Raw genomic sequence first — 41,824 nt, 5'->3', positions numbered from 1 at the left:
GATCGGCACCGAAACGGTGTCGGCATCGGTGACGGTGTGCGCGGTGATCGACACCGCGGCCTCGGTCGGGCCGTACAGGTTGAACAGCTCGGCCGCGTTGTCACGGCGGAACCGCTGCGCGGTCGTCGCTGGCAGCGCCTCACCGATGGCCAGCACCCGGCGCAGCGACTGCGGCAGGCGACGACCGGATTCGGTGAGCAGCGCATCCAGCATCGACGGCACCACATGCAGCGTCGTCACGCCGGTGGAGCGCATCAGCTCGTTGAGGTAGGCGGGATCGCGGTGACCATCGGCATCGGCGATGACCAACCGGCCACCGCAGACGGCGGCCGACCAGAACTCCCAGACCGACAGGTCGAAGGTGGCCGCGGTCTTGAGCAGCACCGCATCATCGGCGGCGAGGCCGAATTCGGCTGTCTTCCAGAGCAACTGGTTGACGATCGCCGCATGCGGCACCGCAACGCCCTTCGGCTGGCCGGTGGAACCCGACGTGAAGATCACGTACGCGGTATTGGCCGCCGCCAGCGGCCGCAGCCGGTCACCGTCGGAGATCGGACCGTCCGCGACGCCGGAGAGATCCAGCTCGTCGATCGACACCACTTCGGTCACGGCGCTGTCGAAACCATCGCGGCCGGTGGTCAGCACGCAGACCGGTGCCGCGGTAGTCAGGATGTAGTCGGTGCGCTCGGCGGGCTGATCCGGATCGATCGGCACATACGCCGCACCCGACTTCGCCACCGCGTACATCGCGACCACGAGGTCCACCGAGCGCCGAATGGCCAGCGCCACCCGGTCCTCCGCGCCGACACCGAGCGTGACAAGGTGGCGCGCCAGGCGGTTGGCCGCGACGTCCAACTCGGCGTAGGTGAGCGTCGAGTCCTCGGCTACCAGCGCCACCGCATCCGGGTTCGCCGCAACCGTGGCGTCGAGCAGCGACACCAGCGTGGTCGAGGCGTCGATGTCGAGCGAGTGCGCGGTATCGTTCCAGGTCCGCAGAATTCGGGTGTTCTCGGCGGGCGAGAGCAGATCGATCTCGCCGACCCGCACGCCCGGATCGGTCAGCACGGCATCGAGCACCAAGACGAAGCGGTCGGCGAAGCCCTGCACCGTCGCCTCGTCGAATAGATCTGTGGCATAACCGAATTCGGCGACGATCTGGGCGGGCGTACCGTCCTCGGCGTAGCGGTCGTACAGCGTGACGTGCAGATCGGTCTTGGCCAGCTGCGAATCGAAGTTCACCGCGCTCACCGAAAGGCCGGGCAGCGTGAAGGTGGTCTCGGCCAGGTTCTGGAACGAGAGTCCGACCTGGAACAGCGGGTTGCGCGCCGTCGAACGCTCCGGGTTGAGCACCTCGACCAGCCGCTCGAACGGCACATCGGCGTTGGCGAATGCCTCCAGATCCCGCTCGCGCACATCGGCGAGCAGGTCGGCGAAGGTGTCGCCGGGCTCGATGATCGTCCGGAACACCAAGGTGTTGACGAACATGCCGATCAGATCGTCGAGTTCACGTTCACCACGGCCCGCGATCGGGGTGCCGACCGCGATGTCGTCGGTACCCGACAGTCGCGAGAGCAGTACGGCCAACGCCGCATGCGTGACCATGAACAGCGAGGCGTTATTGGCCCGCGCCAGCTCGTGCAGCTTGGCGTGCTTATCCGGTGCGATCTCGAAGCGAATCGCTTTGCCCTGGAACGACTGCGCGCGCGGACGCGGCCGGTCGGCGGGCAGCTCCAACTGATCGGGCATGCCCGCGAGCGCGGACTGCCAGTAGGCGACCTGCTGTGCCGCGAGCGATTCCGGATCGTCCTCGGAGCCGAGCACCGCGCGCTGCCACAGCGCGTAGTCGGCGTACTGCACCGGCAGCGGCTGCCACTGCGGGATCTCGCCCTGGGCCCGCGCCACATAGGCCGCCATGACATCGCGGGCCAGCGGACCCATCGACGAACCGTCGGCCGCGACATGGTGCACCGTGAAGGCCAGCACGTGCTCATGTTCGGCGAGCCGGAACAGCCCCACCTTCAGCGGCACCTGCACGGTGACATCGAAGGTGGTGAGCGCGAATTCGATCACCGCGCCGACCAGATCCGATTCCGAGATATCGGTGACGGTCAGCTCCGGCACGGCCTGGTCGGCGGGCAGGATCACCTGGTGCGGGCCACTGGCCGAACTCGGGTAGGTGGTGCGCAGCACCTCGTGCCTGGCGAATACATCGCCGAGCGCCTGCTCCAGCGCCGCCACATCCAGCGCACCGGACAACCGCACCGCGAGCGGGATGTTGTCCACGGCCGAGGTGGTGGTATCGAACTGGTTGAGGAACCAGTACCGCTGCTGGGCGGGCGAGAGCGGAATCCGGGCCGGGCGCTCCCCCGCGACCAGCCGCGGTCGGGTGCGGCCGGATCCGGCATTGTGTTCGGCCTTGGCCGCAAGCGCGGCGACCGTCGAGGCCTCGAACAGATCGCGGACCGCGAGCTGGGTATCCAGCGCCGCGCCGATCCGCGCGGTCACCTGGGTGGCCAGCAGCGAGTTGCCGCCGAGTTCGAAGAAGTCGTCGTCCAGGCCGACCCGTGCGACACCGAGCACATCGCTGAAGACGCCCGCCACGATCTCCTCGATCGGGGTGGACGGTGCGCGGAACACCTTGGCCTCGAATACCGGCGCGGGCAGCGCCTTGCGGTCCAGCTTGCCGGACGCGTTGAGCGGGAAGGCGTCCAGTACGACGAAGGCAGTCGGCACCATGTACGCGGGCAACTCGCCCGCGAGTTCGGCGCGCACCTGGTCGATATCGATCGAACGATCCGCCGCCGCGATCACATACGCGACCAGCTGATCGCCGAGCCGGTCGTCGGAGCGGACCAGCACGGCCGCCTGCGCGATCGTCTCCAGCGCGGTGAGCGCCGATTCGATCTCGCCGAGTTCGATGCGCAGACCGCGCAGCTTCACCTGGAAGTCGGTGCGGCCCAGGTACTCCAGCTCACCGTTGGCGGTCCAGGTGACCAGGTCACCGGTGCGGTACATGCGTTCGCCGGTGCCGAACGGGTTGGCCACGAAGCGATCCGCGGTCAGATCCGGACGCGCCACATAGCCGCGCGCCAACTGGGTGCCCGCGAGGTACAGCTCACCCGCGACCCCGACCGGAACCGGGTGCAGCCGCGAATCCAGCACGTACACCTGGGTGTTGAACACCGGCGCACCGATCGGGACCGAGACCGTATCGGCGTCGGTCACCTCGTGATAGGTGACGTCGACCGCGGCCTCGGTCGGGCCGTACAGGTTGTGCAGCCAGACACCGGTCAGCTCGCGCAACCGCTGTGCGGTCACCGCGGGCAGCGCCTCACCGGAGGCGAAGACATTACGCAGGTCGAAGCATTCGCCCGCGCGGTCGTCGGCCACGAAGACCGACAGCATGGACGGCACGAAGTGCACCGTGGTGACCTGCTCGTCGGCAATGGTCTGGACCAGGTAGGCCGGATCGCGATGGCCGTCCGGCTTCGCGATGACCAGGCGGGCACCGACCTGCAGCGGCCACCAGAATTCCCATACCGACACGTCGAAGGTGGCGGGCGTCTTCTGCAGCACCACATCGCCGCGATCCAGACCGTATTCGGCCTGCATCCAGACCAGACGGTTGACGATCGCGGCATGGCTGACCGCCACACCCTTCGGGCGGCCGGTCGAACCCGAGGTGAAGATCACGTACGCGGTATTCGAAGGCCGCAGTGGCGCAAGGCGTTCGGCATCGATCAGCGGTTCGCCGGAGTATGCCGACAGATCCAGCGCCGAGATATCCAGCGTCGGTGTCATGCCCGCGTCGAATTCGTCGGCGGCGGTGGTCAGGACACAGACCGGGTCGGCGGTGTCGAGCACATACCGGGTGCGCTCGGCCGGGTGATCCGGATCCAGCGGCACATAAGCGCCACCGGCCACGCTCACCGCGTACATGCCGATCACCAGCTCGAAGGAGCGACGCATGCCGAGCGCGACCATCGAGTCGGGTCCGACACCAAGCGAAACCAGGTGCCGGGCAAGGCGATTCACCCGCGCGGTGAATTCGGCATATGTCAGCGTCGCTTTGCGACTCGATGAGGGGTGGTGGTCGGGCGACGGGTGGGCCAGACTCGTCCCCTCGAACGTGAGCGCGGTCGACTTCGGGCTCCTGGCCGCCTGCTCCTCGAACATCGAGACCAGGGTGGCCTCGGCATCGACGACATAGGCGGTCTGGTTCCACTTCTCGAGCACCAGGGTGCGCTCGGCGGCATCGAGCAGATCGACATCGCCGACCGCGACGGCCGGATTCGCGACCACCGCATGCAGCAGGCGGACCAGGCGCTTGGCGACACCGGCGATCGTCTTCGCGTCGAACATATCCGTCGCGTAGGCGAATTCGGCGGTCATCCCGTCGGCGTTCCCGGCCGCGTCGAGCCGGTCGGCGAGGTTCAGGTGCAGATCGAACTTCGCGGTCACCACATCGAGCGGCACACCGGCCACCTCGAGTCCGGGCAGTTCGAACGACGCCTCACCGGTGTTCTGGAACGACAGCATGACCTGGAACAGCGGATGGCGCGCCTGCGAACGGGCCGGGTTGAGGATGTCGACCAGGCGCTCGAACGGCAGGTCGGCGTGGCCGAAGGCGGCAAGATCGGTTTCCCGGGCCCGCGCGACCAGATCAGCGAAGGACGCACCGGAATCGACCGGCGTGCGCAGCACGAGCGTGTTGACGAACATGCCGATCGCATCGTCGAGCACGGCCTCGCCACGACCGGCGACCGCGGTGCCGATGGCGATATCGTCGCTGCCGGACAGGCGCGCGAGCAGCGCCGCGAACGCCGCGTGGACGACCATGAACAGGCTCGCGCCGTTCGCGCGGGCCAGGGCGTTGAGCTCGGTCAGCAACTGCGCGTCGATGCCGAATTCGTAGACATCACCGCGGTTGGACGCGACGGCCGGGCGCGAACGATCCGAGGGCAGATCCAGCTGATCGGGCAGTCCGGCCAGATTCCGCGACCAGTACGCGACCTGCTGGGCGATCAGCGATTCCGGATCGTCCTCGGAGCCGAGGGTGTCGCGCTGCCAGAGCGCGAAGTCGGCGTACTGCACCGGCAGCGGCGCCCACGCGGGCGATTCGCCGCGGGTGCGGGCCGCGTAGGCGACCATCACATCGCGGGCCAGCGGACGCACCGACCAGCCGTCACCGGAGATGTGGTGCACCACGAAGACCAGCACGTGGGTATCGGGCAGCGAGCCGTCCATCGGCGCCTCGAGCCGGAACAGCTTGGCGCGCACCGGAACTTCGGCGGTGACGTCGAAGCCGGTCAGCACCAGTTCGCTGATGCGATCGCGAATATCGGCCTCCGACACCACGATCGGGGTCAGGTCGAGGTGGACCTGACCGGTGGGCAGCACGACCTGCACACCCTGACCGTCGGCGGTCTCCGGGTACACGGTGCGCAGCACCTCGTGCCGGTCCATCACATCGGCGACGGCCATGCGCAGCGCATCGGTGTCGAGTGCGCCGGTGAGCCGGACCGCCAGCGGGATGTTGTTGACGGCGGTCTGGTTGTCGAAGCGGTTGAGGAACCACATCCGCTGCTGGGCCAGCGAGAGCGGAATCTGTTCCGGCCGCGGTCCGGCCGTCAATTCCCGACGTCCGCCGGTGCCCTGCTGCCCCTCCACCCGAGCGGCGAGCGCGGCCACATTCGGCGCCTCGAACAGCAGTCGCACCGGAATGCGGGTGTCGAGTGCGGCGCCGAGGCGGGCCACCACCTGGGTGGCGATCAGCGAGTTGCCGCCGAGGTCGAAGAAGTCGTCGTCGAGACCGACCGGACGCGCGCCGTCCGCGCTGGACAGACCGAGCACCTCGGCGAAGGTGTCGGCCACGATCTGTTCGATCGGCGTCGACGGTGCGCGGAACTCCTTGGCCTCGAAGGCAGGTTCGGGCAGCGCGCGGCGGTCGAGCTTGCCGTTGGGGTTCAGCGGCATGGCATCGAGCACCACGATCGCCGCCGGGACCATGTACGACGGCAGTTGCGCGGTCAGGTGCCTGCGCAGCTCGTCGACATCGACGGTGGCGCCGTTCGCGGGCACCACATAGCCGACCAGCTGATCGCCGGTCCTAGCATCCGAACGCACCAGTGCCACGGCCTGTGCCACCGAATCATGTGCGGTGAGCGCGGTTTCGATCTCACCCAGCTCGATGCGCAGACCGCGCAGCTTGACCTGGAAGTCGGTGCGGCCGAGGTATTCGATCGCACCGTCGGCATTGCGGGTGACGAGGTCGCCGGTGCGGTACATGCGTGCGCCCGGTGTGCCGAACGGGTTGGCAACGAAGCGATCCGCGGTCAGATCCGTGCGGCCGAAGTAGCCGCGCGCCAACTGCGCACCGGCCAGATACAGCTCACCCGCCACACCCGGCGCGACCGGATGCAGACGGGCATCGAGCACATACGCCTGGGCATTCCAGACCGGCAGACCGATCGGCACCGCGCCCTCGACCTGCTCGGCCACCGGGCCGTGGGTCGCGTGGACGGTGAATTCGGTCGGACCGTAGAGGTTGTAGAGCTCGGCCGAGCTGACCCGGCGGATGGCGGTCGCGGCGTCGGCGGTGAAGGCCTCACCGGCGATGAGGAGTGCGCGCAGCGATACCAATGCCTCGCTGCCGACGGCCGCGTCCACACTGCCCGCGAAGACGCTCAGCATCGAGGGCACGAACGAGGTCATGGTGACCCGCTCGGCCGCGATCACGTCGGCCAGGTAGTGCGGGTCGCGATGGCCGTCGGGGCTGGCAACCACGATCCGACCACCAGTGCTCAGCGGTCCGAACAGTTCCCACACCGAAACGTCGAAGGTGGCGGGTGTCTTGAACAGCACAACGTCATCGGCACCGATGCCGTATTCACCAGTGATCCAACGGATCTGATTGACGACAGCCGCATGCGGCACCGCCACACCCTTAGGTCGACCCGTCGAACCGGAGGTGAAGATGACGTAGGCCGGATTGCTCGGCCGCAACGGCGCAGTCCGCTCCGCATCGGCGACCGGCTCGTCCGAGTACTCGGACAGATCCAGGTCGTCGATGACGAGGGTGGGCAGATTTGTGGCGTCGAAGTCGTCCCGCGAGGTGGTCAGCACGCAGACCGGCGCAGCCGACTCGAGCACATAGCCGATCCGCTCCGTGGGCTGATCGAGGTCGAGTGGCACATAACCGGCACCGGCCTCCTGCACGGCGTATGCGGCGACCACCAGGTCAACCGAACGCCGGAGACCGAGGGCCACAAGGCTTTCCGGACCGACCCCGGCCGCGATGAGGCGGCGCGCCAACCGGTGCACGCGCGCACCGAATTCGGCATAGGTCAACGAAGCGCCTGTCGCAGGGTCAACGATCGCGACCGCATCCGGCGTCGCCGCCGCCTGCCTGGCGAATTCGTCGACCAGCGTGCCGACCGCACCGAAATCACGCTCGGTGTCGTTCCAACCACGCAGTGCCAGTTCGGCTTCGGCCGCATCGAGCAGGTCGATATCGCCGATGGCCCGATCCGGTTCGGCCGCAACCGCTTGCAACAGGCGGTTGAACCGCTGTCCGAATGCGGCCATGGTGTCGGCGTCGAAAAGATCGGTGGCGTAGATCAATTCGGCCGTGATGCCCGATGGCGCGACTGCGGTACCGGCGCCGTTCGAGGTGCTGATCGGGGTCGCGGTCTGCTCCGAAAGCACCAGCTGCAGATCGAATTTGGCCACATCGATCGGCAGCTCGACACCGCTGACCGTGAGTCCGGGCAGTTCCAGACTGTTCTGGCCGGTGTTCTGGAACGACAGCATCACCTGGAACAGCGGATGACGCGCCTGCGAACGCACCGGGTTCAGGATCTCCACCAGCCGCTCGAACGGCAGGTCGGCATGTCCGAACGCGCCGATATCGATGGCGCGCACGGTGCGCAGCAGTTCGGTGAAGGTGGCCTCGCCGTCGATCGGGGTCCGCAGCACAAGAGTGTTGACGAACATACCGATCAGATCGTCGAGCGCGCGCTCACCACGTCCGGCGATCGGCGTACCGATCGCGATATCTTCCTCGCCGGACAGCCGCGACAGCAGCACGGCCAGCGCGGTGTGCGCGACCATGAACAGCGTCGTACCCCGGGTGCGCGCGAGTTCGGTGAGCTTGCCGTGGGTTTCGGCATCGATCTCGAACACGTGCGTGGCACCGCGGCCCGATGCCACCGCCGGACGCGGCCGGTCGGCGGGCAGGTCGAGCTGTTCGGGCAGCCCGCGCAGGGTGTCGGCCCAGAACTCGATCTGCGCCGAGATCACCGATTCCGGATCGGATTCGGCGCCGAGCACGGCGCGCTGCCACAGCGCGAAGTCGGCGTACTGCACCTCGAGCGGACGCCACGAGGGCTCACCGCCCTCGACGCGGGCGGCATAGGCCGTCATCACGTCGCGGGTGAGCGGGCCCATCGAGAAGCCGTCGGCCGAAATGTGATGCACCACAAGGGCGAGCACATGTTCAGTCGGGCTGATCTCGAACAGCTTGGCCCGGAACGGAACCTCGGCGGTGACGTCGAAGCCGGTCAGGATGACCTCCGCGACCCGCTGCGGCAGTTCGGCCTCGGTGACATCGATCGGCGTCAGATCCGGGATCACCCGGGCGGTGGAGACGGTCTGCTGGTAGGCGGTGCCGTCGTACTCCGGGTAGTAGGTGCGCAGCGATTCGTGGCGGGCCAGCACATCGGCGACCGCGATCTGCAGCGCCTGCCGGTCGAGCAGACCCGACAGCCGCACCGCGGCCGGGATATTGTCCACCGCCGATTCCGGATCGAAGCGGTTGAGGAACCACATGCGCTGCTGGGCCAGCGACAGCGGCACCCGCTCGGGGCGCGGTTGCGGCACCAGGGCCATGCGCCCACCGGCACCGGCACGGGACTCCGCGCGGGCCGCGAGCGCGGCGACCGTGGAGGCCTCGAACAGTTCGCGGACACCGAGGTCGGTATCCAGTGCGGCCGAGAGTCGGGCGGCGACCTGGGTGGCGCTCAGCGAGTTGCCGCCGAGTGCGAAGAAGTCGTCGTCGAGGCCGACGCGTTCCAGGCCGAGCACATCGGCGTAGGTCGCGGCGATGATCTCCTCGACCGGCGTGGTCGGCGCGCGGAAGACCGCGGCCTCGAACACCGGTGCGGGCAGTGCCTTCCGATCCAGCTTGCCGGAGGCGTTGAGTGGGAAGGCGTCGAGCACGATGACCACCGACGGGACCATGTAAGCGGGCAACTGCCGCGCCAGATCCTCGCGCACCGTCTCGATATCCAGCCGCATGTTCGGCGTCGCGATGACATACGCGACGAGCTGGTCGCCGGTGTGCTGATCACCGCGCACCACGACGACGGCCTGGGCGATTTCGTCCAGCGCGGTGAGCGCCTGCTCGATCTCGCCGAGCTCGATGCGCAGACCGCGCAGCTTCACCTGGAAGTCGGTGCGGCCCAGGTAATCCAGCTCACCGTCGGCTGTCCAGGCCACCAGGTCGCCGGTGCGGTACATGCGCGCGCCATCGGCGGCGAACGGGTTCGCGACGAACCGATCGCTGGTCAGATCCGGACGCGCGACATAGCCGCGCGCCAGCTGGGTGCCCGCGAGGTAGAGCTCACCCGCGACACCGACCGGAACCGGCCGCAGTCGCGAATCCAGCACGTACACCTGAGTATTGAAGACCGGCGCACCGATCGGCACGGTGTCGGTATCGGTCGCGACCACCTCGTGGAAGGTGACGTCGACCGCGGCCTCGGTCGGGCCGTACAGGTTGTGCAGCGCCGCACCGGTCAGCTCGCGCAGGCGATGCGCGGGCTTGGGCGGCAGCGCCTCACCGGAGGCGAAGACCAGCCGCAGCGAATCACACCGCGCGGCGGCGGTATCGGCAACGAAGACCGACAGCATGGACGGCACGAAGTGGGTGACGGTGACCCGCTCGGCGGTGATGATCTCGGCGAGGTAGGCCGGATCGCGATGCCCGTCCGGCTTCGCGATGACCAGCCGCGCGCCGATCTGCAACGGCCAGAAGAACTCCCACACCGAAACGTCGAACGTGGCGGGCGTCTTCTGCAGTACGGCGTCGGCGCTGGTCAGCCCGTATGCCGACTGCATCCACACCAGCCGGTTCACGATCGCGGCATGGCTGACCGCCACACCCTTCGGACGACCGGTCGAACCCGAGGTGAAGATCACGTACGCGGTATTCGACGGACGCAGCGGCGCACGCCGTTCCGCCTCGGTCACCGGCTCGTCCGAGAGCCCGAACAGGTCGAGCAGATCGATGCGCACCTGGGCGGTATCGATCTTCAGATCGTCGCCGGAGGTCAGCACGCAGACCGGATCAGCGGTGGCGAGAATGTATTCCGTGCGCTCGGCCGGATGATCCGGGTCCAGCGGCACATACGCGCCACCGGCCACGGTCACCGCGTACATGCCGACCACCAGATCGATGGAGCGCCGCATACCGAGGGCCACATAGGATTCCGGGCCGACACCGCGCTCGATGAGCCAGCGCGCCAGGCTGTAGACCCGGGCGCCGAACTCGGCGTAGGTCAGACTGGTCCCCTCGAAGGTCAGCGCGGTCGCGTCCGGGGTCGCGGCGAGCTGGGCCTCGAACATCGAGACCAGCGTGGCGGCGTCGTCGACCTCGTGTGCGGTGTCGTTCCAACCGGACACCACGAGCTCGCGCTCGGCGGTATCGAGCAGTTCGATATCACCGACCGGCGCGGCCGGTTCGGTGGTGATCGCGGTGAGCACCCGCACCAGGCGATCGGCGATGCGGCGCACGGTCGGCTCGTCGAACAGGTCGCGCAGGTAGCCCGCGCGGATTCGCAGCTGGGAGTCCAGTTGCGCGATCAAGGTCAGCGGATAGTGCGTGGCATCGGCGGCCTGCATATCGACCACGGCCATGCCATCGATATCGGCGGCCTGCGCCCGGATGCCCTCGGCATCGACCGGGTAGGACTCGAAGACCACCAGCGTGTCGAACAGACCGCCGATTCCGGCGGCGGACTGGATATCGGCCAGACCGACGTAATGGTGATCGAGCAGATCCGCCTGCTCGCCCTGGGTCCGGGTGAGCAACTGCTCGACCGATTCCGACGGATCGAAACGCACCCGCACCGGAACGGTGTTGATGAACAGACCGACCATCGATTCGACGCCGGACAGCTGTGCCGGACGGCCGGATACCGTGGTGCCGAACAGCACATCGTCGCGGCTGGTCATCCGGCCGATCAGGATGCCCCAGGCGACCTGCAGCACGGTATTCGGCGTGACGCCGAGCGAGGCGGCGAGTGTGGTGAGTCGCGCGGTCGCCTGCTCGTCCAGCTCGAAGAAGTATTCGCCGGACAGCGCGGTGATCTCGCGCCCGGCATCCGGACGCGAGAGCAGCGTCGGTTCGCTCACACCGCGCAGTGCGCTGCTCCACGCGGCCACCGAGGCCGCGTGATCCTGCTGCCGGGTCCATTCCAAGAAGTGCCGATAGGAGCGCGCCGCGGGCAGCACATTGGCATCGGCGTGCGCCGCGTACAGCACCAGCAGATCCCGCATGAGCAGCGGCATGGACCAGCCGTCGAGCAGGATGTGGTGGTTGGAGACCACGAACTGCCAACGGTCTGTGTCGATTTGGATCAGCGTGAAGCGGATCAGCGGCGGCTCGGTCAGATCGAAGCGCTGCATGCGATCGGCGGCGATGATATCGGCGGCCTCGCCGGATTCGGTCCGGTCGTGCTCGGCCCAGGCCACGCGGGCGCTGTCGAGAACGACCTGCACGGGGTTGCCGTCGTTATCGGTGACGAATGCGGTGCGCAGGTTCTCGTAGCGATCCACCAGAGCCTGTGCGGCCGAACGCAATCGGGTCGCATCCACCCGGCCGGTCAACGTCAGCACGGCCTGCGCGGTGTAGACGTCCACCGAGGTGGCGGCCAGGCGCGCGTGGAACAGCAGACCAGCCTGCAATGCGGACAGCGGCCAGATATCGGCCAGTGCCGGGAAGCGCTGCTCCCAGGTGTCGATATCGCGCTGGGTCGAGCGCACCAGGGTGAAGTCGGACGGGGTGTGCCCGCCCGCGCCGTTCGAATTGGCGTGCCGGGCAACCGCTTCCAGTGCGGTGGTCCACAGTTCGCCGAATTCGCGGACCTGCGCGGCATCGAGCAGGGTGCTCGGGTAGCCGATATTGGCGGTCAGCTTGTCGCCGACCACGATGGCATTGATATCCAGCGGCGCCATCGCGGGCATATCCGCGTCGTAGGCGCCGCCGAGCGCACCGAGTTCGGCGGCCGGAATCCAGCCGAAGCCGCGCAGCGCCTCGGGCACATCGCCCTCGGAGACCCGGCCCAGGTAGTTGAAGCTCACCTGACCCGGCTGTTCCACGGGCAGTTCCGATGCGGTCGCTTCGTTCATGTAGCGCAGCAGGCCGTAACCGATGCCCTTGTCCGGCACCGCGAGCAGCTGCTCCTTGACCGCCTTGACGGCCTTGCCGAGCGCGGGACCACCGGCCAGCGCGGCATCGATATCGATACCGGACAGGTCGAAGCGGACCGGGAAGATCGCGGTGAACCAGCCGACCGTGCGGGAGAGATCCGCGCCGGGCACGATGCCCTCTTCGCGGCCGTGGCCCTCCAGGCGGATCAGCAGCGCATCGTCGGGACGGGCGGTGGTGCGGCCCGCACGCCACTTCGCGGTCGCCAGCGCGAGCGCGGTGAGCAGACCGTCGTTGACGCCGCCGTGGAACAGCGCGGGCACGGTGGTCAGCAGCGCCTTGGTGACCTCCGCGGACACCTCGACCTGCAGCTTCTCGATGGCGCCCGAGGTATCCACGGTCGGATCCAGCGCACGCTCGGTCAGCAGCGGATCCGCGGTGCCGACCACCGAACGCCAGTAGTCCAGTTCGGCCACCCGCTCGGCACTTTCGGCCTCGCGGCGCAGCGCGTCCGCCCAGGCCCGCATCGAGGTCGCGGGCGCGACCAGCTGCGGTTCCTGACCCGCGGTGAGCTGGCCCCAGGCGGCGACGAAGTCCGGCACCAGGATGCGCCAGGAAACACCGTCCACCACGAGGTGATGCGCGACCACGATGAGTCGACCACCGCGGCTGCCGTCCGAGGGTTCCAGCCAGACGAACCGAACCACCACGCCCGCGGCCGGATCGAGTCGATCCAGCGCGGCATCCAATGCGGCGGAAGCGATTTCGAACAGCCCGGCGTCATCGATATTCGCATCGAATTCGGTGCGATCGATCAGCGCGTCGACATCGATGGTGCCCGGCTCGACGGTTTCGAGGGTCCAGTCCGCACCCTCGCGGTACAGCCGCGCCCGCAACATGTCGTGGCGGTCGACCACCGCGGCAACGGTTTTCGCGATACCCGCGCGATCGATGCCGACCGGCAGCTCGAGCGCCATGGTCTGGTTGAACCGGTTGAACGAGCCGTGCCGCTGCGCCATGAACCGCACCACCGGGGTCAGCGGCATGGTGCCGATGCCGCCACCGGGCAGCTCGGCCAGCGCCTCCACGGCGGTATCGGTGCTATCGGCGGTTTCGGCGACCGCGGCGAGTCCGGCGACGGTGCGCTGCTCGAAGACGTGCCGCGGGCTGAAGACCACACCGCGTGCCTTGGCCCGCGAAACCAGCTGGATGGACACGATGCTGTCGCCGCCGAGGGCGAAGAACGAGTCGTCGACACCGACGCGCTCGACGCCGAGCACCTCGGCGAAGACCTCGGCAATGGTGTGCTCGATCGGCGTGCGCGGTGCGCGGAAGACCACCTCGGTGGCGAAGACCGGCTCCGGCAGTGCCTTGCGGTCCAGCTTGCCGACCGGGGTCAGCGGGATGTGGTCGATCACCATCACCGAGGACGGCACCATGTACGCGGGCAGGCGTTCCTCGACGTGCGCGGTCAGCTCGGCGACATCGATCGAACGGCCCGGTGCCGCAACCACATACGACACCAGCGAGGTCGCGCCCGCGGTGCTCTTGTGGCCGATGGTGACCGCGAAGTCGACGCTCTCGTGCGATGCCAGCGCCGCGTCGATCTCACCGAGTTCGATGCGGAAGCCGCGCACCTTGACCTGGAAGTCGGAGCGGCCCACATATTCGACCTCACCCGTGCGGGTCCAGCGGACCACGTCACCGGTGCGGTACATGCGCGCACCCGCGACATACGGATTGGCCACGAAGCGCTCGGCGCTCAGACCGGCGCGGGCGTGATAGCCGCGCGCCAACTGGATGCCCGACAGATACAGCTCACCCGCGACACCCACCGGCACCGGCCGCAGCTGGGCGTCCAGGATCAGCGACTGCATGCCGCGGATCGGCGCACCGATCACCACCGTGTCACCGGCCACCAGCGGGTCGCTGATATTGGTCATGATGGTGGTCTCGGTCGGACCGTAACCATTGTGGAAGCTGCGGACGGACCCGTTCTCCAGCGGCACCGCCCATTTCGCGACCAGATCCGCCGGAACCGCCTCACCACCGGCGATCAGCACCCGCAGCGAGTCGAGGCCGGTCGGATCGAAGGTGGCCAGCGCGGCGGGTGTGATGAACGCGTGCGTGACCCGCTCGGTGCGGATCAGCTCGGACAGCTCCTCACCGCCGTACACGCCGGGCGGCGTCACCACGAGCGCACCGCCCGCGCCGACCGCGAGCAGCAGTTCCAGGATCGAGGCATCGAAGCTTGGCGAGGCGAAATGCAGTGCGCACGAACCGGAATCGAGGTCGTAGCGGACGATCTGCTCGACGCTGAAGTTCGCGAGACCGGCATGGGTGACCACCACGCCCTTGGGCACACCGGTGGAGCCCGAGGTGTAGATGACATATGCCGGATGCGCCGGACGCAGCGTGCGGACCCGGTCGGCGTCGGTGATCGGACCGCCGTCGAATCCATCCAGGTCGAGCTCGTCGAGCACCAGCCAGCGCACCGAATCCGGCAGGCCGTCGCGGACCGCCGCGACCGTGAGGCCGACCGGCGAACCGGAATCGGTGACCATATGCGCGATGCGCTCAGCCGGATAGTTCGGGTCGACGGGCACGAATGCCGCACCCGTCTTCGCGACGGCCCAGGCGGCGAAGACCGAATCCGCGGACCGCGGCACGCCGACGGCGACCAGATCCTCGGCGCCGATGCCCTCGGCAATGAGCAAGCGCGCCAACCGGTTCGACCGCTCGTCGAGGTCACCATAGGACACACGTGTCCCCTGGAACACCACGGCGGTCGCCTTCGGATCCATCGCGGCGGCCTCGGCCAGCAGCTCGGGCAGGGTGCGCGCGGGCACCGCCGGTGCGCCGGTGCGGGCGATCAGATCGGCCCGCTCCCGCGCGTCCAGCACATCGATGGCACCGACCGTGACGGTCGGGTCGGTGGCAATGGCCTCCAGCACCCGCCGCCAACGCTGCGTGATCAGCTCGGCGGTCGACTCGTCGAACAGCTCGGTGGCGTAGGTGAGCGCCAAAGTCATTCCGGCCGAACCGGTTTCCGACAGCGTGAACTGCAGGTCGAAGCGGGCCACATTCTCGTCGAGGTCCAGCGCGGACACCGACAGACCCGGCAATTCGAGCGCGGTGCGCTCCAGATTCTGGAATGCCAGCATCACCTGGAACAGCGGGTTGCGCGCCTGCGAGCGTTCCGGCGCGAGCAGTTCCACCAGCCGCTCGAACGGCACGTCGGCATTGCCGAAGGCATCCAGGTCGTTCGAGCGCACCCGGTCCAGCAGCGCCGTGAACGGTTCCGACTGATCGATGCCGGTGCGCAGCACGAGGGTATTGACGAACATGCCGACCAGATCGTCGAGCGCCTGCTCACCGCGGCCCGCGATCGGCGAGCCGACGGCGATATCGTCGGTGCCCGACAGCCGGGCCAGCAACACCGTGAGCGCGCTGTGCATGACCATGAACAGCGACGCACCGCGTTGGCGCGCAATACCTTCCAGCGCCGCGATCAGTTCGGCGGGCAGTTCGGTCTGCACCGTCGCGCCGCGGTGCGAGGCGATCGCGGGGCGCGGCCGGTCGGTGGGCAGCGGCAGTTCGTCCGGAACACCGTCGAGTGCGCGCTGCCAGTGCGCCACCTGACGCGCCATCAGCGAATCCGGATCGTCCTCGCTGCCGAGGACCTCGCGCTGCCAGATGGCGAAGTCGGCGTACTGCACCGGCAGCGGCGACCAGCCGGGTGCCGCGTCCTGGGCACGCGCGGTGTAGGCCAGCATCACATCGCGGGTCAGCGGGCCGATGGAGAAGCCGTCGGCCGCGATGTGGTGTACCACGACGACAAGCACATGCTCGTCGGCACCGGCGGCGAAGAGCCGCGTCCGCAGCGGAACCTCTTCGGACACATCGAATCCGGTCATCACGAATTCGGTCACCACCGCGGTCAGCTCGGCCGGATCGACCGAGACCGGCTGCAGATCGAGCGCGATCGCGTCGGCGGGCACGATCACCTGGACCGGGGTGCCGCCGTGCTCCGGGTAGCGGGTGCGCAGCGATTCGTGCCTGCGCACCACATCCGCCACCGCCAACCGCAGCGCCTCGATATCGAGGGCACCGGTCAAGCGGATGGCGACCGGCAGGTTGTAGGCCGCTGATGCGGTGTCGTACTTGTTGAGGAACCACATGCGCTGCTGCGCGAACGACAGCGGCACCAGTTCATCGGCCTTGCGCGGACGGGCCACCAGCCGGGCGCGCGCGGCGCCATCGGCATGCGATTCCACCCGGGCCGCGAGCGCTTCCACGGTGGAGGCCTCGAACAGCGCTCGCACCGGCACGGTGGTGCCGAGCGCGGCGCCGATGCGGGATACCACCCTGGTCGCGATGAGCGAGTTGCCGCCGAGGTCGAAGAAGTCGTCGTCGACACCGACCCTGGGCAGGTCGAGCACATCGGCGAAAACCGCGGCGACGGTCTCCTGGACCGGAGTGACCGGGGCGCGGAAGGCCTTGGCCTGCACCGCGGGCGCTGGCAGCGCGCGACGGTCCAGCTTGCCGTTGACGGTCAGCGGAATCCACTCGAGCCGCACCAGCGCCGCGGGCACCATGTAGGACGGAAGTCGTTGCGCCGCACCGCTGCGCACCACGTCGAGGTCCGGGACCACCTCCGGTTCGGCGACCACATAGGCCACGATCCGCTGATCGCCCGGCTGATCCTCGCGCACGATGACCGCGGCCTGGGCAATGCCCGGCTGGGCCAGTATGGCGGATTCGATCTCGCCGAGTTCGATGCGGAAGCCGCGCACCTTGACCTGATCGTCGGCGCGACCGAGGTATTCGAGTTCGCCGAAGCGGTTCCAGCGCGCGAGGTCGCCGGAGCGGTACAGGCGGGTGCCCGCGGCATCCGCGTCGGCGAGCGGATTCGCGACGAAGCGGGTGGTGGTCAGGTCCGGGCGGCCGAGGTAGCCGCGGGCCAATTGTGGTCCGGCGACATACATTTCGCCCGCGACGCCGACCGGGACCGGTCGCAGCCGATTATCGAGGACGTACACGCGCAGACCAGCGATGGCGCGGCCGACCACACTGCCGGAGGCGGCGGCGATGGTCGCGGCGTCCAGCGCGCGGTAGGACACGTGCACCGTGGTCTCGGTGATGCCGTACATATTGACCAGCAGCGGGGCGGCGGAGCGCCGATCGGTGCCGTCACCGTGCCGGGCAACCCAATCCGAGAGCCGACGCAGTTCCAGGGCTTCACCGCCGAACACCACGTAGCGCAAGGCCAGCGGGTTGGCGTCCGGTGCGGCATTGCGGTCCGCCTCGGCCAGTTGGTAGAACGCGGACGGCGTCTGGTTGAGCACCGTGACCTGTTCCACCCGCAGCAGTTCCAGGAACTGTTCGGGCGAGCGCGAGGTGTAGTAGTCGACAACCACCAGGGTGCCGCCGAACAGCAGCGGGCCCCACAGCTCCCACACCGAGAAGTCGAAGGCATAGGAGTGGAACAGCGTCCACACATCGCGCGGGCCGAAGCCGAAGTCGCGATCGGTATTGGCGAACAGCCGCACCACATTCCGGTGCGCGACCGCGACGCCCTTCGGACGGCCGGTCGAACCGGAGGTGTAGATCACGTACGCGACATTGTCCGGAGTGAGCGCCGCGAGACGGTCGGCGTCGGTGATCGGCGCGTCGTCGGCGTCCTCGACATTTCCGGTCTCCACCGCGAATCCGTCGAGCACCACGGTCGGCAGCTCGTCGGGCACCGTTACCTGGACAGTGGAATCGAGGATCACGCTGGTCGGGCGCGAATCCGCGAGCACGTAGGCGATGCGGTCGGCCGGGTAGGTCGGATCGACCGGCACATAGCCCGCACCGGTCTTCACCACCGCGAGCAGCGCGACCACCAGATCGAGCGAGCGCGGCAGGATCACCGCGACCAGCGATTCGGGACCGGCGCCGTCGGCGATCAGCCTGCGCGCCAACACATTCGCGCGCCGATCCAGCTCGGCGTAGGTCAGCGATTCGATGCCGAATTTGGCCGCCGTATTGTCCGGATGTGCCGCCACTGCCTGCTCGAACAGGTCGACCAGCGTGGTACCGGGTGCGTTGAATCGCGCTGTGCGGTGTCGGATCGCGGCGCTCCCGGCGCCCTCCGTGGTTACCCGGGCTGCCGCCTCCGGGCCCAGGCTGTCGAATCCGGACGACACCCAGCGCTGCGACACATTGAGCCGCTCCGCCTCACCGAGCAGATCGATATCGCCGATGACGATGTCGGGATCCTCGACCACACTCTGCAGAATCCGCACCAGACGATCGGCGAACGACGCCACCGTCTCCGGATCGAACAGCTCGGTGGCGTAGTTCCACGACAGGCCGAGCGCACCGTCGGCGGTCTCGCCGACGGTCAGCTGCACATCGAATTTGGCTGTGCCGGGATCGAATTCGACCACCGACAGCTCGACACCCGGCAGCGCCACGGTGCCCATCTCCGCGGCCGAGGCGGCCTCGAATGTCAACGCCACCTGGAACAGCGGATGGTGCGCCTGGGAACGAGCCGGGCTGATCACGTCCACCAGCCGCTCGAACGGCACATCGGCATTGGCGAAGGCCGCGAGATCGGTGCGGCGCACCTGCGCAAGCAGATCGCTGAACTTGGCGCTCGGCTCGACCTCGTTGCGCAGCACCAGCGTATTGACGAACATGCCGACCAGATCGTCGAGCGCGCGTTCACCGCGGCCCGCGATCGGGGTGCCGATGGCGATATCGGTGCTGTTGGACAGCCGGGCCGCCCAGGCCGCCAGTGCCGCGTGCATGACCATGAACAGCGTGACCCCGCGGGCGCGGGCGAGTTCGGCCAGTGCGGCGTGCAATTCGGCATCGATCGAGAAGCCATGGGTGCCACCGGCATTGGAGGCGATCTCGGGCCGCGAGCGGTCGGCGGGCAGTTCGATCTGATCGGGCAGATCGGCCAGCTGCTCGGTCCAGTACGCGAGCTGCTGTGCCGCGATGGATTCCGGATCGTCCTCGCTGCCGAGCACCGCGCGCTGCCACAGCGCGTAATCGGCGTACTGGACATCCAGCGGCGCCCAGGCGGGCACCTCACCGCGGCTGCGCTCGGTGTAGGCCAGCACCACGTCACGCAGCAGCGGACGCAGCGAGAAACCGTCACCACTGATGTGATGCATGACCAGCACCGCGACATGGTTCTGGTCATCGATGCTGAGCAGATTCGCCCGGAACGGCACCTCGCTGGTCACATCGAAGTGCACACTCGCCAGCTCGACGATGCGCGCGGGCACCGCGCCGGGGGCGATCGCCTCGGTCGCCAGCTCGAAGCGCACCTCGTCGGTGTGCAGCACATGCTGGTAGCCGGTGCCTTCGACCTCGGGGTAGATGGTGCGCAGCGCCTCGTGCCTGGCCAGCACATCGCCGATGGCGGCGTTCAGCGCGACGATATCGACCTCGCCGGTGAGCCGGACGGCGACCGGGATGTTGTTGACCGCGGTGCGGTTGTCGAAGCGGTTGAGGAACCACATCCGCTGCTGGGCCAGCGAGAGCGGGACCAGTTCGGGGCGCGGCTGCGGGGTCAGCGGAGCGCGACCGCCCTCGCCGGCGGCCGATTCCACCAGCGCGGCCAGTGCCGCGACATTGGAGGCCTCGAACAGCGCGCGCACCGGGATGTGGGTGTCCAGCGCCGCGCCGAGTCGCGCCGCAACCTGGGTGGCGATCAGCGAGTTGCCGCCGAGTTCGAAGAAGTCGTCGTCCAGACCGACGCCGTGGCCGACGCCCTGCAGACCGAGCACTTCCGCGAAGGTGCCCGCGACGATCTCCTCCACCGGGGTGGTCGGCGCGCGGAAAACCTTGGCCGCGAACGTGGGTGCGGGCAGTGCCTTGCGGTCCAGCTTGCCGGAGGCGTTGAGCGGGAACTCGTCGAGCACCAGGTACGCCGTGGGCACCATGTAGGCGGGCAACTGCGCACCGAGGGTGTTCTTGACGGTCTCGATTTCGATGGCCCGGTCCGGATTCGCGACCAGGTAGGCGACCAGCTGATCGCCGGTCCGCTCATCGGAGTGCACCAGCACGACCGCCTGCGCCACCGCGTCCTGTGCGGTGAGCGCCGACTCGATCTCGCCGAGTTCGATGCGCAGACCGCGCAGCTTGACCTGGAAGTCGGTGCGGCCCAGGTACTCCAGTTCACCGCGCGGCGTCCACATGACGAGGTCACCGGTGCGGTACATGCGCTGGGCGTCGCCGAACGGGTTCGCGACGAAACGCTCGGTGGTCAGGTCCGGGCGGCCGACATAGCCGTGCGCCAACTGCGCGCCCGCCAGATACAGCTCACCCGGGACGCCAGCAGGCACCGGACGCAACCGCGAATCCAGCACATACACCTGGGTGTTGAACACCGGCGCACCGATCGGCACCGAGCTGATATCGGCATCGGTCACCTCGTGGAAGGTGACGTCGACCGCGGCCTCGGTCGGGCCGTACAGATTGTGCAGCCGCGCGCCGGTCAGCTGGCGCAGGCGCTGCGCGGCCACGGCGGGCAGCGCCTCACCGGAGGCGAAAACATTACGCAGACTGGTGCATTCGGCCGCTCGGTCCTCGGCGACGAATACCGAGAGCATGGACGGCACGAAGTGCACCGTGGTGACCCGCTCGTCGACGATCAGCCGCGCCATATAGGCCGGATCGCGGTGACCGTCCGGCTTGGCGACGACCAGGCGGGCACCGACCTGCAACGGCCAGAAGAACTCCCAGACCGACACGTCGAAGGTCGCCGGAGTCTTCTGCAGCACAACGTCTTCGGCGGACAGACCGTATTCGGCGTGCATCCACACCAGGCGGTTGACGATCGCGGCGTGCGAGACCGCGACACCCTTGGGCCGACCGGTCGAACCCGAGGTGAAGATCACGTAGGCGGTGTTGCCAGGACGCAGCGGCCGATGCCGATCCGCGTCGGTCAGCGGTTCATCCGAGAACTCCGACAGGTCGAGTTCATCGATGCGGACCTGGCGCGACACCGTGGTCTCCAGATCGGTGCCCGCGGTGAGCACGCAGACCGGCCGCGCGGTCTCCAGGATGTAATCGATGCGTTCGGCCGGATGATCCGGATCCAGCGGGACGTACGCGCCACCGGCGGCATTGATCGCGTACATGCCGACGACCAGTTCGATCGAGCGCCGCATGCCAAGGGCCACATAAGATTCCGGCCCGACGCCGTTCTGCTTGAGCCAGCGCGCCAAACGGTGCACCCGGGCGGCGAACTCGGCATAGGACAGAGTTGTCCCCTCGTAGCTCACCGCGTACGCGTCCGGCGTGCGCAGCACCTGCGCCTCGAACAGCGAAACCAACGTGGCGGCCGCATCGCCGACCGGTGAGGTCAGCGCCGCGTCCACCGGGAATTCGGTCTCGTTCCACCGGTCGAGCACCTGGGCCCGCTCGGCGTCGTCGAGCAGGTCGATATCGCCGACCACGATCGCCGGTGCCGCGGTGATACCGCGCAACACCCGAACGAACCGCTCGGCGAAAGCGCTCGCGAAGCGATCGTCGAAAAGGTCGGTGGCATAGACGAGTTCGGCGGCCATCTCCGATTCCGCGCCCTCGCTCAGCGTGAGCTGCAGGTCGACCTTGGCGGTCGGCGGATCGATACCGAGTTCGGAAACCGCGAGTCCGGGCAGTTCCAGCGAGGTGCGCCCGAGGTTCTGGAACGACAGCATCACTTGGAACAGCGGATGCCGCGCCTGCGAGCGGGCCGGGTTGAGCACCTCGACCAGCCGCTCGAACGGCACATCGGCGTGGGCGAAGGCCTGCAGATCGCGTTCGCGAACCTGGGCGAGCAGATCGGTGAACGCTTGGGTCGGATCGACCTGGGTGCGCAGCACCAAGGTGTTGACGAACATGCCGACTAGATCGTCGAGGACCTGCTCACCACGACCGGCCACCGGGATGCCGATGGCGATGTCATCCGAACCGCTCAACCGCGCGAGCAGGGTCGCGAATGCGCTGTGCACCACCATGAACAGCGTGGTGTTGTGCTCGTGCGCGACCCGGTTCAGCGCATCCACGAGCGCACCGGGCAGCTGGAATCGGTGCGTACGCGCCTGATACGACGCGACGACCGGCCGTGGCTTGGGCGACAGGCGCAGTTCCTCGGGCAGTCCGGCCAGGGTTTCGCGCCAGTAGCCGAGCTGTTCGGAGATCAGTGAGGTCGGATCGTCCTCGGAACCGAGCGTTTCGCGTTGCCACAGTGCGTAATCCACGTACTGCACCGCCAGCGGCGGCCACACCGGCGCGGATTCCGAACTGCGCGCGATATAGGCCGACATCAGATCGCGGACCAGTGGACGCATCGAGAAGCCGTCGGCCGCGATGTGATGCACGACGACCGCGAGCACGTGGTTCTGCGTGTTGTCGCGCCACTTCTTGCTGCTCAGCGGCGCACGCTCGACCTGGTAGAGCCGAATCCGCACCACGGATTCGGTGGTGATATCGAAACCGCGGCCGATGAATTCGTAAAGGGCACTGCCCAATTCGCTTTCCGCGACCGGGACGATCTCCAGCTCCGGAATCGCCTGCGCGGCAGGGAGCACCTGCTGGTAGGCGACGCCCTCATGGGACGGGTAGATCGTGCGCAGCGATTCGTGCCGGGTGATCACATCGGCGATGGCGCCGCGCAGCGCGGGCAGATCCAGATGCCCGTGCAGGCGCACCGCCGCCGGAATATTGTCGGCGGCCGAATCGGCGTCGAAGCGGTTGAGGAACCACATCCGCTGCTGGGCCAGCGACAGCGGCGGGTACTCCGGCCGCGGGCGCACGGTCAACGCCTGGCGGGCACCGGCCCCGGCGCTGGCCTCCACGCGCGCGGCGAGTGCGGCGACGGTCGGCGCCTCGAAGAGCAGCCGCACCGGAACCTGGGTATCCAGTGCCGCACCGAGTCGCGCCACCACCTGGGTGGCGACCAGCGAGTTGCCGCCGAGATCGAAGAAGTTGTCATCGATGCCGATGCGCTCGTGGCTGAGCACATCGCTGAAGATGTCGGCGACGATCTCTTCGATCGGGGTCGACGGTGCGCGGAACTCCTTGGCCTCGAAGACGGGTTCGGGCAGCGCGCGACGATCCAGTTTGCCGTTGGGGTTCAACGGCATGGCGTCGAGCACCACGATCGCGGCGGGAACCATGTAGGACGGCAGCTGCTCGGTCAGGTGCGCGCGCAGCTCGTCGAGGTCGACCGTGCCGCCATTGGCGGGTACCACATAGGCGACCAGCTGATCGCCGGTCCGCGCGTCCGCGCGCACCAGCGCGACCGCCTGCGCCACCGAATCATGTGCGGTGAGCGCGGTTTCGATCTCCCCCAGCTCGATGCGCAGACCGCGCAGCTTGACCTGGAAGTCGGTGCGGCCGAGGTACACGATCGCACCGTCGGCATTGCGAGTGACGAGGTCACCGGTCCGGTACATCCGGGATCCAGCGGCGCCGAACGGGTTGGCAACGAAGCGATCCGCGGTCAGATCGGCACGGCCGAAGTAGCCGCGCGCCAACTGCGCACCGGCCAGATACAGCTCACCCGCCACACCCGGCGCGACCGGATGCAGACGGGCATCGAGCACATACGCCTGGGCATTCCAGACCGGCAGACCGATCGGCACCGCGCCGACCAGCCCCTGTGCCACCGGAGCGTGCGTTGCGTGCACCGCGAATTCGGTCGGACCGTAGAGGTTGTAGAGCTCGGCGGAGCTGACCCTGCGAATCGCGGCGACGGTGTCACCGGTGAAGGCCTCACCGGCGACCAGCAATGCGCGCAACGAATCCAGCGCCGCACCACCGGCGGCATCCACACTGCCCGCGAAGACGGTCAGCATCGACGGCACGAACGAGGTCATCGTCACCCGCTCGGCCGCGATGACCTCCATGAGGTACTGCGGATCGCGATGACCATCCGGGCTCGCGACGACGATCCGGCCACCGGTGCTCAGCGGTCCGAACAGTTCCCACACCGAAACGTCGAACGTCGCCGGGGTCTTGAACAGCACAATGTCATCGGCACCGATGCCGTATTCACCGGTGATCCAACGGATCTGGTTGACGACGGCAGCGTGCGGCACCGCCACACCCTTCGGCCGCCCCGTCGAACCCGACGTGAAGATCACGTACGCGGTGTTCTCCGCCCGCAGCGGCGCAATCCGCTGCTCATCGGTAACCGGCGCATCCGAGTACTCGGAGAGATCGAGCTCATCGATGGAAAGCGTCGGCAGTCCGCCGCTTTCGAAGTTGTCCCGCGAGGTCGTCAGCACGCAGACCGGTGCCGCCGACTCGAGCACATAGCTGATTCGCTCGGTGGGCTGATCCAGGTCCAGCGGCACATAGCCGCCACCGGCCTCCTGCACCGCGTACGCAGCGATCACGAGGTCGACCGAACGCCGCAGACCAAGGGCGACAAGCTTTTCCGGGCCGACACCGGCATCGATCAACCGCCGCGCCAATCGGTGCACGCGCGCGCTGAACTCGGCATATGTCAGCGACGTTTCGGTCGCCGGATCCACGATCGCGATCGCATCCGGGGTGGCCGCGGCCTGCGCGGTAAACTCGCCAACCAGGGTGAGCCCGCCGCCCTGGCGAATACCGGAACGACGCGGGGTGCGGCCGGGCTGACGACGCGGCAGCAAATCGTGCCTGGTGTCGTTCCAGCCGACCACCGCGAGTGCGGTCTCCTCATCATCGAGCAGCTGGATATCGCCGACCGGCACGGTCGGATCGGCGATGATGGCCGCCAGGATCCGATCGAGGCGCCGCGCGAAGGCCGCCACTGTGTCCTCGTCGAAAAGATCGAGGGCATAGGAGATTTCGGCCGACATACCGGCGGCCTCGCCCGATTCCTGGGTCTCCTGCAGGGTCAGCTGCAGATCGAATTTGGCCAGCCGCGCGTCGTAATCGATGCCGTTGACCGAGAGTCCGGGCAGTTCGAGGTTGGCCTGCTTGACGTTCTGGAACGCCAGCATCACCTGGAACAGCGGATTGCGCGCCTGCGAGCGGGCCGGGTTGAGGATTTCGACCAGGCGCTCGAACGGCAGATCCGCGTGCGCGAACGCCTGCAGGTCGGTTTCGCGCGCCAGGGCGAGCAGATCCGCGAAACTCGCCGAGCCCGCGACATCGGTGCGCAATACCAGCGTATTGACGAACATGCCGATCAGGTCGTCCAGTGCGGCCTCACCACGACCGGCGGCCGGGGTGCCGATGGCGATATCGCTGGTACCACTGGCCCGCGCCAGCAGCACGGCGAGCGCGCTGTGCATAACCATGAACAGCGACGAATTGTGCTTGCGACCCAGATCTATCAGCGCGCGCTGGGTCTCGGCGGAGATCACGAACGCGTAGGTGCCGCCGCGGTAGGAGGCGATCGCCGGACGTGGGCGGTCCGACGGCAGCACCAATTCGTCGGGCAGATCGGCGAGTTGTTCGGTCCAGTACCGGATCTGGCTGGAGATCAGCGATTCCGGATCGTCCTCGGAGCCGAGCACCTCGCGCTGCCACAGCGCGTAGTCCGCGTATTGCACCGGCAGCGCCGCCCAGGCGGGCGACTCCCACGAGGTGCGTGCCGCGTACGCCACCATGACATCGCGCGCCAGCGGCCCCATCGACCAACCGTCGGCCGAAATGTGGTGCACCACCATGCCGAGTACGAACTCGGATTCGCTGATCTCGAAAAGCCGCGCGTGCAGCGGCACTTCGTCGGTGACATCGAAGGCCATGGAGGCCAGGTCGATCAGATGCTCGACCAGGGTCTCCTCGGTGACCCGGTACGGCGTCAGGTCGGGCACGATCTGCGCCGCGTCGAGCACGACCTGAACCGGACCGTTCTTGGTCTCCGGGAAGACGGTGCGCAGCGATTCGTGCCGGTCGATCACGTCGATGACCGCGACCTGCAGTGCGGCGACATCGAGATCGCCGGAGAGCCGGATGGCGACCGGAATGTTGTTGACCGCCGAGGCGGTATCGAAGCGGTTGAGGAACCACATGCGCTGCTGTGCGAGCGAGAGCGGCACCTCCTCGGGCCGTTCCCGGGCGACCAGCGCACTACGGGCCCCGGCACCGGCGTGCGATTCCACCCGAGCCGCCAGCGCGGCCACGGTGGAGGCCTCGAACACCATCCGCACCGGCACCCGGGTATCGAGTGCGTTGCCGATGCGCGAGGCGACCTGGGTGGCGATCAGCGAGTTGCCGCCGAGGTCGAAGAAGTCGTCGTCCACACCGACCCGGGGCAGGTCGAGCACCTCACCGAAGATCTGGGCGACGATCTCCTCGATGGGCGTGCTCGGCGCGCGGAAGGTGTGCACCTCGAAGACCGGCTTGGGCAGGGCACGTCGATCGAGCTTGCCGTTCGCATTGAGCGGCATGGCCTCGAGCGTCACGAATGCCGCGGGCACCATATAGGTGGGCACCATGGCGGCCAGATGCGTGCGCAGCACGGCATCGAATCCGGCCTCCGGCTCGGCCTCGGTCGGCACCACATAGGCGACCAACTGGTCGCCGAGGCGGCTGTCGGAACGGACCAGCGCGACCGCCTGCGCCACCGAAGGATGAGCGCGCAAGGCGGATTCGATTTCGCCGAGTTCGATCCGGACGCCGCGCAGTTTCACCTGGAAGTCGGTGCGACCGCTGTAGACGATCTGTCCGGCGGCATCGCGGGTCACCAGGTCGCCGGTGCGGTACATGCGAGAACCGCTGGGGCCGAAGGGGTTCGCGACGAAACGGTCGGCCGTCATATCCGGCCGGGTGAGATAGCCGCGCGCCAGCTGGGGACCCGACAGGTACAGCTCACCCGCGACACCCGGCGGCACCGGATGCAGCCGCGCGTCCAGGACGTAGGCCTGGGTGTTCCAGACCGGCGCACCGATCGGCACCGCGCCGCGCACCACCTCACCGACCACCGCATGGGTGGCGTTGACGGTGAATTCGGTTGGGCCGTAAAGGTTTATCAGGGTGATATCGGGGCGACCGAGCTTACGGAACGCCTCGACCGCCTCACCGGTGAATGCCTCACCGCCGACCAGCAGCATGCGCACCGAGGCCAGTGCCGCCGGGTCGACGGTTCCGGCGAATACGGTCAGCAGCGACGGCACGAACGAGGTCACGGTGACCTGTTCGGCGGCGATGACCTCGGTCAGATATTGGGTGTCGCGGTAGCCGTCGTGGGTGGCGATCACGGTCCGACCGCCGGTCAGCAAGGGCGCCAACGGCTCCCACACCGACGCGTCGAAGGTGGCCGGTGTCTTGTACAGCGCGACATCGTCGGCGCCGATCCCGAATTCGCTGATGAGCCAGCGCATCTGGTGCACCAGCGCGGCATGCGATACGCCGACGCCCTTCGGACGACCGGTAGAACCGGAGGTGAATATCGCGTACGCCAAATGCTCGGGGCGCAACGGCGAGATGCGCTCGGCATCGGTCACCGGGGCATCGGAGACCCCGGACAGATCGAGCTCGTCGACGACCAGCGACGCCAGCCCCTCCGGCGCGAACCGATCCCGCGACGTGGTCAGCACATAGGCCGGTGCCGCGGTATCGAGCACATGGGCGATGCGTTCGGCAGGCTGATCGAGATCGAGCGGCACATAGGTGCCACCGGCCTCGAGCACCGCGTGGATCGCGATCATCAGCTCGAGCGAGCGCCGCATACCGAGCGCGACCGGAACATCCGGACCGACGCCCGCCTGGATCAGCCAGCGCGCGAGGGCATGTACCCGAGACCCGAACTCCGCGTAGGTCAGCGACGCACCGACGGCCGGGGTGAAGCCGTCCACGGAGCGGTCGACCACGGCGATCGCATCCGGCGTCGCGGCCACCTGGCGGGTGAACAGGTCGCTCACCGTCCCGGCGGCCTCGATCTCGCGCGGCGCGCCGTGCCAGCCATCGCGTGCCAGCTCGAGCTCGCGCTCGTCGAGCAGATCGATATCGCCGACGATCGCCGTCGGATCCGCGGTGACCCCGCGCAGAATCCGCACCAGCCGATCGGCGAAGGACGACACCGTCGCCTCGTCGAACAGGTCGGTGGCGTAGGAGACGACAACCGAGACGCCCGCGGGCTCCCCCTGGTTGCCGCGCTGTTCGGTCAGTGTCCAGAGCAGATCGAATTTCGCGATGTGGACTTCGAGTTCGGCGGCCGACACCGACAGTCCGGGCAGCTCCAGCGTGCCGTGCGACATCTCCTGGAACGACAGCATCACCTGGAACAGCGGATGCCGCGCCTGCGACCTGGTCGGGTTGACCACCTCGACGAGACGTTCGAACGGAACGTCGCTGTATGCGAACGCCGCGAGGTCGACTTCCCTGGTGCGGCCGAGGAATTCGGTGAAGGACCGACCCGGATCGACCTCGGAGCGCAGCACCAGCGTATTGACGAACATGCCGATCAGGTCGTCGAGGGCCTGTTCGCCACGCCCGGCGATCGGGGTGCCGATGGCGATATCGGTGGTGCCGGACAGCCGGGCCAGCAGCAGTGCCAGCGCGGCGTGCAGCACCATGAACGGCGTCGCGCCCTCGGCGCGGGCCAGTGCGCTGAGCCGGGTGTGCAGTTCGGCATCGATATCGAAACCGAACTGCGCGCCGCGGAAGCTCTGCACCGGCGGACGCTGTCGGTCGGTGGGCAGATCGAGCTGATCCGGCAGTCCGGCCAGCGCGTCACGCCAGTAGGCGATCTCGCGGGCGGCCATGGACTCGGGATCGCTTTCGGCGCCGAGCAATTCGCGCTGCCACAGCGTGTAGTCGCGGTATTGCACCGGCAGGGGTGCCCAGGCGGGCGCTTCCCCGGCCGCGCGGGCCAGATAGGCGGTGGTGACGTCGCGCGCGAGCGGCCCGAACGAGAAGCCGTCCGCGGCGATGTGGTGCACGACGAAGGCGAGCGCGTACTCGGGCGTGTCATCGGAAGACGCGCCGATGATCTGGTACAGGCGTACCCGAATGGGCAGCTCGGTGGAGACATCGAACCCGGCCGAGGCGAATTCGGTGAGCACATCGACCAATTCGGCCGCGGGGAGCGGCTGCACCTCGACCCCGAGGTCGACCTCCTCGATCGGCAGCACCTGCTGATAGGCGCCGTCGCCCGAGTTGGGGAAGATGGTGCGCAGCGATTCCTGGCGGGTCAGCACATCGGTGAGCGCGGCCTGCATCGCGTCGAAATCGACGTGACCGCCCAACCGCACCACGAATGGCAGGTTGTAGGTCGGCACCGTGGAGTCGAATTGGTTGATGAACCACATCCGCTGCTGTGCCAGCGACAGCGGCACACGCTCGGGCAGCTGCTTGGCAACCAGTGCCGGACGCGGCTGCTCAGAAGGCGGGGTCGATTCGGCGCGTGCGGCCAGACCGGCCACGGTCGGGGTCTCGAACAGCGCGCGCACCCCGATGCGGGTGCCGAAGGCCGCGCCGATCCGCGCCACCACCTGGGTGGCGACCAGCGAGTTGCCGCCCAGATCGAAGAAGTTGTCATCGATGCCGATGCGTTCCTGGCTGAGCACATCGGCGAAGATCGCCGCGACGATCTGCTCGGCCGGGGTGCGCGGAGCGCGGAATTCGGCCGCGTCCGCACTGAATACCGGCTCCGGCAGGGCCTTTCGATCCAGCTTGCCGGAAGTGTTGAGCGGGAACGCGTCCAGCACCATGATCGCCGCGGGCACCATGTAGCTCGGCAGCTTCTCGGCGACGAACCGGGTGAGTTGCGCCGGTTCGATCGAGTATCCGGGGCCGGGCACGACGTAGGCGACCAACTGCTGACCGGTCGCGGTATCGACTACCAGCACCGCCGCCTGGCTGACCGCCGGATGCGCGAGCAGATCGGTCTCGATCTCACCGAGCTCGATGCGCTGACCGCGGAATTTCACCTGGAAGTCGGTGCGGCCGATGTATTCCAGAGTGCCCGCGACATTCCAGCGCACCAGGTCACCGGTGCGGTACATGCGCTCGCCATCGGTACCGAACGGGTTGGCCACGAACCGGTCCGAGGTCAGATCCGGACGACCGCGGTAACCACGCGCCAGCTGACGCCCACCTAGATACAGCTCGCCCGGTGCGCCGACGGCCGCCGGGCGTAGCCGCGAATCCAGCACATAGACCTGGACATTCCACTCCGGAATGCCGATCGGCACCGTGACGGTGTCGGCGGCGGTGGCCTCCCAGTAGGTGACCGAAACCGCGGCCTCGGTGGGGCCGTAGAGGTTGTGCAGTCCGGCCGAGGTGATCGCGCGGAAACCCGCGGCGGTCTCCGGCGGCAGCGCCTCACCGATCACGAAAACCGCACGCAGCGTGGCACATTGAGCTGCGGTGGCATGTGCGACGAAGACCGTCAGCATGGACGGCACGAAGTCGGTGACGGTGACGCCGTGCCCCTCGATCATCTCGGCGACATACAGCGGATCGCGGTGCCCGTCCGGAGTCGCGACAACAAGTTTCGCGCCGACCATCAGCGGCAGGAAGTAACCCCACAGCGAGACGTCGAAGGTGGTCGCGGTCTTCTGCAGGTACACATCGTCGGCGGTCAGGCGGTACTCGTCGAGCATCCACAGCTGCTGGTTGACGATCGCATGATGGGTTACCGCAACACCTTTCGGGCGTCCGGTCGAACCCGAGGTGTAGATCACGTAGGCGGTGTTGTCCGGACGCAGCGGTGCCAGCCGCTCCGAATCCGCCACTGGCGCATGGTCGTACGCCGATACGTCGAGGGTGTCGATTTCCACCCGGCGCACCGATTCCGGCAGCTCGAGTTCGTCACCGGAGACCGTCAACACACAGACCGGTGCCGCGGAGTCGAGGATGTAGGCGGTGCGATCGGCCGGATGATCCGGATCGATCGGCACATAGGCGCCACCGGCCTTGAGCACCGCGTGCATGCCGATGACGAGCTCGAGCGAACGCCGCATACCAAGTGCGACAAGGGATTCCGGGCCGACACCGTCGGCGATCAGGAACCTGGCCAGACGGTTCACCCGCGCGGCGAATTCCGCGTAGGTCAGCTGCGCGCCCTCGAAATCCAGCGCGATATTGTCCGGGGTCAGCTCGATCTGCGCATCCAGCAGAGCCGACAAAGTGGTTTCCGGGACGTCCTGTTCGGAGTCGTTCCACTCCGCGACGGTCAGCTCGCGCTCCGCCGCCGTGGTCAGCTCGAGCCCCCAGACCGGCGCATCCGCCTCGGCCCGCAGGAAGCGGTCGAAGAATTCGAGGAAGCGCTCGTGCTGACGCCGCGTCTCCGCCTCGGAGTACAGGTTCGGGTTCGTCTCGAAGTCGATGCGCGCGCGCGAACCGCCCTCGGACTGATAGAAGTTGACGCCGAGATCCTCGATGCTGCCGGTGGACAGCACCACCATGGTGCCGACCATCGAGCCCATGCTGATCTTGTCCTGGAACAGCATGATGTTGACCCAGGGCCCGAAGAACTCCCTGGTCACCACGCCGTCACCGGCCGCGTCGCGGCGGATGTCCTCGTGCCGGTAGCGCTGGTGCCGCAGCGCGCCGGTCACCTCGACCTGAACCTGCTTGAGCACATCGGCCACGGTGGTCTGGTGCCCGATCCGCAGCCGCAGCGGCACGATATTCGACGAGACACCGCCGGAGCGGCGCATCACGGCGGTGGTCCGCGCGGTCACCGGCAGGCTCAGGATCACGTCCTCGGAGCTGGTCCACTGCGCCAGATATCCGGCGAACGCGGCGAGCAGCAACCCGGCGGGCGACGAATCATGGCGCGCCACAGCCGCTTCGAGCACCGCGTTCTGCTCGTCCGTGAGCAGCACACTGCTGAGGGTGTTGATCGGCGCCGGACCCGCGGACCGGCCCGCCAGGCTGGTGCCGTCCTCGACACCGGCGACCCGCTCGGCCCAGTACTTCTTGTCCGACTGGAACCGGGAGCTCTCCCGGTAGGCCATCTCCTGCTCGAGGAGCGTGCGCAAGTGCGCGGCATTGGCCGGTGCGGGTTCAGTCCCGTTCAACAGGGCGGTGTACCACTCGGCCACCCTGGACAGGTTGGTCACCGCGCCGAAGCCGTCCAGCACGATGTGGTGCGCGCGCAGGTACAGGTACCAGTGGTGATCGCCGATCTGCAGGCCCGCGAAGCGCAGCAGTCGATCTTCGAGCAGGTTCAGTGGGGCGCTGTACTCGGCGCGCATCCACGCCATGGCGGCGGCCTCGGGATCGGCCTCACCGCGGAAGTCGACGTAGTAGACCTTGTCCCGGTCCGGAATCGTGTAATCGATCCACTGATACGGCTGGCCATCGATCTCGGTGATGCAGAGCATGCCGGAGCCACGCTCCTGCCCGGAGCTGATCAGCGCCTCGCGCAGCACCTCCAGATCGAGGTCGCCGTGCAGGTCGACGTACTGCGCGATGTTGATCGGCACCTGCGGGTCGACGTGCTGGGCGTACCAGATACCCAGCTGCGCCGGAGACAGCGGGAACGGCTCACTCGACTCCCTTGAAGCAGCGTGCGCCCGTTCGCCACCAGTTTCGCCGTTTCCGCCGAAATCCAGCCGGTCCAACCGTAACCTCGCTTCCGGAACACCACACGAGCGCTCCCCGATGAACACCGGGATGTGGACGCGCACCTATGCCAGCGTGGCGTCTGTGTTCCCGAGTTCAGTTCTCATCAATCAAGCAAAAAATGTTCATTGGCACTATCTGCCCGCCAGGCCGACCTCGTTACATGGGCGCGACCATGCCCGCCACCCACCGACCGGCTCCGCCGGGAAGTTCAATGCAGATCACCGAAACAATCTACCGTCGTCGTCGCCAGCCGACCAATCAGCTCCCATAGCTGGAAAACATCAACCCAGGCAGCGGGACCATCGCAAGTTTGCCGGGTACCTGTCACCGATCTCACACTGCTTGCGAAGGTCGGTGCCGATCACGGGCCGGGTCATAGAGATGGGACTGGGTACAGGACAGATTCGGGGCGAGGGCGCGGCCAACGAGAATGACGGCGGCTTGACGCAGACCCGCCGATTCGACCTGGTCGGCGATATCGGTGAGGGTGCCGCGCAGGACGAGTTGATCGGGTTGGCTGGCCCGGTAGACCACGGCGGTCGGGCAATCGGCGCCGTATGCCGGGATCAGCTCGGCCGCCAACGCGCGGATTCGGGTAATGACCAGATGCAGCACCAGGGTGGCCCGGGTCCGGGCGAAGTTCGCGAGGGCCTCCGACTCCGGCATGGCGGTCGAGCGGGCCCGGGTACGGGTGAGCACCACCGACTGGACCACTTCGGGGATGGTCAACTCGGTGCCGAGCAGGGCGGCCGCGGCGGCGTAGGCGGGGACACCCGGGGTGATGTCCCATGGCACGTCCGCGGCGTCGAGACGGCGGGTTTGTTCGGTGAGGGCCGAATATATGGAGGGGTCGCCGGAGCAGAGCCGGGCGATGTCCTTGCCCGAGCGGTGCGCGCGCACAAGATGCTCGGTGATCTGGTCGATGTCCAGGTGTTGGGTGTCGATCAGCTCGGTATCGGGAGCGCAGTGCGCGAGCACCTCGGGGTCCAGGTAGGTGCCCGCGTAGAGACAGACCGCGGCAGTGCGCAGCAGCTCGACCGCGCGGACGGTCAGCAGGTCCGCGGCGCCCGGCCCGGCCCCGATGAAGTGCACGGTCATGCGAGCGAGTCTAGGACGAGGCCGTCGCGTCGAAGTGGGCGATCACCTTCGACGGGTGCACCCGGACCACCAGTTCGCCAGGGACGCCATTGCGCTTGCCGAATTCCTCGGCGCGATCCGCGCCCATATAGCGGCCGCCGATCTCGGTAGCGCTGCGCAGGAGTTCGTCGGGATCCTCGGACAGGGTCACGGTGCCCTGGATCTGAATCGACGAGTACGGCGGTTCCTCGAGGTCGACCACCAGCGCGATGCGCGGATCGCGGGCGAAGGCCTTTCCCTTGGCCGACGCCTTGCCGGTATTGAAGACCAGCTCGTCGCCCTCGAGCACAAACCACACCGGCGTCACCACCGGGCGGCCGCCAGAGGTCACAAAGGCGACCTTCGCAGTTCGCGTGCCATGAGAAAGGAATTCGCGCACATCGCGATCCAAGAGGGAGACCATCCCCCAACCCTAGAACCCCCCGCCGCCTCCAACCACCAGCCACACCCGACTGGACAGATGATTATGTGGAAACCATGGCGGCAAACGCGAGAAGCCTCCGCCACCAGTGCCACCTGATCTTGATCGCTGACTAGATGGCGCCTTGTTCGCGGGCGCGGGCGACGGCGGAGGTGCGGGAGCGGACGCCGAGTTTGGCGTAGATGTGCACCAGGTGGGATTTGACGGTGGTTTCGCTGAGGAATAGTTCCTTGGCTATCTCGCGGTTGGAGCTGCCGTCGGCAACTAGGCGCAGTACCTCGATTTCGCGCGGACTCAGGGTGGTGTCGGCGCGGCGCACGCGGATCATCAGTTTCGAGGCGACCGCGGGCGACAGCACACTCTCGCCCGCGGCCGCCGACCGCACCGCGGCGAGCAGCTCCATCGGCGGGGTGTCCTTGAGGATGTAGCCGCAGGCCCCGGCCTCGATGGCGCTGAGGATATCGGCGTCGGTGTCGTAGTTGGTGACGACCAGGACATTGGGCGGCTGTGGCAGCGCCCGCAATTCGGCGGTCGCATCGACGCCCGAGCGTCCGGGCCCGAAGCTGAGATCCATCAGCACCAGATCGACCGGGGTGGTGCTACAGAGCGCGACGGCCGCCTCGGCGGTCGGTGCGTCGCCGACGACGGTGATGTCGGGATTGCTCTCCAGTAGTGCGCGCAGGCCCGCGCGCACAATGGCATGGTCGTCGGCAAGGAGCAGGCGAATCATGGGTAGCGCTCCTGGTCCGTGGCATTTGGTATGCCCGCTGCGGGCGTACCGGATTCGTTCGGTGCAGGCCCGGATTCCGTTGCGCGTGCGGTCAGGTCGGGGTGGTTCGGCATGGACGCGGATTGCGCAGGGCTCGCTTCCGCTGCGGGTAGGCCCGAATCGGCTGCGCCGAAACCGGATTCAGTAGGTGGGGGCTCCAGCGGAAATGAGACGGCGACCGCGGTGTGGCCGGGTTCGGATTCGACCGCCATGGTCCCACCCTGCTGTTCGACGCGACTGTGCATGGCGGCCAGCCCGAAGGTGCCCGATGGGGCGCGGTCGAGCACAGCGGGATCGATGCCCATGCCGTCATCGACCACGTCGAGGTACACATCGGAATCGGCGTAGGTCAGGGTCAATCGCATCCGGCTCGCGCCCGCGTGGCGCAGCACGTTCGAGACCGCCCCCTGCGCGATCCGAACCAGTGCCGCCTCGACGGGCATGGGCAGGCGCTCCGGGGTGCCCTCGACGACCATCTGGGTGCGCAGCCCCGGAGTCTCGGCGCGTCGACAGATGCGCTCGAGCGCCTGCGCGAGGCTCTGCCCCTCCAAGGCGACCGGAGTCAATTCCGCTATCAGCCTTCGGGTTTCGGCCAAATTCTCCGCCGCGGTCTCGCGGGCCAGTCGAATCTGTTGCAGCGCAGGGTGTTCCGGTGCGGACTGTTCCGCGGCGTGCAGCAGCAGTTGGATACTGCTCAACCCCTGCGCGACGGTGTCGTGGATCTCCTGCGCCAGCCGTTCGCGCTCGGCCAATTTCCCCGCCGTGCGCTCCTGTTCGGCGAGAGTCGCTCGGGTACTGAGCAATTCGTCGATCAGCCGCTGACGTTCGGCGGATTCGCGGAACAGCGCCTGGTAGCCGAGCCCGATCCCGACCGCCACGGCCGCGCCGAGCACCGGCCCGATCACCCCCGCCACCGACCAGCCGCGATGCGCACCGAAACCGATCACCGCCAGCACGGTGGCCGCACCGACCGCGACCAGACTCCACGGTCGCGGCAGCAGATGCAGATAGAGGAAGAACAGACCGAATGCGAGGTATCCGGCATCGGGCGCGAGCACCACGAGACCGAGCCACAGCACCGTCAGCGCCGCCAGCCAGATGCGAATGCCCGCCGGGTGGCGGCCGACCAGCGCACCGGCGAAATACACCGCCAGGAACAGCACTGTCAACGTGACGACGCCGAGCGGGTGTCCGGCACCCGGCAGCAGCGCACGCACCGCGACCACCACGGCCAGCGTCGTCACCAGCACATGCAGCCCCAACCGCAGCGCGGTGAAGACGGGGGTCAGCGGCGACGAATGCACGTTGTCAGCTTATGTGCGGCTATCCGAGCGGCATCCATCGAAAGGCGTAAAACACCGACCAACCTTCGATCGGGGCGCATTCCTCCGCGTGCGCGATGGCGCGAGCTCCAGCGCGCGGCAGGGTGATGGTATGTTCGTCGCACTCCGGGATCTGCGGGCCGCACGCGGCCGCTTTCTGCTCATCACGCTGGTTGTCACCCTGGTGGCGCTGCTGGTGAGTTTCCTCAGCGGTCTCACCGCCGGACTCGCGCACCAGAACATCTCGGCCATCGAGGCGATCCACGCCGATGCCATTGTCTTCGCGGATGCCAGCGCGGATCCCTCCTTCGATACCTCCGCACTGACCGAGCAACAAGTCGAGATCTGGCGGACAGCCGCAAGCTCCGTTGACCCGATCGGCATCAGTCGGGCCGAGGGTGCGGTATCTGGTCAGGGTGCGACCAAACCCGCTCGAGTCGCGCTGTTCGGCTCCACCGGAACCACCTTCGGCAACCGCTTCGCAACCGATTCCGGCAGCGTCGTGCTCAGCACCGGCGCGGCCAAGGCCCTCGATGCCATCGCCGGTGACACCATCACGCTCGGCGCGGGCAGCTTCCGGGTCGCCGCGGTACAGGGCGATGACTGGTACAGCCACACCCCCGTCATCTGGATGACGCTCACCGACTGGCAATCGATAAGCCCGCGCGGTGGTGCCGCCACGGTGCTCGCGGTATCCGGCATCCCGAATACCGCCTCCGCCAACGCATCTGCGCATACGTCCTCGGCCAGCGTTTCCGAATCGCTGTCGGCATTGAGTTCCTACAAAGCCGAAAACGGTTCGCTGACACTGATGACGGTGCTGCTCTTCGCCATCTCGGCCCTGGTGATCGGCGCGTTCTTCACCGTGTGGACGGTGCAACGCACGCCCGATATCGCAACCTTGAAAGCACTCGGGGCGACATCCGGCGCGCTGGTCCGCGACGCCCTCACCCAAGCGGCAATCGTGCTGACCGCCGGTGTCGCTGTCGGACTCGGAATCACCATCACCGCAGCGACTTTCATAGGTGACTCACTGCCATTCGTACTCAGCGTTTCGACAACCCTGTTCCCGGCCGCGGCCCTGATCGTCCTCGGTCTGCTCGGCGCCGCCTTCGCCCTGCGCTTCCTGTTCACCACCGACCCGCTGATCGCGCTCAGCGCCACCCGCTGACCTCCGGAGACCCACATGACCACCGCGACCATGACCAAGACCGCTCTCACCGTCAGCGATACGACCCTCACCTACCCGGACGGCGCGGGCCGCCGCACCGCACTGGACAAGGTGAACCTGCACGTCACCGGCGGCACCATCGCCGCGATCACCGGCCCCTCCGGCTCCGGGAAATCCAGCCTCCTCGCCGTAGTCTCCACCCTGATCCGCCCCGACTCCGGCCACATAACCCTGGAAACACCCGACGGCACAGTCGATCTCGCAAACCTCACCCGACGTGCAGCCGCCGCCCTGCGCCGTTCATCCATCGGCATCGTCTTCCAACAACCCAACCTGATCCCCGCCCTGACCGCCGTCGAACAACTCGAGGTCATGTCCCACCTCGGCCAGCACCTGTTCACCTCCCCCACCCGACGCCGCGAAACCCGCACCAAGGCAATGGAATTACTCGACTCGGTCGGCCTCGCCGACCAACATGCCAAACGCCCCGCCCAACTATCCGGCGGCCAACGCCAACGCGTCAACATAGCCCGCGCCCTGATGAACGACCCATCCCTCCTGGTAATCGACGAACCGACCAGCGCCCTCGACACCGAACGAGGCACCGCCATAATCGAATTGATCCTCGCCGTGGTCCGCACCCACAACGCCGCCACCCTCCTGGTGACCCACGACCGAACCCACCTACACCAGATGAACACCATCCACCACATGACCGACGGCACCCTCACCCGCGTCCGTTGAAATCCGCACGCTCGCTGGGATTTTCCGGACGGTGGCTATCGAAGTCCACCCTGTCCCGAACCACGAGGGCGCCGTCATGCCACCAGCAACCGATTACGCCGATAAGCCGAGCAGGACATTCCGCTGCTCCCGCACCCGAACCTGAATCGCGTCGACTACCGCTGCGACCTCGGGCCTGCGCAATGTTTCGGTGCGCGTGACGAGCCAATAGGTGAGCCGGACGGAGACTTCCTTGCGAAGCAGTCGGATCAAGTCATCGTGCCGGTCGGCCATGAAACACGGGAGCAGACCGAGGCCAGCGGCCGCTCGGGTCGCCTCGACGTGCACGAAAACGTTGGTGGAAGTGACGGATTCACGCATGGCGGGTGCGAAGCTGGATGCCAGGTCCAAATCATCCACTTGCAGCATGGAATCGATGAAATAGACCAGCGAGTGGCGTGCGAGATCCCCTATGGCCGTTGGCGTTCCGTGTTCGCGGAGATAATCACGCGAACCGTATAGCCCGAGGCAGTAATCAGCCAATCGAATCGCCCTTGCGCGGTGCACTTGCGGTTCACCGACCACAACCTCGATATCCAGACCTGACCGCTGCTGGGAGGCCCGCCTGGTCGCCGCGACGATCTCGACCGAAATCTTCGGATGCCGCCGCTGCACGTCCGCGGCGGCCGGTGCCGCCATATAGGCACTGAATCCGTCGGTCGCCGAAATCCGAACCACACCCTCGAGCACCCGGGTGCCGTCCGCATCGGTCGCCAGTGACTTGACCGCCGATTCCACCGCCTCGGCCGCCGCCAACGCCTCCCGGCCGAGATCGGTCAGCTCCCAGCCACCGGTCGCCCGGGTGAGCACTCGTCCACCCAGCGTCTGCTCCAGTGCGGCAATGCGGCGCGAAATGGTGGTGTGGTTGATCCCGAGTTCCTCGGCGGCCGACACGAAGCGACCGGAGCGCCCGACGGCTAGCAGAACCAGCAGATCATCCGCGCTGGGGCGGCTGGGACCAGAGGCAGCCGCACTCATATCTGCATTCTTGCAGATGCGCACTGCACAACTGGTCATTGCACCCGAAGATATGTGCACGAATACTCGTTCTGACCACGAAATGTGGGGGCCGTCACATCTGCTCGGCAGATGTGGCCCCGGTCATGAAGGAGATGTTCGATGAGCGTGCGGGATGCGATGCGGCCGACGGGGAACGATCCCGGCGGGATACCGGCCGGGCTGAGGCGGGTGGTGGCCGCGTCCATGGCGGGCACCGTGGTCGAGTGGTACGAGTTCTTCCTCTACGGCACGGCCGCGACGCTCGTCTTCAGCAAGGTGTTCTTCGCCAAGGGCACCAGCGATCTGGACGCGATCCTCGCCGCTTTCATCACCTACGCCGTCGGTTTCGCCGCACGTCCGTTGGGCGGCGTCGTCTTCGGACATTTCGGTGATAAATACGGCCGTAAGAAGCTGCTGCAGTTCAGTCTGGTGCTGGTCGGTGCCGCGACGTTCCTGATGGGGTGTCTGCCGTCCTTCGCCCAAATCGGTTACTGGGCACCGACTTTGCTCGTTATCTTGCGATTCATCCAGGGCTTCGCGGTCGGCGGCGAATGGGGTGGCGCGGTATTGCTCGTTGCCGAACACAGTCCGAACAAGAGCCGCGGATTCTGGGCGAGCTGGCCGCAGGCCGGGGTGCCGGTGGGCAATATGTTGGCGACGGTCGCGCTGCTGGCATTGACCTCGACACTGTCCGACGCCGCCTTCCTGAGCTGGGGTTGGCGCGTGGCGTTCTGGTTGTCCGCGGTGGTCGTGCTGGTCGGCTACTACATTCGCACCAAGGTCACCGACGCACCGATTTTCGTTGCGGCACAGCAGGAAATCGAACAGATCAAGGCGAATTCGCTCAGTGTCGTCGAGGTGCTGCGGCGCTACCCGCGCGGCGTATTCACCGCCATGGGGCTGCGATTCGGCGAGAACATCCTTTACTACCTGGTGGTCACCTTCACCATCACCTATCTCAAGGTGCATGTGCACGTCGACACCAAGGTCATCCTCTGGTGGCTGCTTGCCGCCCATGCCGTGCATTTCTTCATGATTCCGTTGGCGGGCAATCTCTCCGATCGCTTCGGCAGGCGGCCGGTGTATCTGGTCGGCGCGCTCACCGCGGGCACCTGGGGCTTCTTCGCCTTTCCGATGATGGATAGCGGCCACAACGCGATCATCATGTCCGCGATCATTATCGGCCTGGTATTCCACGCCTTCATGTATGCGGGCCAGCCCGCGATCATGGCCGAGATGTTCCCCACTCGGATGCGGTATTCCGGTGTCTCCCTCGGTTATCAGGTCACCTCGATCGTGGCCGGATCGCTCGCCCCGATCATCGCCGTGCGCTTGCTCAATACTTATGAGTCGGCGGTACCGATCGCCATGTATTTGGCCGCAGCCGCGGCGATTACCGCGATCGCGGTCCTGTTCGCCCGGGAAACGAAGGGCATAACGCTGGAGAGCGTCGATACCGCCGACGCGCAAACCCTTGCCGCGCAAACCCCGGCAGCGCCTGTCGCGCAGGCCGAAACCCTACGAGCGGAGCTCAGATGAGTGAACTGACCGGACGTTCCGCCCTGATCACCGGCGGTGCCAGCGGCATCGGCGCCGCCTGCGCCAGGGAACTCGCGGCGCGTGGCGCTACCGTCACCATCGCCGATATCGATGACGTAGGTGCGAAAGCCCTCGCGAGTGAGATCGACGGAAAAGCCTGGGCCATAGATCTTCTCGACGTCGCGGCACTGGAAAAGCTCACCTTGGACGTCGATATCCTGGTGAACAACGCGGGTGTGCAGAGCATCAACCCGATCGAGGATTTCGCACCGGAGCGATTCCGGAACCTGATGACCCTCATGGTCGAAGCGCCGTTCCTGCTCATCCGCGCGGCACTGCCGCAGATGTATCGGCGCGGCTTCGGCCGGATCATCAATCTGTCCTCGGTGCACGGGTTGCGCGCGTCCGAATACAAGGTCGCGTACGTGACGGCCAAGCACGCACTGGAGGGCCTGTCCAAGGTGACCGCGCTCGAGGGCGGCCGCCACGGCGTCACCAGCAACTGCGTCAATCCGGGCTATGTCCGAACACCCTTGGTGGACAAGCAGATTGCCGATCAGGCCAAGGCGCACGGTATCGACGAGCAAGAGGTGCTGGAGCGGGTGCTGCTCACCGAGAGCGCGATCAAGCGCCTGGTCGAGCCGGAAGAGGTCGCGTCATTGGTGGGTTGGCTCGCCTCGCCGAACGCGGGAATGGTCACCGGTGCGTCCTACACCATGGACGGCGGATGGACCGCACGGTGATG

10 protein-coding genes are annotated in these 41,824 nt (G+C 67.3%); 4 read left to right on the top strand and 6 right to left on the bottom strand.

Going from position 1 to position 41,824, the window contains the following annotated elements; translation table 11 throughout:
- From NA5_RS09320 to NA5_RS09300, 5 genes are all read right to left on the bottom strand, one after another.
- Positions 1–33,000, bottom strand: a 33,000-nt coding sequence (locus tag NA5_RS09320; protein WP_245672166.1) for a non-ribosomal peptide synthase/polyketide synthase, incomplete at its 3' end; no start/stop codon positions are given.
- 271 nt (positions 33,001–33,271) lie between these two features.
- The gene (gene cobM / locus NA5_RS09315) at positions 33,272–34,036 is read right to left on the bottom strand and encodes a precorrin-4 C(11)-methyltransferase (RefSeq protein ID WP_062984061.1); all 765 of its coding nucleotides are present in this window, start codon (positions 34,034–34,036) and stop codon (positions 33,272–33,274) included.
- Positions 34,037–34,046: 10 nt separating this feature from the next.
- Entirely contained in the window at positions 34,047–34,478 is a 432-nt protein-coding gene (locus tag NA5_RS09310; protein ID WP_062984059.1) for a PPOX class F420-dependent oxidoreductase, read from the bottom strand.
- 130 nt (positions 34,479–34,608) lie between these two features.
- Complete coding sequence (locus tag NA5_RS09305) at positions 34,609–35,226, bottom strand: response regulator (RefSeq protein WP_062984057.1); 618 nt, start codon at positions 35,224–35,226, stop codon at positions 34,609–34,611.
- Positions 35,223–36,569: a sensor histidine kinase gene (locus NA5_RS09300; protein WP_084483989.1), complete on the bottom strand. Its 1,347-nt coding sequence runs from the start codon at positions 36,567–36,569 to the stop codon at positions 35,223–35,225. The genes NA5_RS09305 and NA5_RS09300 overlap by 4 nt, the downstream gene beginning before the upstream one ends.
- Before the next feature lie 130 nt (positions 36,570–36,699).
- Here NA5_RS09300 and NA5_RS09295 point away from each other — a divergent pair, with 130 nt between their 5' ends.
- A complete protein-coding gene (locus NA5_RS09295; protein ID WP_062984067.1) occupies positions 36,700–37,758 on the top strand; it encodes an ABC transporter permease in 1,059 nt (352 codons plus the stop codon).
- 30 nt (positions 37,759–37,788) lie between these two features.
- Positions 37,789–38,502 carry an ABC transporter ATP-binding protein gene (locus NA5_RS09290; protein WP_062984065.1) on the top strand — a complete coding sequence of 238 codons (714 nt, stop codon included), beginning with the start codon at positions 37,789–37,791 and terminating at the stop codon, positions 38,500–38,502.
- A 93-nt stretch (positions 38,503–38,595) separates the two neighbouring features.
- On the opposite strand, the gene NA5_RS09285 is transcribed toward NA5_RS09290, so the two are convergent.
- Positions 38,596–39,519 (bottom strand): LysR family transcriptional regulator, encoded by a 924-nt coding sequence (locus NA5_RS09285; RefSeq protein ID WP_245672165.1) that lies wholly within the window; start codon positions 39,517–39,519, stop codon positions 38,596–38,598.
- Positions 39,520–39,660: 141 nt separating this feature from the next.
- Here NA5_RS09285 and NA5_RS09280 point away from each other — a divergent pair, with 141 nt between their 5' ends.
- Positions 39,661–41,079: an MFS transporter gene (locus tag NA5_RS09280; RefSeq protein WP_062984048.1), complete on the top strand. Its 1,419-nt coding sequence runs from the start codon at positions 39,661–39,663 to the stop codon at positions 41,077–41,079.
- A complete protein-coding gene (locus tag NA5_RS09275; RefSeq protein ID WP_062984044.1) occupies positions 41,076–41,822 on the top strand; it encodes a 3-hydroxybutyrate dehydrogenase in 747 nt (248 codons plus the stop codon). Before NA5_RS09280 ends, NA5_RS09275 begins: the two co-directional genes overlap by 4 nt.
- Positions 41,823–41,824 lie beyond the last annotated feature (2 nt).

It is taken from the genome of Nocardia anaemiae NBRC 100462 (assembly GCF_001612725.1).
In the GTDB taxonomy this organism is placed as follows: Bacteria; Actinomycetota; Actinomycetes; order Mycobacteriales; family Mycobacteriaceae; genus Nocardia; species Nocardia anaemiae.
This window is presented reverse-complemented; position numbering and strand designations above follow the sequence as displayed.

Bases quoted from the DNA above. Each gene is read 5' to 3' on its own strand.
- NA5_RS09305 (WP_062984057.1), bottom strand. From the start codon at position 35,226: ATGATTCGCCTGCTCCTTGCCGACGACCATGCCATTGTGCGCGCGGGC.
- NA5_RS09285 (WP_245672165.1), bottom strand. From the start codon at position 39,519: ATGAGTGCGGCTGCCTCTGGTCCCAGCCGCCCCAGCGCGGATGATCTG.
- NA5_RS09290 (WP_062984065.1), top strand. From the start codon at position 37,789: ATGACCAAGACCGCTCTCACCGTCAGCGATACGACCCTCACCTACCCG.
- NA5_RS09295 (WP_062984067.1), top strand. From the start codon at position 36,700: ATGTTCGTCGCACTCCGGGATCTGCGGGCCGCACGCGGCCGCTTTCTG.
- NA5_RS09310 (WP_062984059.1), bottom strand. From the start codon at position 34,478: ATGGTCTCCCTCTTGGATCGCGATGTGCGCGAATTCCTTTCTCATGGC.
- NA5_RS09275 (WP_062984044.1), top strand. From the start codon at position 41,076: ATGAGTGAACTGACCGGACGTTCCGCCCTGATCACCGGCGGTGCCAGC.
- NA5_RS09280 (WP_062984048.1), top strand. From the start codon at position 39,661: ATGAGCGTGCGGGATGCGATGCGGCCGACGGGGAACGATCCCGGCGGG.
- cobM (WP_062984061.1), bottom strand. From the start codon at position 34,036: ATGACCGTGCACTTCATCGGGGCCGGGCCGGGCGCCGCGGACCTGCTG.